Source organism: Allobosea sp. TAB14 (assembly GCF_052113865.1).
GTDB lineage: Bacteria > Pseudomonadota > Alphaproteobacteria > Rhizobiales > Beijerinckiaceae > Allobosea > Allobosea spartocytisi.
The window spans coordinates 1-56,020 of record NZ_JBFRDQ010000001.1 but is presented as its reverse complement, the minus strand read 5'-3'; the positions used below and the strand labels follow the sequence as shown (position 1 = coordinate 56,020).

53 protein-coding genes, 2 pseudogenes and 1 riboswitch (1 of these 56 cut by a window edge) are annotated in these 56,020 nt (G+C 67.9%); of the genes and pseudogenes, 36 read left to right on the top strand and 19 right to left on the bottom strand.

Features of this window, described 5'->3' with window-relative positions:
* The 6 genes from AB4Y99_RS00275 to AB4Y99_RS00250 all read left to right on the top strand — a co-directional run.
* Positions 1-884, top strand: partial view of a ceramide glucosyltransferase gene (locus tag AB4Y99_RS00275; RefSeq protein ID WP_142020174.1) — the 3' portion only. Its footprint begins 298 nt before the window's first position; 884 of the gene's 1,182 nt are visible here — the last part of the coding sequence; its start codon lies beyond the left edge, outside the window; the stop codon is at positions 882-884.
* Positions 885-910: 26 nt separating this feature from the next.
* Entirely contained in the window at positions 911-3,334 is a 2,424-nt protein-coding gene (gene pheT / locus AB4Y99_RS00270; RefSeq protein ID WP_441521964.1) for a phenylalanine--tRNA ligase subunit beta, read from the top strand.
* A gap of 230 nt (positions 3,335-3,564) precedes the next feature.
* The gene (locus tag AB4Y99_RS00265; RefSeq protein ID WP_441521963.1) at positions 3,565-4,476 is read left to right on the top strand and encodes an alpha/beta fold hydrolase; all 912 of its coding nucleotides are present in this window, start codon (positions 3,565-3,567) and stop codon (positions 4,474-4,476) included.
* Positions 4,473-5,552, top strand: coding sequence for a tartrate dehydrogenase (locus AB4Y99_RS00260; RefSeq protein WP_441521962.1), 1,080 nt, complete (start codon positions 4,473-4,475; stop codon positions 5,550-5,552). Before AB4Y99_RS00265 ends, AB4Y99_RS00260 begins: the two co-directional genes overlap by 4 nt.
* Before the next feature lie 90 nt (positions 5,553-5,642).
* Positions 5,643-6,347 (top strand): TerC family protein, encoded by a 705-nt coding sequence (locus AB4Y99_RS00255; protein ID WP_441521961.1) that lies wholly within the window; start codon positions 5,643-5,645, stop codon positions 6,345-6,347.
* A 77-nt stretch (positions 6,348-6,424) separates the two neighbouring features.
* Positions 6,425-7,168, top strand: coding sequence for a TerC family protein (locus AB4Y99_RS00250; protein WP_038361080.1), 744 nt, complete (start codon positions 6,425-6,427; stop codon positions 7,166-7,168).
* A 3-nt stretch (positions 7,169-7,171) separates the two neighbouring features.
* On the opposite strand, the gene AB4Y99_RS00245 is transcribed toward AB4Y99_RS00250, so the two are convergent.
* A complete protein-coding gene (locus tag AB4Y99_RS00245) occupies positions 7,172-7,783 on the bottom strand; it encodes a 4'-phosphopantetheinyl transferase family protein (RefSeq protein WP_441521960.1) in 612 nt (203 codons plus the stop codon).
* A gap of 157 nt (positions 7,784-7,940) precedes the next feature.
* On the opposite strand from AB4Y99_RS00245, the gene AB4Y99_RS00240 reads away from it, so the two are divergent.
* From AB4Y99_RS00240 to AB4Y99_RS00225, 4 genes are all read left to right on the top strand, one after another.
* Positions 7,941-8,675, top strand: a complete 735-nt coding sequence (locus AB4Y99_RS00240; protein WP_441521959.1) for an AzlC family ABC transporter permease — start codon at positions 7,941-7,943, stop codon at positions 8,673-8,675.
* Positions 8,662-8,979, top strand: coding sequence for an AzlD family protein (locus AB4Y99_RS00235; protein WP_038361083.1), 318 nt, complete (start codon positions 8,662-8,664; stop codon positions 8,977-8,979). The genes AB4Y99_RS00240 and AB4Y99_RS00235 overlap by 14 nt, the downstream gene beginning before the upstream one ends.
* Before the next feature lie 188 nt (positions 8,980-9,167).
* Complete coding sequence (locus AB4Y99_RS00230) at positions 9,168-10,040, top strand: branched-chain amino acid aminotransferase (RefSeq protein ID WP_038361085.1); 873 nt, start codon at positions 9,168-9,170, stop codon at positions 10,038-10,040.
* A gap of 7 nt (positions 10,041-10,047) precedes the next feature.
* Entirely contained in the window at positions 10,048-11,025 is a 978-nt protein-coding gene (locus tag AB4Y99_RS00225) for an NAD(P)H-dependent flavin oxidoreductase (protein WP_441521958.1), read from the top strand.
* Positions 11,026-11,029: 4 nt separating this feature from the next.
* Here the strand turns inward: AB4Y99_RS00225 and murJ are convergent, their stop codons facing one another.
* Positions 11,030-12,553, bottom strand: coding sequence for a murein biosynthesis integral membrane protein MurJ (gene murJ / locus AB4Y99_RS00220; protein WP_441521957.1), 1,524 nt, complete (start codon positions 12,551-12,553; stop codon positions 11,030-11,032).
* A gap of 7 nt (positions 12,554-12,560) precedes the next feature.
* The gene (locus AB4Y99_RS00215) at positions 12,561-13,592 is read right to left on the bottom strand and encodes a glycosyltransferase family 2 protein (RefSeq protein ID WP_441521956.1); all 1,032 of its coding nucleotides are present in this window, start codon (positions 13,590-13,592) and stop codon (positions 12,561-12,563) included.
* A gap of 123 nt (positions 13,593-13,715) precedes the next feature.
* On the opposite strand from AB4Y99_RS00215, the gene AB4Y99_RS00210 reads away from it, so the two are divergent.
* Both AB4Y99_RS00210 and AB4Y99_RS00205 read left to right on the top strand, forming a co-directional pair.
* Positions 13,716-14,549 (top strand): ChbG/HpnK family deacetylase, encoded by an 834-nt coding sequence (locus AB4Y99_RS00210; protein WP_441521955.1) that lies wholly within the window; start codon positions 13,716-13,718, stop codon positions 14,547-14,549.
* 171 nt (positions 14,550-14,720) lie between these two features.
* On the top strand, positions 14,721-16,406 hold the full coding sequence (locus AB4Y99_RS00205) for a methyl-accepting chemotaxis protein (protein WP_441521954.1): 1,686 nt from the start codon (positions 14,721-14,723) through the stop codon (positions 16,404-16,406).
* Positions 16,407-16,479: 73 nt separating this feature from the next.
* On the opposite strand, the gene AB4Y99_RS00200 is transcribed toward AB4Y99_RS00205, so the two are convergent.
* Complete coding sequence (locus AB4Y99_RS00200) at positions 16,480-17,082, bottom strand: superoxide dismutase (RefSeq protein WP_441521953.1); 603 nt, start codon at positions 17,080-17,082, stop codon at positions 16,480-16,482.
* Positions 17,083-17,318: 236 nt separating this feature from the next.
* Between AB4Y99_RS00200 and AB4Y99_RS00195 the strand changes: the two genes are divergently transcribed.
* Complete coding sequence (locus tag AB4Y99_RS00195) at positions 17,319-18,749, top strand: hypothetical protein (protein ID WP_441521952.1); 1,431 nt, start codon at positions 17,319-17,321, stop codon at positions 18,747-18,749.
* Positions 18,750-18,841: 92 nt separating this feature from the next.
* On the opposite strand, the gene AB4Y99_RS00190 is transcribed toward AB4Y99_RS00195, so the two are convergent.
* Entirely contained in the window at positions 18,842-21,040 is a 2,199-nt protein-coding gene (locus AB4Y99_RS00190) for a S9 family peptidase (protein WP_441521951.1), read from the bottom strand.
* A 329-nt stretch (positions 21,041-21,369) separates the two neighbouring features.
* On the opposite strand from AB4Y99_RS00190, the gene AB4Y99_RS00185 reads away from it, so the two are divergent.
* The 3 genes from AB4Y99_RS00185 to AB4Y99_RS00175 all read left to right on the top strand — a co-directional run bounded on the left by AB4Y99_RS00185 (position 21,370) and on the right by AB4Y99_RS00175 (position 23,197).
* Positions 21,370-21,786: a Ros/MucR family transcriptional regulator gene (locus tag AB4Y99_RS00185; RefSeq protein WP_038361095.1), complete on the top strand. Its 417-nt coding sequence runs from the start codon at positions 21,370-21,372 to the stop codon at positions 21,784-21,786.
* A gap of 248 nt (positions 21,787-22,034) precedes the next feature.
* Positions 22,035-22,400: a helix-turn-helix domain-containing protein gene (locus tag AB4Y99_RS00180; protein WP_081925283.1), complete on the top strand. Its 366-nt coding sequence runs from the start codon at positions 22,035-22,037 to the stop codon at positions 22,398-22,400.
* Positions 22,400-23,197 (top strand): DUF6456 domain-containing protein, encoded by a 798-nt coding sequence (locus tag AB4Y99_RS00175; protein WP_441521950.1) that lies wholly within the window; start codon positions 22,400-22,402, stop codon positions 23,195-23,197. Before AB4Y99_RS00180 ends, AB4Y99_RS00175 begins: the two co-directional genes overlap by 1 nt.
* A 6-nt stretch (positions 23,198-23,203) precedes the next feature.
* On the opposite strand, the gene AB4Y99_RS00170 is transcribed toward AB4Y99_RS00175, so the two are convergent.
* Positions 23,204-23,629, bottom strand: coding sequence for a SufE family protein (locus AB4Y99_RS00170; RefSeq protein WP_441521949.1), 426 nt, complete (start codon positions 23,627-23,629; stop codon positions 23,204-23,206).
* A gap of 77 nt (positions 23,630-23,706) precedes the next feature.
* Positions 23,707-23,973, bottom strand: coding sequence for a hypothetical protein (locus AB4Y99_RS00165; protein ID WP_038361101.1), 267 nt, complete (start codon positions 23,971-23,973; stop codon positions 23,707-23,709).
* Positions 23,974-24,300: 327 nt separating this feature from the next.
* On the opposite strand from AB4Y99_RS00165, the gene AB4Y99_RS00160 reads away from it, so the two are divergent.
* Genes AB4Y99_RS00160 through AB4Y99_RS00150 form a run of 3 tightly spaced genes read left to right on the top strand, consistent with a single transcriptional unit; the run spans position 24,301 to position 27,088 of the window.
* The gene (locus AB4Y99_RS00160) at positions 24,301-26,103 is read left to right on the top strand and encodes a sensor histidine kinase (RefSeq protein WP_441521948.1); all 1,803 of its coding nucleotides are present in this window, start codon (positions 24,301-24,303) and stop codon (positions 26,101-26,103) included.
* A 15-nt stretch (positions 26,104-26,118) separates the two neighbouring features.
* Positions 26,119-26,733: a hypothetical protein gene (locus AB4Y99_RS00155; RefSeq protein WP_038361103.1), complete on the top strand. Its 615-nt coding sequence runs from the start codon at positions 26,119-26,121 to the stop codon at positions 26,731-26,733.
* Positions 26,734-26,752: 19 nt separating this feature from the next.
* Positions 26,753-27,088, top strand: a complete 336-nt coding sequence (locus tag AB4Y99_RS00150) for a DUF1491 family protein (protein WP_038361105.1) — start codon at positions 26,753-26,755, stop codon at positions 27,086-27,088.
* 98 nt (positions 27,089-27,186) lie between these two features.
* On the opposite strand, the gene AB4Y99_RS00145 is transcribed toward AB4Y99_RS00150, so the two are convergent.
* Positions 27,187-28,326, bottom strand: a complete 1,140-nt coding sequence (locus AB4Y99_RS00145; protein ID WP_441521947.1) for a DUF2336 domain-containing protein — start codon at positions 28,324-28,326, stop codon at positions 27,187-27,189.
* Positions 28,327-28,488: 162 nt separating this feature from the next.
* Here AB4Y99_RS00145 and AB4Y99_RS00140 point away from each other — a divergent pair, with 162 nt between their 5' ends.
* Together AB4Y99_RS00140 and AB4Y99_RS00135 are read left to right on the top strand one after the other, a co-directional pair.
* Positions 28,489-28,695 (top strand): hypothetical protein, encoded by a 207-nt coding sequence (locus AB4Y99_RS00140; protein WP_038361109.1) that lies wholly within the window; start codon positions 28,489-28,491, stop codon positions 28,693-28,695.
* 228 nt (positions 28,696-28,923) lie between these two features.
* A complete protein-coding gene (locus AB4Y99_RS00135) occupies positions 28,924-29,217 on the top strand; it encodes a hypothetical protein (protein ID WP_441521946.1) in 294 nt (97 codons plus the stop codon).
* Positions 29,218-29,235: 18 nt separating this feature from the next.
* Here AB4Y99_RS00135 and AB4Y99_RS00130 read toward each other — a convergent pair whose 3' ends face one another.
* From AB4Y99_RS00130 to argC, 3 genes are all read right to left on the bottom strand, one after another.
* Positions 29,236-29,787, bottom strand: coding sequence for a DUF1254 domain-containing protein (locus tag AB4Y99_RS00130; protein ID WP_441521945.1), 552 nt, complete (start codon positions 29,785-29,787; stop codon positions 29,236-29,238).
* 110 nt (positions 29,788-29,897) lie between these two features.
* Complete coding sequence (locus AB4Y99_RS00125; RefSeq protein WP_441521944.1) at positions 29,898-30,473, bottom strand: DUF1214 domain-containing protein; 576 nt, start codon at positions 30,471-30,473, stop codon at positions 29,898-29,900.
* A 159-nt stretch (positions 30,474-30,632) separates the two neighbouring features.
* Positions 30,633-31,610: an N-acetyl-gamma-glutamyl-phosphate reductase gene (argC, locus tag AB4Y99_RS00120; protein ID WP_441521943.1), complete on the bottom strand. Its 978-nt coding sequence runs from the start codon at positions 31,608-31,610 to the stop codon at positions 30,633-30,635.
* Between the two features lie 333 nt (positions 31,611-31,943).
* On the opposite strand from argC, the gene arr reads away from it, so the two are divergent.
* Entirely contained in the window at positions 31,944-32,372 is a 429-nt protein-coding gene (gene arr / locus AB4Y99_RS00115) for an NAD(+)--rifampin ADP-ribosyltransferase (protein WP_441521942.1), read from the top strand.
* A gap of 42 nt (positions 32,373-32,414) precedes the next feature.
* On the opposite strand, the gene AB4Y99_RS00110 is transcribed toward arr, so the two are convergent.
* Positions 32,415-34,418, bottom strand: coding sequence for a transglycosylase domain-containing protein (locus AB4Y99_RS00110; protein WP_441521941.1), 2,004 nt, complete (start codon positions 34,416-34,418; stop codon positions 32,415-32,417).
* Between the two features lie 242 nt (positions 34,419-34,660).
* Here AB4Y99_RS00110 and AB4Y99_RS00105 point away from each other — a divergent pair, with 242 nt between their 5' ends.
* The 4 genes from AB4Y99_RS00105 (at position 34,661) to AB4Y99_RS00090 (ending at position 40,097) form a co-directional block, all read left to right on the top strand.
* Positions 34,661-35,158, top strand: a complete 498-nt coding sequence (locus tag AB4Y99_RS00105) for a YcgN family cysteine cluster protein (RefSeq protein ID WP_441521940.1) — start codon at positions 34,661-34,663, stop codon at positions 35,156-35,158.
* Between the two features lie 182 nt (positions 35,159-35,340).
* Positions 35,341-38,025 carry a pyruvate, phosphate dikinase gene (gene ppdK, locus AB4Y99_RS00100; RefSeq protein WP_441521939.1) on the top strand — a complete coding sequence of 895 codons (2,685 nt, stop codon included), beginning with the start codon at positions 35,341-35,343 and terminating at the stop codon, positions 38,023-38,025.
* 129 nt (positions 38,026-38,154) lie between these two features.
* Complete coding sequence (locus tag AB4Y99_RS00095; RefSeq protein ID WP_441521938.1) at positions 38,155-39,351, top strand: MFS transporter; 1,197 nt, start codon at positions 38,155-38,157, stop codon at positions 39,349-39,351.
* A 44-nt stretch (positions 39,352-39,395) separates the two neighbouring features.
* Positions 39,396-40,097 (top strand): HAD family hydrolase, encoded by a 702-nt coding sequence (locus AB4Y99_RS00090; RefSeq protein WP_441521937.1) that lies wholly within the window; start codon positions 39,396-39,398, stop codon positions 40,095-40,097.
* 17 nt (positions 40,098-40,114) lie between these two features.
* Here AB4Y99_RS00090 and AB4Y99_RS00085 read toward each other — a convergent pair whose 3' ends face one another.
* Entirely contained in the window at positions 40,115-40,609 is a 495-nt protein-coding gene (locus AB4Y99_RS00085) for a GFA family protein (RefSeq protein WP_038361125.1), read from the bottom strand.
* 273 nt (positions 40,610-40,882) lie between these two features.
* Here AB4Y99_RS00085 and AB4Y99_RS00080 point away from each other — a divergent pair, with 273 nt between their 5' ends.
* The 4 genes from AB4Y99_RS00080 (at position 40,883) to AB4Y99_RS00065 (ending at position 43,151) form a co-directional block, all read left to right on the top strand.
* Positions 40,883-41,092, top strand: a complete 210-nt coding sequence (locus AB4Y99_RS00080; protein ID WP_038361128.1) for a cold-shock protein — start codon at positions 40,883-40,885, stop codon at positions 41,090-41,092.
* A 175-nt stretch (positions 41,093-41,267) separates the two neighbouring features.
* Positions 41,268-42,515: a DEAD/DEAH box helicase gene (locus AB4Y99_RS00075; RefSeq protein WP_441521936.1), complete on the top strand. Its 1,248-nt coding sequence runs from the start codon at positions 41,268-41,270 to the stop codon at positions 42,513-42,515.
* A 91-nt stretch (positions 42,516-42,606) separates the two neighbouring features.
* Entirely contained in the window at positions 42,607-42,876 is a 270-nt protein-coding gene (gene infA, locus AB4Y99_RS00070; RefSeq protein ID WP_038361133.1) for a translation initiation factor IF-1, read from the top strand.
* Positions 42,877-42,884: 8 nt separating this feature from the next.
* Positions 42,885-43,151 carry a hypothetical protein gene (locus AB4Y99_RS00065; protein WP_113253370.1) on the top strand — a complete coding sequence of 89 codons (267 nt, stop codon included), beginning with the start codon at positions 42,885-42,887 and terminating at the stop codon, positions 43,149-43,151.
* A gap of 293 nt (positions 43,152-43,444) precedes the next feature.
* Here AB4Y99_RS00065 and AB4Y99_RS00060 read toward each other — a convergent pair whose 3' ends face one another.
* Positions 43,445-44,038 carry a hypothetical protein gene (locus AB4Y99_RS00060; RefSeq protein ID WP_051987715.1) on the bottom strand — a complete coding sequence of 198 codons (594 nt, stop codon included), beginning with the start codon at positions 44,036-44,038 and terminating at the stop codon, positions 43,445-43,447.
* Between the two features lie 177 nt (positions 44,039-44,215).
* Entirely contained in the window at positions 44,216-45,451 is a 1,236-nt protein-coding gene (locus AB4Y99_RS00055) for a cell wall hydrolase (protein ID WP_038361135.1), read from the bottom strand.
* Between the two features lie 391 nt (positions 45,452-45,842).
* Here AB4Y99_RS00055 and AB4Y99_RS00050 point away from each other — a divergent pair, with 391 nt between their 5' ends.
* Positions 45,843-47,087, top strand: a complete 1,245-nt coding sequence (locus AB4Y99_RS00050) for an MFS transporter (protein WP_441521935.1) — start codon at positions 45,843-45,845, stop codon at positions 47,085-47,087.
* A 97-nt stretch (positions 47,088-47,184) separates the two neighbouring features.
* Positions 47,185-48,171 (top strand): acrylyl-CoA reductase (NADPH), encoded by a 987-nt coding sequence (acuI, locus tag AB4Y99_RS00045; protein ID WP_038361137.1) that lies wholly within the window; start codon positions 47,185-47,187, stop codon positions 48,169-48,171.
* Positions 48,172-48,174: 3 nt separating this feature from the next.
* Here the strand turns inward: acuI and AB4Y99_RS00040 are convergent, their stop codons facing one another.
* From AB4Y99_RS00040 to AB4Y99_RS00030, 3 genes are all read right to left on the bottom strand, one after another.
* On the bottom strand, positions 48,175-48,849 hold the full coding sequence (locus AB4Y99_RS00040; RefSeq protein WP_112763321.1) for a DJ-1/PfpI family protein: 675 nt from the start codon (positions 48,847-48,849) through the stop codon (positions 48,175-48,177).
* A 19-nt stretch (positions 48,850-48,868) separates the two neighbouring features.
* A riboswitch (ZMP/ZTP riboswitch) is annotated at positions 48,869-48,949 on the bottom strand.
* 39 nt (positions 48,950-48,988) lie between these two features.
* On the bottom strand, positions 48,989-49,894 hold the full coding sequence (locus AB4Y99_RS00035) for a LysR family transcriptional regulator (protein ID WP_038361141.1): 906 nt from the start codon (positions 49,892-49,894) through the stop codon (positions 48,989-48,991).
* 239 nt (positions 49,895-50,133) lie between these two features.
* On the bottom strand, positions 50,134-51,114 hold the full coding sequence (locus AB4Y99_RS00030) for an L-threonylcarbamoyladenylate synthase (protein ID WP_441521934.1): 981 nt from the start codon (positions 51,112-51,114) through the stop codon (positions 50,134-50,136).
* Between the two features lie 175 nt (positions 51,115-51,289).
* On the opposite strand from AB4Y99_RS00030, the gene AB4Y99_RS00025 reads away from it, so the two are divergent.
* Complete coding sequence (locus AB4Y99_RS00025; RefSeq protein ID WP_441521933.1) at positions 51,290-53,065, top strand: acyl-CoA dehydrogenase; 1,776 nt, start codon at positions 51,290-51,292, stop codon at positions 53,063-53,065.
* 17 nt (positions 53,066-53,082) lie between these two features.
* Here the strand turns inward: AB4Y99_RS00025 and AB4Y99_RS00020 are convergent.
* A pseudogene (locus AB4Y99_RS00020) lies at positions 53,083-53,734 on the bottom strand (class I SAM-dependent methyltransferase).
* A 50-nt stretch (positions 53,735-53,784) separates the two neighbouring features.
* Between AB4Y99_RS00020 and AB4Y99_RS00015 the strand changes: the two are divergent.
* From AB4Y99_RS00015 to AB4Y99_RS00005, 3 genes and pseudogenes are all read left to right on the top strand, one after another.
* A complete protein-coding gene (locus AB4Y99_RS00015; protein WP_441521932.1) occupies positions 53,785-54,696 on the top strand; it encodes an SDR family NAD(P)-dependent oxidoreductase in 912 nt (303 codons plus the stop codon).
* Positions 54,680-55,540, top strand: a complete 861-nt coding sequence (locus AB4Y99_RS00010; RefSeq protein WP_441521931.1) for an SDR family oxidoreductase — start codon at positions 54,680-54,682, stop codon at positions 55,538-55,540. Before AB4Y99_RS00015 ends, AB4Y99_RS00010 begins: the two co-directional genes overlap by 17 nt.
* A 244-nt stretch (positions 55,541-55,784) precedes the next feature.
* Positions 55,785-56,020, top strand: a pseudogene (locus AB4Y99_RS00005) (magnesium transporter); the annotation flags it as partial.

Sequence of the window (56,020 nt, the reverse complement as noted above, 5' to 3'; positions counted from 1 at the left end):
ACAAGGTCAGGCTGATCGTCGGCGACGTCGTCGTCAGCGCCAATCCCAAGCTCAACAACTGCGTGCGCGGCTGGGAGGCGGCGATGACCGAATGGGTCATCCTCGCCGATTCCAACGTGCTGATGCCGAAGGACTACATCCAGCGCATGCTGGCCGCCTGGCGCCCCGAAACCGGCCTCGTCTGCTCGACGCCGGCGGGTTCACGGCCGCAGAGCTTCGGGGCCGAGGTCGAATGCGCCTTCCTCAACGCCTTCCAGGCGCGCTGGCAATATGTCGGCGAGGCGCTGGGGCTGGGCTTCGCGCAGGGCAAGTCGATGCTCTGGAACAAGCCCTTCCTCGACGCGCGCGGCGGCATCGCCGCGCTGGGCGCCGAGATCGCGGAGGATGCCGCCGCCACCAAGCTCGTGCGCAGCGCCGGCAAGCATGTTCATCTCGTCGGCCAGCCCTTCGAGCAGCCGCTGGGCCCGCGCCGCATCGCCGATGCGGTGCAGCGCCAGTTCCGCTGGGCCCGCCTGCGACGCGTCACTTTCCTGCCCTTCTTCGCGATCGAGATTCTCTCGGCTCCGCTGCTGCCGGTCCTGCTGGCTGCCTTCGCCTGCCTCGGCTACGGTCTGCCGGTCTGGCTCGGGCCGCTCGCCGTGCTGGTACTCTGGTATCTCGGCGATATCGTTCTGTCGGCCGGTGTCGGCTGGTTCCTGAACTGGCGCTCGCCCTTCGCCATGCTGGTGCGCGACATCGCCTTTCCCGGCATCTGGGCCTATGCCTTCGTCGGCGGCGAGGTGAGCTGGCGTGGCAACGCCATGAAGATCCGCACCGACGGCACCAACGAGCTCAACGACACCGCGCCGGCGCTCTCGGCGGCGCGCGCGAAGATTTCCGACTGATCCGGCAAAGCTGATCCGATAAGACGATGAAGTTCACGATCTCCTGGCTCAAAGAGCATCTCGACACCGACGCCTCCGTTGCGGAGATCACCGATGCCCTGACCCGCATCGGCCTGGAGGTCGAGGCGATCGAGGATCGCGCCGCCGCGCTCTCGGCCTTCACCATCGCCTATGTCATCGAGGCGAAGCAGCACCCGAATGCCGACCGCYTGCGCGTCTGCMTGGTCGACACCGGCACSGGCGAGCCCGTGCAGGTCGTCTGCGGAGCGCCGAACGCCCGCACCGGCATGAAGGGCGTGTTCTCGCCGCCGGGCAGCTACATTCCGGGCAAGAAGATCACGCTCGGCAAGGGCGTCATCCGCGGCGTCGAGTCGAACGGCATGCTGGTTTCGGAAGCCGAGCTGGAACTCTCCGAGGACCATGACGGCATCATCGAACTACCGGCCGATGCGCCGGTCGGCCAGCCCTATGCCGTCTATGCCGGGCTCGACGACGCCGTCATCGAGATCGCGGTGACGCCGAACCGGGCGGATGCGCTGGGTGTCGCCGGCATCGCCCGCGACCTCGCCGCCGCCGGCCTCGGCAAGCTGAAGACGCAAGCCATCCCGCCGGTGCGCGGCTCCTTCCCGTGCCCGGTCAAGGTCACGCTCGATTTCGCCGAGGAAGACAAAAAGCTCTGCCCGGCCTTCGCGCTACGCCTCGTGCGGGGGGTGAAGAACGGCCCCTCGCCGGACTGGCTGCAGGCGCGTCTGCGCGCCGTGGGCCTCAGGCCCATCAACGCGCTGGTCGACATCACCAATTTCATGACGCTCGACCGCAACCGGCCGCTGCATGTCTTCGACGCGGCCAAGGTCAGGGGCAACCTCACCGTCCGCCGCGCCAAGGCAGGCGAGACCATCCTCGCTCTCGACGGCAAGACCTATACGCTCACCGAAGAGCAGGTCGTCATCGCCGATGAGCACGGCGTCGAATCGCTCGCCGGCATCATGGGCGGCGAGGCCTCGGGCAGCAGCGAGGCGACCACCGACGTGCTGATCGAAAGCGCGCTCTGGGATCCGCTCAACATCGCCCGCTCCGGTCGCGCGCTCGGCATCAATTCGGATGCGCGCTATCGCTTCGAGCGCGGCGTCGATCCCGACTTCACCCGGCCCGGCCTCGACCTCGCGACGGCGCTGGTGATCGAGCTCTGCGGTGGCGCGGCCTCCGAGATGGAATTCGTCGGCGAACTGCCGGAAAGCCCGGCCGCGATCGATTTCCCCTGGTCGGAGGTGAAGCGCCTGACCGGGCTCGAATTGCCGCAGGTCGAGATGAAGCTGGCGCTCACCTCGCTCGGCTTCCACGTCTCGGGCGCGGGCGAGCGGGTCAAGGTCGCAGCCCCCTCCTGGCGCGCCGATGTCGGCGGCAAGGCCGATCTCGTCGAGGAGATCGTGCGCATCGCCGGGCTCGACCGCGTCATCTCGACGCCGCTGCCGCGCATCAAGGGCGAGGTCGTCAAGCCCGTCCTGACCGTGCTGCAGAAGCGCACCCGCACCGCCAAGCGCACGCTGGCCGCGCGCGGCCTCGTCGAGGCCGTGACCTGGTCCTTCATCTCGCATGATCAGGCGAAGCTCTTCGGCGGCGGCTCGCGCAAGCTCGCGCTCGCCAACCCGATCGCGGCCGATCTCTCCGACATGCGCCCCTCGCTGCTGCCGGGTCTGATCCGCGCCGCGCAGAACAATGCCGATCGCGGCTTCCCGGATGTCGCTCTGTTCGAGGTCGGCCAGATCTTCCTCAGCGACGAACCGGAAGGCCAGCTCATCGCCGCCGCCGGCCTGCGCCGCGGGACGGCCAAGCTTGACGGTGTCGGCCGCCACTGGGACGGCGGCGCCAAGGCCGTCGACGCTTTCGACGCCAAGGCCGATGCGCTCGGCCTGCTCTCCGCTCTCGGCGTGCCGACCGGCGGCTTGCAGATCGTCGCGGGCGGTCCCGCCTGGGCCCATCCCGGCCGTTCGGCGACCCTCCAGTTTGGCCCGAAGGGCGTCATCGGCGCCTTCGGCGAGGTGCATCCGAAGATACTCAAGGCGCTCGACGCCAAGGGACCGCTCGTCGCCTTCGAGATCCATCTCGATGCGCTGCCGCTGCCGAAATACAAGCCGACCAAGGTCAAGCCGAAGCTCGCGCTCTCGGACTTCCAGCCGGTGACGCGCGATTTCGCCTTCATCGTCGACAAGGCGGTGGCGGCCGGCGACATGATGAAGACGGCGCAGGGCGCCGACCGCGCGCTGATCGCCAATGTCGGCGTCTTCGATCTCTATGAGGGGCAGGGCGTCGAGGCCGGCAAGAAGTCGGTCGCGCTGGCGGTGACGCTCCAGCCGCTCGAGAAGACTCTGACCGAGGCGGAAATCGAGGCCGTCGGCAGCAAGATCGTCGCCGAGATGGCCAAGCGCTACGGGGCGACGCTCAGGGGCTGATGCCCGCCATCCAACGCACGTCATGCTCGGGCTTGACCCGAGCATCTCGCGCAGGATGAGGCCACCTGCTCTCTTCGGCAGGAGATTCTCGGGTCCCCGCTCCGCGGCGCCCGAGAATGACGTCGGGGCCAACAGTCTCTGACCATTGACCATGATTATGTAATAATCAGCGGCAGAAAACCCAGCGCATTCGGAGTATCGGCACCGGATTGTTGCAATTTCGCTGACTGATGACTCTGACCGAACGCCCCGTCACGGACAATCTGTTCCCCGGCTTCCGCCTGCTCGACGTCGCGACATCGGGCGCGCGCATCCGTGTGCGCACCGGCGGCGAGGGGCCGCCACTCCTGCTGCTGCATGGCTACCCGCAGACCCATGCGCTCTGGCACAAGGTGGTCGAACGGTTGAGGGGCAACTTCACCCTCGTCTGCGCCGACCTGCGTGGCTATGGCGACAGCGAGAAGCCGCCGACCGACGCCGGGCACGCGCCCTATTCCAAGCGCGCCATGGCGCAGGATATGGCCGAGGTGATGACGGCGCTGGGTCACGAGCGCTTCTTCGTCGGCGCGCATGATCGCGGCGCCCGCGTCACCCATCGCCTGGCGCTCGACCATGCCGAGCGCGTCATCCGCCTCGCCACGCTCGACATCGCSCCSACGCGSGAGATGTATGCCAATACCACCGACGCCTTCGCCCGTGCCTATTGGCACTGGTTCTTCCTGATCCAGCCCGCACCCTTCCCGGAACGGATGATCGGCGCGGATCCGGAAGCCTATTGGCGCAAGAAATGCGGTTCCGGCTCGGCCGGGATGACGCCATTCGCGCCGGAGGCGCTCGCCCATTACCTGCGTTGCTTCGCCGATCCCGCGACGATCCATGGCTCCTGCGAGGATTATCGCGCCGCCGCGACCATCGACATCCGCCATGACGACGAGGATGGGGACCGCAAGCTGACCCAGCCGCTGCTCGCGCTCTGGGGCGCCAACGGCATCATCGGCAAATGCTTCGACCCTCTCGCCTTGTGGCGCGAGCGTGCGCAGGATGTGCGCGGCCATGCCCTGCCGGGCGGCCACTATCTCGCGGAGGAGGTCCCCGATCTCGTCGCCGCGGAGTTCAGCGCTTTCTTCGGAGCAGCATCATGACTGGGACCAATCGCGTCTACCGTATCGCCGTCATCCCCGGCGACGGCATCGGCAAGGAGGTCATGCCCGAAGGGCTGCGCGTGCTGGAAGCCGCATCGAAGAAGTTTGGCTTCGAGCTGCGCCTCGACGAGTTCGATTTCTCCTCCTGCGACTACTACGCCAAGCACGGCAAGATGCTGCCGGACGACTGGAAGGACAGGATCGGCGGCCACGACGCGATCTATTTCGGCGCCGTCGGCATGCCCCAACAGGTGCCGGATCATGTCTCGCTCTGGGGCTCGCTGCTGCTGTTCCGGCGCGAGTTCGACCAGTATGTCAATCTACGCCCCGTGCGGCTAATGCCGGGCGTTCCGGGCCCGCTCGTGGGCCGCAAGCCCGGCGACATCGACTTCTTCGTCGTGCGCGAGAACACTGAGGGCGAGTATTCCTCGGTCGGCGGGCGCATGTATGCCGGCACCGAGCGCGAGATCGTCATCCAGGAGACGGTGATGAGCCGTGTCGGCGTCGACCGCGTGCTGAAATACGCTTTCGAGCTCGCCCAGCGCCGCCCGCGCAAGAAGCTGACCTCGGCCACCAAGTCCAACGGCATCTCGATCACCATGCCCTACTGGGACGAGCGGGTGAAGGAGATGGCCAAGAACTATCCGGGCGTCGCCGTCGACCAGTACCATATCGACATCCTGACCGCGCATTTCGTGCTGAACCCGGACCGCTTCGACGTGGTCGTCGCCTCCAACCTCTTCGGCGACATCCTTTCCGATCTCGGCCCGGCCTGCACCGGCACCATCGGCATCGCGCCGTCGGGCAACATCAACCCGACCGGCGATCACCCTTCGCTGTTCGAGCCGGTCCACGGCTCGGCGCCGGACATTGCGGGGCAAGGCATCGCCAACCCGGTCGGGATGATCTGGTCAGGTGCGATGATGCTCGATCATCTCGGCGAGCATGAGGCGGCCAAGGGTATCGAGGCGGCGATCGAGCGGGCGCTCGGCGACGCGCGGACGCGGACACGTGATCTCGGCGGCTCGCTCGGTACCGAAGCTGCCGGCAAGGCGGTCGAGCWGGCGCTCGGCTGAGCGAGGAAAAGGTCGGCGCGGCCCTGGCCGCGCCGATTGGGGCAAACGAAGCCGGAAGCGGCCGGGGCAGACGAAGAAAGTCGCGCGACCATGGATCTGACGTCGTTTTCGCTGGGCGATCCCCTGCTCTGGGGCAAGCTCTTCGAGATCATCCTGCTCAATGTCATCCTCTCGGGTGACAATGCCGTCGTGATCGCGCTGGCCTGCCGGGCGCTCGCGCAGGAGCAGCGCACCAAGGGCATCGCGCTCGGCGCGGCGGTGGCCGTGGTGCTGCGGATCGCCTTCACGGTGGTCATCGCGTCCCTGCTGAGCATGCCCTTCCTGCGCATCGTCGGCGCCGGTTTGCTGATCTGGATCGCGGTGAAGCTTCTCGTCGAGGATGAGGGGCAGGACGAGGATTCCATCGCCGCCAGCAGCAAGCTCTGGAAAGCCGTGCAGACGGTCGCGATCGCCGACATCGTCATGAGCCTCGACAATGTCCTCGCTATTGCCGGCGTGGCGCGCGATTCCATGCCGCTGCTGATCGTCGGCCTCGTCATCTCGATCCCGCTGATCGTGGTCGGCGCCTCGCTGATCACCAATCTCTTGACCCGTTTCCCGATCCTGGTCTGGGCCGGCGCGGGCCTGCTCGGCTGGGTGGCGGGCGAGATGCTCGACAGCGACCCCTGGCTGGTGACCCGCTTCGGCGCGGAACTGCTGCACCAGCTTGAATACCCCGTCGCCATCCTCGGCGCGCTGCTCGTGCTCGGACTGGGCTATCTCATCAAATCGCGCCGGCCGGACCCGGCCCACTAACCCTTTGTTTTGATGCAATTCCGGCTGCTGTGCCGCTGCGCGCTTCTGCTGGAACGGCTTGAAGGACTGACCGACACATGGATTTCTCATCTTCGACCTTCTGGGTGTCGCTGCTCCAGATCATCTGGATCGACCTCCTGCTCTCCGGCGACAACGCCATCGTCATTGCGATGGCGGTGCGCTCGCTGCCGGAGAAGCAGCGCAAGCTGGGCATCCTGCTCGGCGCCGGTGCCGCCGTGGGCCTGCGCATCCTCTTCGCGGTGGTGGTGTCCTATCTGCTCAACATCCCCTTCCTGAAGGTCGTCGGCGGGTTGCTGCTGTTCTGGATCGCGATCAAGCTCGCCAAGGGCGAGGAAGAGGCGCACAGCGACATCGCGGCCAGCGACAATCTCTGGAAGGCGGTGCGCACCATCGCCATCGCCGATGCGGTGATGAGCCTCGACAACGTGCTCGCCATCGCGGCGGCGGCGCGCGGCCACTTCGAGCTCTTCATCTTCGGCCTGCTGCTGACCATTCCGCTGATCATCTTCGGCGCGAACGTCCTGTCGAAGGTCCTCGAACGCTTCCCGATCCTGGTCTGGTTCGGCGCCGGCCTGCTCGGCTGGATCGCCGGCGAGATGCTGGTCAGCGACATCGCCGTGCTGCAATGGCTCCAGACCGCCATTCCGAGCTGGGTCCAGACCGTTCCGGTGTCCGACACACATCCGGTCGGGTTGGCGACGAACAAGACGGTCTTCTACGGAGCGGCGGTCGTCGGCGCAGCCTTCGTCTGCGCCGTCGGCTACCTTCTCAAGCGCAAGCCTGCCGACCAGCCGGGCTGAGCTTCAGGCGCCATCCAGAACGATCGCCGCGGCGGCCAGGATCTCCTGGCCGCCGTTTTCGATGGTGACGAGCGCGCCGTCCGCCATGCCCCGCAACGGATCGTGGACACGGAATCGTTCGGGCGAGATGAGTAAGATCGCGAAGCTTTCGGGCGGTCGGACGAATCCGGTTCCGAGCGCCTTCACATAGGCCTCTTTCGCCGCCCAGAGCCGGGCGAAGGCGAGGGCGCGCAGCGAAGGTTCGCTCTCCTCCAGCATCCGCCATTCATCGCGGTGCAGGGCTTCGCGCGGAATGACGCCGGCCGGATCGACCCGTTCCACATCAACCCCGACGGGTGCCTGCGCGAGCGCGATGGCGATGACGCCCGCCCGTGTCGCAAGCGAGATCTGCAGCTCCGTCTCCAGCGCCGTCGGCAGCAGCGGCCGGCCGGCGGAATCATGAGCGATGGCGATTTCGGCCGCCGGGCGGCCGAGCTGCCGCGCCAGGATGGCCCGTGCCGTCTCGCGTCGCAGTACCGAGCGCTCCGTCAGGTTGCGCGGCCGCTGCGGCGTCGCCACCAGCCAGACGGCCGGGTAGGTGGGCGCGGTTGCCTCGATCGAACGGAGCCAGTGCATGGGCCGGACTATGGCATGCGGCTTATCCCGTCACCACGCGCGCGGGCCGATATCTGGACCGCGTCCTGCCCCATCGGCCTCCGCCTTGCATGGGGCACATGCGCAGGTGCAGCCGGCATGCGTTGACCCGACGGCGCCTTCGGCCTTTGGAAAGACCATGCAGTCACACGATACCGAACCGCCATTGGCGAGCAATGTTGCTCCCTTCACGGCACAGGGCATGCTGCTCGGCCTGCGCAAGGTTTCCGTGCTGCTGCCGGGCATCGTCGTCTTCGCCGTGGCCTTCGGCGCCGCCGCCTCGGCCAAGGGCATGAGCCTCGTCGAGACGCTGCTGATGAGCGCCCTGGTCTATGGCGGCGTCTCGCAGCTCGTGGCGATGGAGCTGTGGCGGCCGGAATGGAGCTGGGGCGCCATTGTCGGGCTGGCCGTGGTCACCGCCACGGTCAATGCCCGCTCGATCCTGCAGGGGGCCTCGCTGCAGCCCTGGTTCGCGCGCTATCCCAAGGGGCTGAACGCCTTCCACCTGTTCTTCTTCACCGATGCGAACTGGCTGATCGGCACGCGCTACCAGGCCGAGGGCGGGCGTGATCTCGGCGTCGTGGTCGGGGCGGGCCTCGGGCTCTGGGTCGTCTGGGTTCTCGCCACGGTTCCCGGCCACATGCTGGGCGCCCTGGTCTCCGATCCGCGCCGTTACGGCATCGACCTCGTCATGCCGATCTTCTTCGCGGCGATGATCGTGCCGCTCTGGCGCGGCCGGCGCGGGGCCGTTCCCTGGGTCGTTGCCGGTATCGTCGCCTTGCTGACGGCGAAGCTCGTCGACGGCTACGCCTTCATCATCGCCGGCTCGCTCGCCGGCGCGGTCACGGGGGCGTTCCGCGATGACGCTGTCTGATCCCGGCCCCTGGGGCGCCTTCATCGCCATCGGCGCCATGGCGGTGGCGACCTATCTCTGCCGGCTGGCAGGGGTGGTGCTGATGAGCTTCGTGCCGCTGACGCCGCATGTCCGGCGCGGCCTTGCCGCGCTGCCCGGCTCGATCGTGGTCGCGACCGTGCTGCCTTTGATCGAGCGGCTCGGCCTCGCCGCGGCCGTGGCGCTGCTCGCCGCCATCGGCGCGATGTTCGTGACCCGCAGCGAACTCGTCGCGCTGCTCACCGGCATGGCGATGATCTCGGCGGCGCGGTTCTTCGGCTTCTAGAGCATTTTCGAGCGAAGTGGACACCGGTTCGCGTGAAGACAATGCGGCAAACCAAGACCTGACCCATCACCCCGCCCGATGGCTTCCATCACATCCCGTCATCGCGCCATGTCCGGCTGGCTGTTGACGGCGCGTGGCGGCGGGAGGACGGTGCGGCTTAGCAAAAACGACTGAAACGGAGCGCCGTCATGGCATGGTATTCTCAGACCTGGACCTGGTTCGACGGAGCCTGGCATGAGGGCAACCCCGGCCTCGTCGGCCCGCGCAGCCATGCTCTCTGGCAGTCCTCCTCCGTCTTTGACGGCGGCCGCTATTTCGACGGCGTCGCCCCCGACATCGACCTGCACGCCGCGCGCGTGAACCGCTCCGCCGTGGCGCTCGGCCTCGAGCCCACCGTGACCCCGGATTTCATCGTCGAGAAGATGTATGAGGGCGCGAAGAAATTCGCTCCCGGCACGGCGCTCTACGTCAAGCCGATGTACTGGGCCGAGGCCGATGGCCCCTCGACCATCATGCCCGATCCGGATTCGACCCAGTTCGCGCTCTGCCTGTTCGAGGCGGCGATGCCGCAGCCGACGAATGGCTTCTCCGTCACCAAGGGCATCTATCGCCGTCCGACCTTCGAGACTGCCCCGACCGATTCCAAGGCCGGCTGCCTCTACCCGAACAATGCCCGCATCCTGAAGGCGGCCAAGGCCGCCGGCTTCGACAACGCGCTGGTGCTCGACATGCTCGGCCATGTCGCGGAGACGGCGACCTCCAACATCTTCCTCGCCAAGGACGGCGTGGTGAAGACGCCGGTCCCGAACGGCACCTTCCTGAACGGCATCACCCGCCAGCGCGTCATCAGGCTGCTGCGCGAGAACGGCGTGCCGGTCGAGGAGTGCAGCCTGCGCTACGAGGATTTCGAGACGGCCGACGAGATCTTCATCTCCGGCAATTACTCGAAATGCATGCCGGTGATCCGCATCGACGACCGCGTGCTCCAGCCCGGCCCGCTCTTCCGCAAGGCGCGCGAGCTCTACATGGACTTCGCGCACAGCAAGGCGAAGGCCGCCTGAGGCAATAATGGCGCGCCTTGCCACGCGGCTGACCGAGCGGCTCGGCATCGCCCACCCGATCCTGTCGGCGCCGATGGCGCTGGCGGGCGGCGGGGCGCTTGCCGCCGCCGTGACGCGGGCGGGCGGCCTCGGCCTGATCGGCGGCGGCTACGGCGATGCTACGTGGCTCGATCAGCAATTCGCCGCCGCCGGCAACACCCAGACCGGCTGCGGCTTCATCACCTGGTCAATGGCGAAGCGGCCGGAGCTGTTGACGCAGGCGCTGGCGCATGAGCCTGCCGTCCTGATGCTGTCCTTCGGCGATCCGCGCCCCTTCGCCGCCGAGATCGCGGCGGCGGGCGTGCCGCTGATCTGCCAGTGCCAGTCATTGGAGCATGTCCGGCAGGGTCTGGAGGCCGGTGCCGCGATCATCGTCGCCCAAGGCGCCGAGGCTGGCGGCCATGGCGCACGCCGCGCAACCTTGCCCTTCGTGCCCGAAGCGGCCGATCTCATTGCCCGCGAGAGCCCGCAGACGCTGCTTCTCGCCGCGGGCGGCATCGCCGATGGSCGYGGRCTCGCSGCKGCSCTGATGCTGGGKGCRGACGGCGTKCTSGTCGGYACSCGYTTCTGGGCGAGTCGCGAGGCGCTGGTGCATGAGCGCCACCATGCCGCCGCCGTCGCGGCCACCGGCGATGGGACGGTGCGCTCCTCATTGCCCGACATCGCCCGCCAGCTCGACTGGCCGAAGCCCTTCGACATCCGCGTCGCGGACAATGCCTTCATCGCGCAATGGGCCGGGCGCGATCACGAGCTGAAGGCCGCGATCGCGACAGAGGCTACGGCCTATCGCGAGGCCTTCATGGCCGGCGACCCCGACAAGGCCGCCGTGATCTTCGGCGAGGCGGCGGGGCTGATCGCCGATGTGCCGTCAGCCGGCGAGATCGTCGAGCGGATGGTCGAGGAGGCCGCTGCACTGCTCGGCGGGGCAGGGCGCTTCCTCGGCTGAGAATTCAGCGYAGCAGCCTGAGCAGCCCCGTCATCTTCAGCCCGATGCCGGCGATGGCGACATAGAGCAGGCCCGCGGCTGTGGACAGCAGCAGCACCGCCATCAGCAGCGGCTGTGGCAGGGACGCTGTCCATGCCTGGGCCGGAGAGGCGAACCACCAGGCCAGAAGGCCGGCGGCGACGGTGGCCATGCCGACGATCGCGACAAAGCCCGGCAAGCGCCGGTCCGGCTCAGTCCAGCCGCGCCGCCGCGCCAGCACGAACAGCGTCAGCAGATTGACCCAAGCGCCGRCGGCGGTGGCGAGGGCGAGGCCCGGAGCGCCCCAGTCGCGCCACAGGAACAGCTTGAGCGTGAGATTGCAGGCGATGGCCGCGAGCGCGACCAGCATCGGCGTCCTGGTGTCGCCGCGCGCCTGGAAGGCCGAGACCTGCGTGCGGATCATCACGATCGCCGGCAGGCCGAGGGAATAGGCGAAGAGCACGGTTCCGGCCGCCCGGCTCGCTTCGGCATCGAAGGCGCCGCGCTGGAACAGCCCCGCCACGATCAGGTCCGGAATCGCGATGAAGGCGGCGACGAAAGGAGCGCTGGCGAGGAGCGAGATCGCGACGGCGCGGTTCTGCGAGCGGTTGGCGCCGGCCTCGTCCCCGCGCGCGACCTGTCGGCTCATCGCCGACAATGCGACCGTGCCGACCGCGATGGCGATCAGCCCGAGCGGGAGCTGGTAGAGCCGCTCGGCATAGTAAAGGGCCGAATAGGCGCCGCGCGGCAGCAAGGAGGCGATGATCGTGTCGGCGAAGATCGCGATCTGCACGCCGGCCGAGCCGATCACCGCCGGCCCGAAGGCCTTCAGAAAGCGCCGGACGCCGAGATCCATATGCGGCCTGACCAGCTTGCTGGAGACGCCCGCGCGCTTGGCCGCCACATAGAGCAGCACCCATTGCGCCAGCCCGGAGATAGCGACGCCCCAGGCGGCGGCATAGGCCGCGCCCGGAAACAGGAAGGGCACGGCGAGCGCCGCCATCACGCCGATATTGAGCAGGATCGGCGCAGCGGCGAAGGCCGAGAAACGGTCGACCGCGTTCAGCGTCGCGCCGAGGAAGGTGACCATGGTCACGAAGAGCAGATAAGGGAAGGTGATCCGCGTCAGCGCGACGGCGAGCGCGAAGGTGGCCGGGTCTTCCTTGAAGCCGGGCGCCAGCAGCGTCACCAGCCAGGGCATCAATGGCAGGGCCAGCGCCAGCAGCACGACCTGGATCAGGAACAGCACGGTGAAGAGCCGGTCGGCGAAGAGATTCGCAGCCTGCTGCCCCTGCTTCTCCGCGACATGGGCATAGGCCGGCACATAGGCCTGGTTGAAGGCGCCCTCGCCGAAGATGGCGCGGAAATGATTCGGCAGGCGCAGCGCCACCGAGAAGGCGTCCATGGTGGCGCCGGCACCGAGCACGGCCGCGAGCATGATGTCGCGCGCGAAGCCGGTCAGGCGCGAGATCAGCGTATAGCCGCCGACCGACAGGATGTTCCGGAGCATGAAAATCCTAGCGGATCAGCGGCGGCAGGGCGTCGCCGCGCGGGTGGTCGACGGTGCGCGCCTCGAAGCCGACACGCTCGCCGATGAGGTAGAGCGGCCGGCGCTTCACCTCGGCGAAGATGCGGCCGACATATTCGCCGATCATGCCGAGCGAGACGAGCTGGATGCCCGAGAAGAACATGATCGAGACGATCAGCGACGGGAAGCCGGGCAGGTCCGTGCCGTAGATCAGCGTGCGCAGCATGAAATAGAGCGCCGACAGCGTCGCGATGCAGGCGATGATGGCGCCCGACCAGGTCGCGATCTTGAGCGGCACGGTCGAGAAGGAGGAGAGCCCGTCGAAGGCGAAGGAGAACAGCTTGCGATAGCGGAACTTCGACTGCCCATGCTCGCGCTCGGCGACCTGGAAAGGCACGCCGACGGAACGGAAGCCGACCCAGGCATAGAGCCCCTTGGAGAAGCGCGCCCGTTCCGGCAGAGCTCGCAGCGCATCGACCGCCTTGCGGTCGAGCAGGCGGAAATCGCCGGCGCCTTCCGGCAGGTCGGTTTCGCCGAACTGCGAGAAGATGCGGTAGAAGGCCTTGGCGAAATTGCGCTTCAGCCGGGTCTCGCTCTCGCGGTCGACGCGCTGGCCGTAGACGTTGAGATAGCCCTCGCGCCACTTCTCCAGAAAGGCGGGAATGACCTCGGGCGGGTGCTGCAGATCGGCATCCATGATGACGACCGCATCGCCATAGGCATGGTCGAGCCCGGCGGCGATGGCGATCTCCTTGCCGAAATTGCGGCTGAAGGAGACGGCGTTGATCMGCGGATCGGTGGCGTAGAGCTCGCGGATGGTCGCCAATGTCGCGTCCTGGCTGCCGTCGTCGACGAAGACGATCTCCCAGGAGGCGACCGCCTCCGTCAGCACGGCCCGCAGCCGCTCGACGAGCGGGCGCAGATTGTCGGCCTCGTTGTGGACGGGCACGACGATGGAAAGCTCCGGCCAGCGGGAGACCCGGGGCGTGCGCTGAAGCGGCGGGGACGCGATGTCCGACACGAACGACCTTTCATGACGCGTCTGTCGACGGGGTGACGCGCGACGCACAGAACCGTAAAGCTTGCCGGCCRACAAGCCCGCATCCGACGGCGCCTTGTGGCCGAAGGAGGAACACCAGGAGCGATGGCGAACGGCTTTGTTCTTTGCGCCGATGATTTCGCCATGACCGAAGGCGTCAGCCGTTCGATCCTGGAGCTCCTCGGCCGTGGCAGGCTCTCCGCCACCGGAGCGATGACCAACCGGCCACACTGGCGCAGATTGGCGCCGGAACTCGGCGCTTTTGCGGAAGCCGCCGATCTCGGCCTGCATGTCAACCTGACCTGCGCCGCCCCGCTCGGCACGATGCCGCGGCTGGCGCCGGGTGGAGAATTCCAGGCGCTGGGCGTCGTGGCGCGGGCCGCGGCGATCTCGCCGGCCGTCCGGCGCGAGATCGCGGCCGAGTTCGGGCGCCAGCTCGATGCCTTCGAGGATGCGATGGGGCGCCCGCCCGATTTCGTCGACGGGCATCAGCATGTCCATGTCCTGCCCGGCGTGCGGCGCGCGGTGCTCGATGCGCTGGCGCGGCGCTATCCGGCCGGGTCGGTCTATGTGCGCGATCCGGCCGACACGATATCGGCGATTCGCGAGCGTGGCGTCGCGGTGGGCAAGGCGCTGGTGATCGCCGGGCTCGCGAGTGGCTTCCGCGCGGCCGCGCTGCGCAGGGAGCTACGCGTCAATCGCGGCTTCTCGGGCGTCGCGCCTTTCGATCCGGCGCGCGATTTCGCGGCCGATCTGCGCCGCTTCCTGATCGCGCCGGGCCCTGCGCATCTGGTGATGTGCCATCCCGGCTTCGTCGATGACGAGTTGGCGCGGCTCGACCCCGTCGTGGCGCCGCGGCCGGTCGAGCATGCGGCGCTCGCCGCCTTCCGGCCGCCGGCGGACATGCCCATGCGGCGTTTCCGGGAGCTTGCGGCTTAGAGCATCGGCCCGAAAACTGGACCGCGGTTTTCGGGAAAAGTCGATGCTCTAGGGCCGGCTTCCGGCCGCCGCCGCAAGCGATTTGTTTACCGGCTTAGGTCAGTGTCCTCGCGGTGGATGGGGGCGCCGTCCGTCGATGGATCGCGCCGGGTTTTAAAGGGCAGTCGCTCGATGACGGGGTTGACGCGGGCGGCCGAGGCGGCTGAGGAAACGCAGGCGCAGGGTGGGATGAAGGGCTTCGGCTCGCTGAGCCGGCAGATCGCGCTCGCGGCCGTGGTCATCGTGGCCGTGGCGATCATCTTCGTGGTCATGGCTGTGGCGCGCTACAATGACAGCCGCACCCGCTCCGATCTCGACCAGAAGGCGACCGCGCTGACGCTGATGGTCGCCAATGCGGCGCCGTCGCTGATCCTGTCGCGCGACAACCTCACCCTGGGCTACATCCTCGAATCGCTGCGGCGCGACCCTGATTTCGATGCCGCCATCGTCGCCGACGATCTGGTCTCGCTCGCTTCCGCCGGACGGACCGAGGAGGCGCGCCTGTCCCTGACGCCCCGCTGGCTGACGAGCGCGGTCGGAGAGGAGCCCTGGCGCAAGCTTCTGTCGGTTCCTTCGGTCGAGATCGAGGACGATGTCAGCGTCACCAAGATCCAGCCCGTGCGCGTGGTCGACAGGCAGATCGGCTATGTCGCGGTGCGCTTCGACAAGACCAGGCTGGTTGCACGCGCGACCTGGGAGCAGTTTGTCATCATCGGCCTGGGGCTCGCCGTCCTGRTCGTGCTCGGGCCGCTGCTCTGGTTCTCGCTGTCGCGCACGATGCGCCCGCTGCGTGGCATGACCAATGCCATCGTCAGCATCTCGGACGGCGATCTCGACACGCCGATCGACGCTCAGGATCGTGGCGACGAGATCGGCGCGATCGCGCGCGCCCTCGGCGTGCTGAAGATCAGGCTGGCTGAGCGCGCGGCGCTGGAAGAGAAGCAGACTCTCTCCGAGACCGAGCGCAGGGCCCGGCAGCAGAACGTCGACGGTGCGATCGCGATGTTCCGCAGCGAGGTCGGCCTCGCGCTCGAAGCCTTCAAGAGCAACGCCGATCGCATGCAGGAGGCCTCCGACGGGCTGGCGCGCGTTGCCGCCGAATCCTCAGAGCGCGCCGCGCGCGCTGCCGACAACGCGCATGGTGCCTCCGGAAACGTCGAGAGCGCGGCGCAGGCGGCCGAGGAAATGGGCGCCGCGATCCGCGAGGTCGAGTTCCAGGTCCGGCGCGTCCGCACCGAGATCGTCGAGGCGGCCTCGGCCTCGCGCAACACCGCCGGCTCGGTCGAGGCGCTGGACGAGACGGCGCGCGCCATTGGCGAAGTGGTCAATCTCATTCGCGACATCGCCGCGCAGACCAACCTGCTCGCGCTCAATGCGACCATCGAGGCGGCGCGGGCCGGCGAGGCCGGGCGCGGCTTCGCGGTGGTGGCCTCCGAGGTCAAGTCGCTCGCGGCCCAGACCGCCGATGCAACCGACCGCATCGTCTCCCAGGTCGCCGCGATTCAGGGAGCGACAGGGCAGGTCGTCGGCGCGATCCAGAACATCGCCGAGCGGATGAACGCCATCGAAACCTTCGCCAACTCGGTCGCGGCCTCGATCGAGCAGCAGGCGCTCGCGACCGGCGAGATCGCCAGCGGCGTCGCCATGGCGAGCTCCTCGGCCCTGTCCGTATCGAGCGACCTGAGTGTGCTTGCCGACAGCGTCGAGGAGACCGGCCGTTCGGCCGAGCAGGTCCGCGGCGCGGCCGGCGAGGTGGCGACGCAGGCCCAGAGGCTCGATTCGACCGTGGACCAGTTCCTGCGCAACGTCGCCGCCTGAAGCGGTCGCGGAGCGGCAAACAAAAACGGGGCCGCGAGGCCCCGTTTGCTTTTCCGGTTCCTGATCGCCGGGATCAGCCCTTGGCGGCTGCGCCATGGAGCTCGGCGACGTATTCCCAGTTCACCAGGCTTTCGAGGAAGGCCTTGAGATAGTCGGGACGCCGGTTGCGGTAATCGATGTAGTAGGAGTGCTCCCACACGTCGACGCCGAGGATCGGCGTGCCGCCATGGACCAGCGGGTTCTCGCCGTTCGGGGTCTTGCTGATGGCGAGCTTGCCGCCCTTGACCTCGAGCCAGGCCCAGCCCGAGCCGAACTGGCCGACGCCGGCGGCGATGAAGTCTTCCTTGAACTTGTCGACCGAGCCGAAGGAGTCGACGATCGCCTTCTCCAGCGCGCCCGGGATCTTGCCGCCGCCATTCGGCTTCATCCACTTCCAGAAATGGAGGTGGTTGTAGTGCTGGCCGGCATTGTTGAAGACCGCGGCATTCTTGCCGTAGGAGCCCTTGACGATCTCCTCGAGCGACTTGCCCTCGAATTCCGTACCCTTGATCGCGTTGTTGCCGTTGTTGACATAGGCGAGGTGGTGCTTGTCGTGGTGGTACTCCAGCGTCTCCTTCGACATGAAGGGCTGAAGTGCGTCATGAGCATAGGGGAGATCGGGAAGGGTAAAGGTCATTGGGCCTCTCCTTGGGCTGTGAAATCGCTTGAATCAGAATGGCTTGCCATTCGGAGGCCGGGCCATGACAACCCTGCCGCTCCACGCGTTAGTTAAGCCGCCGCGCGCGGCTCGACAACCGCCAAACCTGCGAAAAACCCATGTCCTCTCGACAGGCGGCCACAATGGGGCCAGATTCCTCTCCTTAAGCCAGGTCGATTGGAAACTCTCTCTTATTCAATACGTTAGATATTGGCATGTTCCCGCCCGTCCACGAGCCGGGCAGGCCCAGCGTCAAGGAAGCCGAATTGATCGCGATTTTTACTCTCCTCGGCCTCGGGCTCTTCGGCGGCGGTGCCTATGCCGTCTATGATGGCTGGCCCTATCTGGTGCTGGAGCGGGGCTTCACCCAGGTCATCATCGGCTCGATCGCCATGACGGCAGGCCTCATCCTGCTGGCGCTGGCCTGGGTCCTGAAACAGCTCAAGGCGATCAGGACGGAGCTGGCGGAAGCCGCCGAGGCCCGCGTCTCCGTTGCGGCTCCTGCGGAAGCCGCTTTTCCGGTCGTCTTGCCCATGGCGCCGGCGAATGCGCCGCCCGCCTCGTCTCCGATCGTGCCCGCCGTGCTGGGTGCGGGTGCTGCGGCCGCCGCGGCCGCCGTCGTCGCGGAGACGTCGGAGGCCAGCCCATCGACCACCGGAGCGGTGGAGCGGGACCTGTTCGGCACGCTGGTCGCCGACCATCTTGCTGCCGCGCCGAAAGAGGAAGAGGAAGAGCAGGATGAGGTGCCGGCGCCGGAGCGCGATGATTCCGTGCCGGACATGTTCGCGAAGGTTGCGGCGGACATCGAGCCGACCGAGGCGGAGCATCCGATCGCCGTCGAGGATGAGAGCCACGAGCCGGCTGAGATCGTTGCGGCCCATATCCAGCCGCTGAGCGAGGACGAGGCCCTGGCGCACAGCGACGAGCAGGCCGAGGCGGCGGTCGAGAAGGCGGAGATCGACGAGCTTCCGCCCGAACATCCCGTCGCCGCCGTCACGGATCAGACTCCCGCCGATGAGGAAGACACCGCGCGTGACGAGTTCGCGATGCTGCGGGAAAGCCTGACCACCGAACTCGGCGACCTGCGCCGGCCGGCCGGGTGTGTCGAGCCGTCCTTCGCGCTGGACGATCACTTCGCGGAAGCCGAAACCTGGATGAAGCCCGGCGCCAAGCGCCAGGAGCCCCGTTTCGACACTGAGCAGCCTTCGGCCGAGGTTGAAGAGACTCAAAAGCCCATGCCGGTCGCACCGGTCTGGCCGCCGCGTACCGGGCCCCATGGTTTCGGTGTGTCGCCTGCGAATGAAGCCGAGCAGCCGGCGAAGCTTTCTCCCGAGCCCGTCGGGATGGATGCGGCTCCGGAAGCGCCTATGCCCTCCGAAGAGGTCGCGGAAGCGCTATCGAAGCCGGCCGATGAAGAGGTGCCTGCGGGCGAAAGCTCTCCCGCTGTCCCGTCCGAGCCGGCAGCGCCCGAACCTGCCGCCTCCGAAGAGGGGGTCGTCGGCGCCTATCAGGTCGGCGAAGCCCACTTCACCATCTATGCCGACGGTTCGATCCGCGCGCGCACGCCCGACGGTGAATACAGCTTCGCCTCGATGGACGAACTCAAGGTCTACCTCGCCAGCGAGAAGAGCCGGCTCGGCGTTTGAGCATCGCCGAGCGCCGCCGTCATTCTCGGGCTTGACCCGAGAATCTCATGACATGGCGGCTCTTTCGCCTCATCGAGCGCGAGATGCCCGGGTCAAGCCCGAGCATGACGCGGGAGGTTCTCGGGCCAGCCTTCGCCGACGGCCTTGATGGCGAAGGCATAGGCCAGCGCCGTTTCCTTCAGCGAATCGAAGCGCCCGGCCGCGCCGCCATGCCCCGCCTCCATATTGGTGTGGAGCAGGATCGGCCCGCCGCCGGTCATGGTCGCGCGCAGCCGCGCCACCCATTTCGCCGGCTCCCAATAGGTCACGCGCGGATCGGTGAGGCCGCCCATCGCCAGGATCGGCGGATAGTCCTGCGCGCTGACGTTGTCATAGGGCGAGTAGCTGCGGATCGTCTCGAAGGCTTTGACGTCCCGGATCGGATCGCCCCATTCCGGCCATTCCGGCGGCGTCAGCGGCAGGCTGTCGTCGAGGATGGTGTTGAGCACGTCGACGAAGGGCACTTCCGCGACGATGCCGGCGAAAAGCGCCGGCGCCATGTTGGCGACTGCGCCCATCAGCATGCCGCCGGCGCTGCCGCCCTCGGCGACGATGCGTCCGCGACGGGTGAAGCCGGCCTCCGCCAGCGCTTCCCCGGCGGCGATGAAGTCGGTGAAGGTATTGCGCTTCTTCTCGCGCTTGCCGTCGAGATACCAGCGCCAGCCCTTGTCCGTGCCGCCGCGGACATGGGCGATGGCATAGACGAAGCCGCGATCGACCAGGCTGAGCGGCCGCGTCCGGAACGAGGCGGACATCGCCGAGCCGTAGGAGCCGTAGCCGTAGAGTAGGCAGGGCGCATTGCCGTCGAGCTTCAGATCGGCACGGTGCAGGATCGAGATCGGCACCCGCTCGCCATCCTCTGCCGTCGCGAAGATGCGCCGCACCTTGTAGTCGGCCGGGTTGTGGCCCGACGGCACCTCCTGCCGCTTCAGCAGGGTCCGCTCGCCGGTTGCGAGATCGTAGTCATAGGTTTCGGCAGGCCGCGCCATCGAGGCATAGATGAAACGCAGCGTATTCGTGTCGAACTCGTAGCCGGCATCCATGCCGAGCCCATAGGCCTCCTCGTCGAAGGCGATGCTGCTCTCGGCACCATCTGCGAAGTCGCGGATCACGATGCGCGGCAGCCCTTCCTCGCGCTCCAGCCGGATCAGCCTGCCCTTGAGGCAGACATGGTCGAGGATGAGCCGGCCCTGCCGATGGGGAACGAGATCGCGCCACCCTGCCGGATCGGGGTTGGCGAGCGGGGCCGTCACGATCTTGAAGTCTTCCGCCCCCTCGGCATTGGTCAGGATCACGAAGTCGTCGCCATGGTGCTCGACGCTGTATTGCCGGCCGGGCAGGCGCGCGGCGACGAGGTTGAGCTTCGCTTCGGGTGAAGCGAGATCGAGCAAACGGATCTCCGAGGTTTCGTGATCGCTGATCGAGATCAGCAGGAAGCGGCCGGACTGGGTCTTGTCGATGTCGACGAACATGCCGGCATCGCTCTCGTCATGCAGCAGCTCATCCGTCTCGGCCGCCGTGCCCAGACGATGGCGCAGCACCCGCGACGGGCGGTGATCGGCATCAACGGCGACGTAGAAGAACGAACGGGAGTCGCTCGCCCAGACGATGTCGCCCGTGGCGTCGTTGACCTGGTCGGGCAGGTCCTCGCCCGTTTCGAGATCGCGGACGCGGATTCCATGCAGTTCCGAGCCGGCCTCGTCCGCGCTCCAGGCAAGCAGCCGATGGTCGGGACTGTGGACGGCGTCGCCGAGGTCGAAGAAGTCCTTSCCTTCGGMCARKGCRTCGGCGTCGAGCATGATCTGCTCGCGGCTCTTGCCTTTGTCTTTGCCCTTGTCCTTGCCGTGACCTTCCCGCGGGCGGCGGCAGATCAATGGATGCTCGGCTCCCTTGCGATAGCGTGAATAGTAGAGCCAGGCGCCGTCCGGCTGCGGAACGCTGGAATCGTCTTCCTTGATCCGGCCGCGCATTTCCTTGACGAGTTCGCGCTGCAGGTCGCGGGTCGAGGCCATCAACGCCTTGCAATAGACATTCTCTGCTTCGAGATAGTCGCGGATATCGGCGGGCAGCACTTCGGGGTTGCGGAGCACATCCTTCCAGTTCGGGGCTCGCAGCCAGTCGTAATCATCGCGTAACAGCACGCCGTGGACGGTGCTTTCCTTCGTCCTGATCTCTGCTTTGGGCGGCGCCGGCAGGCGGCGGGATCGGCGCGATACGCCGCTCTGATCTCGAAGGCCGGGGGCAGGACGCATGAGCGGTTCTCCATGACGGGCGCCCGAGAGGTAGAGCCCCGCTGCTACGGTGACAAGACGCACTTCTTGTCGGTAGGTATACCTTTGCGTGCATTGGAAATCGCAGTCATTTGCGCTGCCGAATATTGGATCAAGATATTCCTGTTCGATTGAATTGTTCTCTTGCGTGAATAGCCAGTATCCATTACAGGCTGATCTCGATCGATCGGGTCGATGATTCTGTTTCCGGTAGTGCCCGCCACTATTGGCAAGGATGGCCACCAGGTGGGGCTTTCAAAGACGGGCGATCGCCAAAGTCCACGTTAAGAACGATAAGGAGCGACATAGCTATGGCCGATCACGAGGGAGCGGACTTCATCGAACTGACGGCAGACATCGTTTCTGCCTATGTCTCCAACAATTCAGTTCCTGCGTCCGACTTGCCGGCGCTGATCAGCGAAGTCCATTCGGCGCTCAGCCGCGTCATCGGCGGTGTGGCTCCGGTGCTTCCGGTCGAGGCGCCGAAGCCGGCGATCCCGGTCAAGAAGTCGATTACTGCCGATTTCCTGGTCTGCCTCGAGGACGGCAAGAAATTCAAGTCGCTGAAGCGCCATCTGCGCACGCAGTACAACATGTCGCCGGAGCAGTATCGGGAGAAGTGGGGCCTGCCGCCCGACTACCCGATGGTCGCTCCGAACTACGCCGAGGCTCGCTCGCAGCTCGCGAAGAAGATGGGCCTGGGCCAGCAGCGTCGCAAGCGTCGCTGAGACGCGGGACGAAGCAGAATTTCATCGACAGAAGCCGCCGGATTTCCGGCGGCTTTTTTCATGCCGATCGTTTCGTGCCGGTCGTTTCTTGCTGGTCGTTTCTTGCTGGTCGCTTCGTGCCGGTCGCTTCTTGCCGCCGTTCGCGGGGATAACCGAGCGCGCAGGCTTGCCAAAGCGAATATAAGAATATAATCCTATTGCCCGGATCTCGCGCCGCCGTTCGCGCAATCGGAGAATGGGAACGTAACATGAACAATATCAAGGCCGGCCCTGACATGATCTTGCAGGAGGCTGCCGGTGCCAGACTGGCCGAGGCCACCGTCGCGGCTGCGGCGAAGATCGCTCCCGGGAAGCTCAGGGCCTTCAATCGCGGCCGGCGCCCGGTTGCCCGGGCGCGCCAGCGAGCGATGTATCTGGCCCATGTCGCCTTCGGGCTGAGCCTCACCCGCGTCGGCGCCTGTTTCGGGCGGGACCGCACCACCGTGCGCCATGCCTGCGCCTTGGTGGAGGACAGCCGCGACGATCCGGGGACGGAATTCGGCCTGAACGCACTCGAAGCGGCCCTCCTTGCCGCCAGTGCCAGCCTGTCGGCCCATCCGAGGGAGATTCTGTGATGACGAACGAGATCGACCGGCGTGATCGCGAGCGGCTCCTGCGCCATCTGCGCGAGCCGAATGCCTATGGCATCGTCTCCCCGCTCGGCTGCGGCCGGATCGCGCTCTATCGCGAGCGGAACGGCGCGAGCCTTGGCGCAGGCTATGTCGCGGCGGAAGCGGCGGCGGCGCTCATGGCCGAGGGGCTGATCGCCTGGGCGGGCGAGGGCAGGGGCGCCCGCCTTACGCTGAAGGAGGCGTCTTCCGGGCAAGGCGTTCCGGTCGCCCCGCCATTCGATGCGCCGCAGGCGCCGGCGGTCCGGATCGACGAGTGCGAAAGCCCCTTGCTCTGGCTGAGGCGGCGGCTCGGCAAGGACGGCAAGCCGCAGATCAGCGACGAGGAATTCGCCGCCGGCGAGCGCTTCCGGTCCGACTTCACGCGCGCGCAGATGCTGCCGCGCACGACCATGAACTGGGATGCGGCGCTGACCCCGGATGAACGTAGCCCCGGCCCGCGCGATCCCGCCGGCGCGTCCGATGTGGCCATCGCGGCCCGCCAGCGCGTCCGGCATGCCTGCGAGCGGCTGGGGCCGGCGCTGTCCGGCCTCGCCATCGACGTCTGCGGCTTCCTGAAGGGGCTCGATCTGGTCGAGCGCGAACGGCACTGGCCGGCACGCTCGGCCAAGGTCGTGCTGCGCGTCGCGCTTGCGACGCTGGCCTCGCATTACGGCATGGATCGCGGCGGCAAGCCGTCCGGTCTTACCGCCTGGCAGGCGCCGGATGCCCGGCCGGGCATCCCGCCCGCGGCCGGGCGCTGAGGCGTTTCACATTGCCGTGGTGCGGGCGTCGCTCTTGATGCGCTCGATCATGGCGCGCACGCCGTTTGAGCGCTGCGGCGTGAGATGCGCGGCGAGGCCAAGCTTCTCGTAGATCGCGAAGGCGTCGGTCGCGAGGATCTCCTCCGCCTTCCGGCCCGAGAAGATGGCGAGCGCCAGCGCGACGAGACCGCGCACGATATGGGCGTCGCTGTCGCCGCGGAAGAACAGGCGCGTCTGCGGGCCGGGCCCGCCTTCGCGACGCAGGTCGAGCCAGACCTGGCTGGCGCAGCCGCGCACCTTGTTGGCGTCGTTATGCGCGTCCTCGGGCAGCGGCTCGAGGCTCTTGCCGAGCTCGATCAGGTAGCGGTAGCGGTCGTCCCATTCGTCGAGCAGCTCGAAATTGGCGACGATCTCGTCGAGAGTGGTGGTCATGTCCTGCCTTGCCGACCTCCGATCCATCCGGAGCCGGCGCGCTCTCTTCCCGCGCCTTGCGGGCTTTCGTCAAGCATTCAACGCGGGGCGGAGCGACCGGTTGCAGCCGATGCGGCGGCGTTGATGATACGCCCACGCGTCTCCGGATCGAGTCCCGCCAGGATCTGGGCCGCCTCGCGGGCCGCGGTGAGGCTGCCGGCCGCCACGCGCGGCTCGGCCTGGACCGCGCTCACGACCTGCCGCACGGCCTGGGGCAGCTCCACCTCGGCCGGCTTGCCGCCATGGACCGGGGAGTTGATCGCGATCAGGCCGATGATCGCGACCTTGCGCAGGAAGTAAGCCATCTCGATCTCCGTTGCGGTTCTTGCGACCGCGACGCTGACCCTAGCCGGGGATCCGGAAAAATCGCGTCATTCCAAACGCTCAAATGCGAGTCGAATGCGGATGGTGATCTTCAGGTTCCGTTCACCCTGCTTTGAACCTTCATGCCACATGAGAAAGCCGCCGAAACAAGCGTAACTATCTGCCGAATTTATATAAACTTGAAATTGGCCGCCTGTGGGGCGTCTTGTCGGGCGATCGCCTTAAGCCCCGCTTAAACCCGCCATGGCGAGATAGCGGCAAGCGGGCATGTCGGTCCGCACGAGTTAGGCGTTGCGTTTCGGATGGTGATGGCAGCACTCAGGACACAGGCGGCGGCACTGGTGCATGCATCGGCGCGGTCGGACACCTGCGAGAGGGGGCGCCACGAGCGCTTCATCCTGTCGCGGCTGCTCGTCGGCGCCGGTGCCCTTGGTCTTGCGCCTGCCTATCTCGCCTGGCGCGGAACGCTTGGCACCTTCGAGGCCGCGATCGTCGTGGCGGCGGCGCTGCCGCTCCTGGCCGTCTTCATCCTCTCCCGCAGCGGGCGGCTCGACATCGCCCATGCCGTCTCGGCGGCTGCGCTGTCCCTGTTCATCGTGACGCTCGCGGCCGCGACCGGCGGCGCGCGCTCGCCGCTCCTCGCCGGGCTCGCCATCTTGCCAGTGGAGGCCGCCAGCCTCGGCGGCCGGAAATACGTGTTTCGCGCCGGGATGGTGGCGGTGACCGCGCTGCTGGCCATGGTCGTCGCCGACCAGCTCGGCGCCTTCGCCGCTCCTGCGGCCTGGACGCAGCAGGCGATGCCGCTTCTCGTCATCGGGGTACTGGTGCAGGCGCTCGTCGTCACCGCGATCATGCTGCGCCGGCGCGATACGGAATTGCGCGAATACAAGGCCTCCGACGAGCGCGCCCGGGCGCTGCTCGACCATGTCGGCGATCTCGTGACCTGGCATGACGTGGACGGTGCCGTCGTCTTCGCCAATGCCGCGGCGCGCCAGCTCGCCGGAGCCGAGCCGCGCGAACTGACGGGCCGTGGCCTGTTCGAGCGTGTCCACATCGCCGACCGTCCGCTGTTCCTCAAGGCGCTGAGCGATGCCGCCCATGGCGATGCCGGCGTCAGCGCCTGCTTCCGCACCCTGTTCGTGCCGCGGGAGGATGGCGGGGCGGGGCGGGTGCCGGTCTCGCGCTGGCTCGAAATGCAGGCTTATCGGGTCGCGGGGTCCCAAGGCGGCAAGGGCGCGACCGTCGTCTGCGTSATGCGCGACGTCACCGCGCGCCGGGTGCTGGACGAGGAGCGCGAGCGCGGCCATGCCGAGGCCCTCAAGGCCAACGACATCAAGGGCCGCTTCCTGGCGACGGTCAGCCATGAATTGCGCACGCCGCTCAACGCCATCATCGGTTTCTCCGAGATGCTCAGCATGGACGAGACGGGGCGCCTCGATGCCGGCAAGCGCGCCGAATATGCGCGGATCGTCCATGCCTCGGGCAACCATCTGCTCGATGTCGTCAACACATTGCTCGACATCTCGAAGATCGAGAGCGGCGCCATGTCGATCGAGCGTGAGCCGCTCGACCTCGGGGTGCTGGCGCAGGATTGCTGTGCGCTGATGGCGCTGCGCGCCGAAACCGGTGGCATCGCGCTCGAGCATGTTCTGGGCCCGGCGCTGCCGCAGGTCGAGGGCGACAGGCGCGCGCTCAAGCAGGTCGTCCTCAACCTCCTGTCCAACGCGGTCAAGTTCACCCCTGCGGGCGGCCGCGTCACCCTGGCCGTTATTCGCGACGGGGATGTGATCGACCTCTCCGTCTCCGACACGGGCATCGGCATCTGTGCCGCCGATCTGCCGCGATTGGGTGATCCCTTCTTCCAGGCCAAGGGCTCCTATGACCGCTCGCATGAAGGCACCGGCCTCGGGCTTTCCGTGGTGCGCGGGCTCGTCGGCCTGCATGGCGGGCGGCTGAGCATCGAGAGCGCTCCCGGCGTGGGCACGCGCGTTTCGGTGCGCCTGCCGGTCGGCGGCGCCGAGACGGTCGAGCCGCCGGCCAAGATCGTGACCTTCGCCAGGGCGCCGCGCCGTGGCATCGACACCAAAGAACCGCTTCGCCTGACTGCCTGAGAACGAGCCGAACAGATGTCCGCAACCATGGCCGCCCGCGCCCGCCCCGGCGCCTCCTTGTCCGCTCCGGTCCGGCGCGCGCAGCCGGCGCGCCGGAAATCGTCCCCATGGTTCGCCCGCCTCATCCGGACGGCGAGCCGGCGGCCGGGCCGCGCCCTGATCCTGCTCGTCTTCGGCATCGTCTCGCTCGCCATCGTCGCCAATGCGCTGATGTTCCAGACGGCGCGCCATCCCCATCCGATCCTGTCGGCGCCGCGCCCGGTCGAGGAGGCGCGTCCCGCAGCCCGGCGTGCCGAACCTGCGCCCGCTCCCGCTGCGGCGCCTCCGACCGACATTCCTTCGCTGCTGGGCCCGGCCCTGCCGCCGTCGCGCCCCAGCGACCTGTCCCAGGCCCAGCCGGCCGTGCGTGAGGCCGCGCCCCGGCCGCCTGCGGCCGTCACCAATGTCGCGCGCACGCCGGCCCCGGCTCCCGCCCCGGCGGCAGCCCCCGCGCCGCGCGCTGCTGCGGCTCCCGCTCCGCGCGATCCCATCGCCGATCTGATCAACGGCGCGGATATGCGCCCGCCGGCGGAGATCCGCGGCGCCGCCACGCGTTCGGCGGCAGCGCCGCGCCGCACGGCCTCCAATTGACGCCCGGCTTCGCCAGCCCATGGCGCGCCTGACCAGCGAGTTCTGGGTTTCGGCCTGGCTGCGGCAGGCGGCGCATGACGGGCTCATCGCCGTGCTGCGGCGTCGCGGCGCGGCCGAGGCCGGCGCGATCTTCGTCAAGCTCGACCGCCTCGACGGCACCGCCGTGCTCTATGGCCCGGCGCCGCAGACGCTCGCCAGCGACGACGGTGTCCGTCGCTTCCAGCTCCTGCTCGATGCCGATCCGCTGACGGTCGAGGATCGTGTCACGCGCGAATTGCGTTTCGACGGTGACCTCTGGCTCGTCGAGATCGAGAACCGGGCGGGCGATCCGCGCCTGGAGCTGGTGAGCGACTAGCGCATTTTCGAGCGAAGCGGACACCGGTTCGCGTGAAGAACATACGATAAAACAAAGAGATGGAGCATTTCCGCGATTCGGAGAGACGCGGAAATGCTCTAGCCGCGCTCCCGCTGCGGGCCGATCCGCCCCAGCACCTCGGACATGGCGGGCTGGCCTTCCGGCCGGGCGGTGCCTGCTCCGGCGCGAGAGGGCGTGCCGCTCGGGTCCATCGCCGGCTGATGCTGGCCCCGGCGCTGCGGAGCCGGTGGCGCGAGCCCGGCGATCTGCTGGACGAGGCGCCTGGCGATGACCGGCCTGATCGAACGCATCAGGGCGACGAGCGCGAAGATGCGCTCGACCGAATGCGCGGCCTCGTCGCCGAGCCGGATCAGGAAACGCGTCGCCTCCTCGACGGTGGTGCCGCTGGCGATCAGGGCAAGCGCCGCGAGTTCGCGCGCCGCGTCGCGATCCATGGCCTCGGCGAGCGCCGGGCCGCCGCCGAAATGCCGGGCGATGGCGCTGAAGGCTCGCTTCCGGTCCTCGCTGGCAAGCGCGAGCCAGTCGGCGAGGACCGCGGCCGGAAGCGGCGGGAGCCGCTCGCCGGGATGCAGCGCCTCATGCGCGGCGAGCGAATCGAGGATGCTGAGCCGCCGCTCCGCGCCAGCGCGCAKGAAGAGCGGGGCGAGCTCGATATTCGAGAGGTCCGGCCGGCCGAGCAATCCGGATCGATAGGCCGGGCGGCTGCGGGCACGCGCGATCAGGATGTCGGCGGCGGCGCGGGGCAGGGGGGCTTCGGTATTGGCGATCAGAGCGAGGTCGAGCGCGTCGGAATCCCGCTCGACCAGCATCAGCGTCGCGGCGGCGGTGAGGTCGCGGCGCGCGCTCAGGGCCGACAGCATCTCGTCATCGCCCGTCTCCGCCAGCTCTTCGATCTCGGCGGGAGCGAGCGGCAGGCCGTGCCGCAGCATCTCGGCGAGGATCGTGCCGCCGCGCTCGCGCAAGGCCAGCAGGACCGGCGCGGGGGTGTGCCGCCAGCCGGAGAGCTTGCGTGCGAGGATGAGCGCGGTCGCCTCGTCGATGCTGGGAATCAGGGCCGTCGCCATCTCGGAAAAGGCCGCGAGGTCGTCCTGCGGAGGGCGCGGCGCCGAGAGCAGCAGGTCGGCTCTGACACGCAGCGAGACCTGGCTGAGATCGAGCCCGCCTTCGCGCGCGAGGCGAGCGAGATCGGCGAGTTCCTTGGCGGGGGACGTGGTCATGAGGCAGCAAATCCGATGTCGGATCGCAGATTATCCCCGATGGCTTAAGGCCACGTTAACCATGTCTGGGCCTGATGGTCTTGAGAGCTGTGACACGGGAGCGGCCTCTGCGTCGTCCGTGGCTTTCGCGATCGTAAGCAGGCGCTGGACAAGGAGGCGCACATGGCCGACGTCATCCCCTTCGCGCTCTGGCGGCGCTGGCAGGCGCGGAGCTGCGCCTTCCCGCAGACGAGCGCCGAAATCCTGTTCTTCACCGGCGTGCGCTTCGAGCGCCCTGCCGAGCCCGGCCCACGCAACGCCTTGCCGCGCGGCAGCCGCCCGGCGACGGGCAAGGCCGTCGGCCGCAGGAAGGCCAGGCAGCCGGCGTGACGGATTCAGCAGACGCGACGACACGCCGCTGGCCGTGCGGCGGCAAGACGGCTTTCGCCGCGCTGTTCGCGGTGCTGGCCTCGGCCTGCACCGCGACGACCGGCGATCTCGGCCGGCCGCGCCCGACCGTCTGGTCGCAGCTCCTGGCGCCCGAGGCGGGTTTCCTTGCGGCGGCGGTCCGGGGCGAGGCGGCCTCGCCTTTCCGCCTTGAGCATGGACCGGGTGCGGATGCGCACGGTCGAATCCTCCCCCGATGTCGCACCCGAGAAGCAGGACCCGGCCCTGGCGCGCGTCGTCGAGAAYGAGGGGCTGGTCTTCTGGGTCTGCGAGCGCCTCGATTTCCGCCTGAGGAGCTATCGTTACGCGCTGGCCAATCTCGTGGTCGAGATGCCCTCCCGCGAGGCCATCCGTGCCGAACGCGCCATCATGGCGCTGGAGGCCGAGGCCGGCCCGCTCTGCAGGATGCCGCTCAACGACGCCTTCGGCGAAGGCACGAAACGCCCCGTGGTCTACAAGGGCTGAGTGGCGGGCGGCGCACCGTCAGTTCGCCATGCCGCACTGGATGCCGGTGGCGAGCGCTTCGGCATCCGCCCGGTCGGAGGGGCGCTTGGCGAGCACGCGCGCGACGATGAGCCCCTGTGCGGTGTCGGAGACCACGCGCAGTTCGCGGCTCGTCTCGCCCTCCTCGTCATTGGCGACGCGCTCGTCATATTGCGCCTCCGTCATCACCAGGAATTCCAGCACGCCTCGGATCGCGGCCCGGTCGGTGATGGCGTAGATCACGCCGCCGCCCTGGCGGTGCAGGGTGAGCCCGAGCGGCAGCGTCCCGATATGGGCGACGACCCGCATCGGCCCGGCCGAGAGATCGTAGCCGCAGATGGCGGTCACCGCATTCGGGTCGGCCTCCTGCAAGGGCGGCAGTCCCGCGGCATTGCCGGCCGGCGGGATGATCTCGGCATGGCCCTCGCTGCCGAGATTGCGATAGGCATGCGCCGCATCGCGCTGCGACAGGACCGGGATCAGGAGAATCGTGACGATGTGCACGATGGCTGCGAGCATGAGCCCCGCGAGCGTCGTCAGGGCCAGGCGCATGGCTGCGGAGCGCAGCCGATCGGGCCAGCTCCGGGGCGCCGGTGCGGGCCGGGGAGCCTTCCCGGGCCGGGCCTCGTCCGGAAGCGGCGCGGCTGTGGGGTCGAGCGCGCTCATCGGCAGTCGATGCGCGTGATCCGGGGCAGGTTCGCCGCCCGCGTCTCCCCGGTCTGGCTCGACACCGGCGTATCGTAGAGCCGCAATCGGAGCTGGAAGCGTCCGCCCGCCGGCAGCGGCAGCCAGTTGCCGGCCTGGGCCGCCGCCGCGGCCGTGATCGACAGCCCGCCATCCTCTCCGCGCACGATTTCCGAATCGGTGAAGCTCACCCGTTCGAGCGGCAGGTGGAAGGGGCGGCCGGCACCATCCGTGACGCCCAGCGTCCAGCCCCGCGATGTCGGGATGGTGCCGCTGACGCGATAGCGGCAGCGCCCTTCGAGCGGCGCGCCGTCGTCGCTGCGCTCGGCGATCAGCTCGAGCCCCTCGCCGGCGCCGATGGGCAGATGGACGCCGCGCGCCAGATAGGCCCGCATATAGGGATCGACGTCGCGGCTGCCGCTGCCGGGCCAGGCCATCCAGGAGCCGACCTCGACCTTGCCCACCACCGGCCGGCCGGCGACCGCCCAATGGGCCGAGACCAGCCCGAGACCGGCGCCCAGCCCGAGAACAGTGGCGAGATCGAGGATTCGCACGCTTGCCTTCCGCGCCTGTGCCGCATCGCAGCCCGCCGGAGTTGAACCCCGACGCTCCGGGCCGTCAACCGCCGGCGCTGTCTCGGTTTGAATTTCGGGTTGCGCGCCCCTGGCGAACCCACAAAGCGGATTGAAACGCTGCGTGGAGACCCGCGCTCATCATGGCCAAACGGGTCCGCCGTCCAGCCCCGCGGTTTCCGGCAGGCCGCAGATCAGGTTCGCATTCTGCACCGCCTGCCCGGCCGCACCCTTGCCGAGATTGTCGACCGCGCCCATCGCGATCACCAGGTTGCGCTCTGGATCGGCCGCATAGCTGACGAATGCGAGGTTCGAGCCCGTAGCCCATTTGGTCTGCGGCGGCTTGTCGGTCACACACACGAACGCTCGCCCGGCGTAGAAGCGCCGGGCCGCGTCCAGGCACTGCTCCGTGGTGGCGCGGCCGCGGCAGTAGATGGTGGCGAGGAGGCCGCGGGTCATCGGCACCAGATGCGGCGTGAACACCAGCCCGGCCGCGCTGCCGCCGCTCAGCCGCTCGATCGTCCTGGCCATCTCGGGCATGTGGACGTGCTTGAGCAGCCCATAGGGCACCAGGTTCTCGTTGCTCTCGGCGTAACCGAACTTGCTGTCGGCACCGCCCCGGCCGGCCCCGGAGACGCCGGTCTTGGCGTCGATCATGATGTTGCCCGGCTCGATCAGCTTGTTGGCGAGCAGCGGCGCCAATGCGGTCAGCGTCGCGGCAGGGAAGCAGCCGGGGTTGGCAATGCGGGTCTGACTCTTGATCTCAGCCGGCCAGACATCTGCCAGGCCATACGCCCAACCCTCGACATAGCGGTGGTCGCCGCCGATATCGACGATCTTCACGCTCCCGGGGACGCGCGCCAGCGCCTCGGCCGAGGTGCCCGTGGGCAATGACGCGAACAGCAGATCGAGCTTCGGCAGCGTCGCCGGGTCCCACTTCTCGATCACCAGCTCGGCCAGCCTGGCCGGCACACCGGGGAAGCGGTCCACCAAACGGCTGCCCGCGCTGCTCTCGCCCGCGGCGTAGACCAGCTCGAAAGACGGGTGGCTCGCGATCAGGCGCAGCGCTTCGCCGCCACCGAAACCGCTGATCCCGACAATGCCGACGCGAATGCTCATGATGGTGTCCTTCTGGAGTTCGGGCAAAAGAAAACCCCCGGAGCCGAGGGCTGCGGGGGTTCAGGAAGGCGGGCCGAGGCCGCTTCGGCGGGTGCGACCTACGATGAGGCCGTCACCATGCGGAAGAACGCTGATCGACGCGCAGCCCGAAGAGCCGCCGCTTGGGGAAAGCGGCGTCGGCGTCGATCACAAAGGTTCTGGTGCCTGAACATGCCTTAGGACACTGTCGCGAGCCCTATTCATCGTCAAGCGGAATATCCGCTTTCGGCGGTGGGTTCGCGGAGGTTGGCACCCTCGGCTCACGGACCAAAACAGGCTCGCAGGATAAGGACGATGACGATGACCGAGGTGCTGGACGAGGGGCCGTTTTTTCACGGCACGATCGCGGATTTGCGCGTGGGTGATTTCCTTACCGCAGGATACCGGTCGAACTATCGTCCTGAGGTGGTGATGAACCACGTCTACTTCACGGCCCTTGTGGACGGCGCCGGGCTTGCCGCCGAAATCGCGGCGGAACTTGCCGGAGGCGGGGCAGTCCCGCGTGTTTATGTCGTAGAGCCGACCGGGACATTCGAGAACGACCCGAATGTGACCGACAAGAAATTCCCCGGCAACCCCACTCGGTCGTATCGCAGCAGCGCACCGCTCAAGGTCACCGGCGAAATCACGCATTGGACCAGATTGACGCCCGAAGCGCTCCAGATGTGGAGGGAACGACTGACGGCACTGCGCTCGAACGAACGAGGCGAAATCATCAACTGATGCGTGGCGACACGCATCTCGTGCCGAGGCAGCGCCCAACTGTCAGCGCAGCCGCGTCTCCAGCCCCGAGACCTCGCGGATGCCGACCTGGACCGGGCGGCCCTTGAAGGTCATGGCCGGCAGCGCGCCGCCGGTCAGGTTCGCGGTCTCGGAGGAATCGTCGTTGCCGAACCAGACGGCTTCGACGAGGTTGCCGGAATAGCCGACATACCAGGCGTCCTTGTAGCCGTTGGTCGTGCCGCTCTTGCCGGCCGTCACCACGCCGTCGAGCGCGGCGCGACGGCCGGTGCCCTCGGTCGGCACCTTGGAGAGCATGAAGTTCATGTCCTGCATGACCTGGGTCGTCAGGACCTGCTGCGGCTCGGGCTCGTCGCGGCCGTGATTGTAGATCAGCTCGCCCTGCGAGTTATGGATGTCGAGCGCCGCATAGGGCTTGGCCCGCTTGCCGCCATTGGCGAAGACGGCGTAGCCGGCGGCCTGGTCGATCACCGTCACCTCCGCCGCGCCGATCGGCAGCGAGACCGTGTCGGTGAGCGGCGTCGTCAGCCCCATCGCATGGCCCATCGCCACGATCTTCTTGCGGCCGATGGCGGCGGCGCGCGCCTCATGCGTCTCGCCGGTGGCGCGGCCGATCGCGATCGACATCTGCACCGGGATCGAGTTGATCGACTTCGCCAGCGCCACATAGAGCGGCATCGACCCCGAGAACGAGCCGCCGTAATTCTTCGGGCACCAGTTGCCGATGCAGACAGGACGGTCGGTGACGATGGTGTTCGGCCGATAGAGCCCGGCCGAGAGCGCCGTCGCATAGACATAGGGCTTGAAGGAGGAGCCGGGCTGGCGCTGGCTCGCCGTGGCGCGGTTGAACTGGCTGGCGCCGTAGTCGCGCCCGCCGACGATGGCGCGCACCGCCCCGTCCGGGTCCATCACGACGGTCGCCGCCTGCTTCACGCGATAGGTCGGGCCGTGCTGGCGCAGGATCGCCTCGACCGCCTCGTCGGCCCGTTGCTGGATCGCGGAATCATGCGGCGTCTTGACGGTGAGCACCCGGTCGGAGCCGAGCTTGCCCTCCTCGGCCAACTCCTTCACCTGGTCGAAGGCCCAGTCGAGATAGTAGTCGGGGCTGGATTCGCGCTTGCGGTCGACCGGCGTCGCCGGATTGCGCTTGGCGCTGTCAACCTGGCCGGCGGTCATGAAGCCGGCATCGACCATGGCGTTGAGCACGTCATTGGCCCGTGCGCGGGCGGCGGGCAGGTTGACATGCGGCGCGTATTTCGTCGGCGCCTTGAACAGGCCGGCCAGCATGGCGGCTTCCGCCAGCGAGACGTCCTTCACCGACTTGCCGAAATAGTATTCCGCCGCCGCCGCTACGCCAAAGGTGCCGCCGCCCATATAGGCGCGGTCGAGATAGAGCTTGAGGATCTCGCTCTTGCTCAGCCGGGCCTCGAGCCAGAGCGCCAGGAAGGCTTCCTTGATCTTGCGGTCGAGCGAGCGCTCGTTGGAGAGGAACAGGTTCTTGGCGAGCTGCTGCGTCAGCGACGAGCCGCCCTGCACCACGCCGGAGGCGCGCGCATTCACGGTCAGCGCCCGGAAGGTGCCGATGATGTCGATGCCGAAATGGTCGTAGAAGCGCCGGTCCTCGGTCGCGATCACGGCCTTCAGCAGATGGTCCGGCATCTCCTCCAGCTTGAGCGAGTCGTCGTGCCGGGCGCCGCGATGGCCGATCGCATTGCCGTAGCGGTCGAGGAAGGTGACGGCGAGCACCTGGCTCTTCAAAGCCTCCTCATTGCCGATGCGGAAGGCGGGCAAAGCCAATATCAGGACGAAGAGCGCGCCGACGATGCCGATGTTCAGCCCCTCGCTGGCGAATTCGGCCGCAAGGCGCCTGGGGCCGGTCACGGTCAGGCGGTCGGCCTGGCTGCGGATGCGCTCGTAGATCTCGCCGACGCGGCGGCCCGCGCCCCACAGGCCGGCATCGAGCCATGAATCGACGGCGAGCGCATAGCGCTTCAGCCGCGTCCTCCAGCCTGCCTTCCTGAACTCCATGGCCGTTCCAGGCTTCCCGAATGGCCCCCGACACAGTCCTGCCCCGCGGTCGCCGCCTTGGCAACAGGAGGGTGCCCGGTCATAGACACATAATCACGCCCCGCGCGGCGGTAAGGGCAGCATGCGCGGAATTCTTTTTTAACAGCAGGAAGCAGGCCAGCCGGCCTGTCCCGGATTGGGACATGGACGCGCGCCGATGCGCCGCCCTTCCATCTTCCGGCGCATCGGCGCATAAGCCTGCCATGGAGCCGAAGCCCGCGACAAACGAGCCGTTCTGGCTGACCACGCCGCTCGAGGAGATGAACCGCGAGCAGTGGGAGTCGCTCTGCGACGGCTGTGGGCGCTGCTGTCTCGTCAAGCTCGAGGACGAGGATAGCGGCCGCCTCTTCGCCACCGATATCGGCTGTCGCCTGTTCGATGCGGGCACCTGCCGTTGCCGCGACTATCCGAACCGCTCCCGCGAAGTCCCCGATTGTGTCACCCTGACGCCGGAGGATGTGCGCACGCTGCCCTGGCTGCCGCCGACCTGCGCCTACCGCCTCGTCGCGGAGGGAAGGAATCTGCCCTGGTGGCATCCGCTCGTCTCGGGCGACCCCGAGACGGTCGTGGCGGCCGGGATCTCGGTGCGTGGCCGGGTCTTCGCCAATGAGGACGAGGTGACGGAGGACGAGGTGACCGAGCGCATCGTCGCCTGGCCGCTGCGCTGGCCCCGGGCCGCCCGCGGCGGACGCGCGAAATGAAGCGTCGGTGCTTCCGCGCCTGCGGGCGTTTTGTTGCACCTGCTCATTGATTGTTCAGCCGCTTTTGGGCATGACCGCCCCATCCCGCCGTCCCTGCCTATGGGGCATCGATGGCACGCGCACGAAACTTTCGCATCGCCGTGGCGTTGCTGCGTCCGGCTGCAAACGAAGAGGTTGAAGTGATGGCAGGTGGGAAGTGGGTCTATACCTTCGGCGACGGCAAGGCCGAGGGTGAGGCGGGAATGAAGAACCTGCTCGGCGGCAAGGGCGCGAACCTCGCCGAGATGAGCAATCTGGGTCTGCCCGTTCCGCCCGGCTTCACCATCACCACCGAGGTCTGCACGGCCTATTACGACAACGGCAAGAGCTTCCCGGCCGAGCTCGACGGGCAGGTCAAGGCCGCGCTGGCCGGCATGGCCAAGCTCACCGGAAAGACCTTCGGCGACCCCGCCAACCCGCTCCTCGTCTCCGTCCGCTCCGGCGCGCGGGCCTCGATGCCGGGCATGATGGACACCGTCCTCAATCTCGGCCTCAACGACGAGACGGTCGAGGCCGTCGCCAAGGCCTCGGGCGACGAGCGCTTCGCCTGGGACAGCTATCGCCGCTTCATCACCATGTATTCCAACGTCGTGCTCGATATCGACCACGGCCTCTTCGAGGAGGCGCTGGAGGACTACAAGGAGCRCAAGGGCCTCCATCTCGACACCGACCTCAAGGCCGCCGACTGGAAGGTGCTGGTCGGCAAATACAAGGAGATCGTGAAGAAGGCGCTCGGCTCCGACTTTCCGCAGGAGCCGGAGAAGCAGCTCTGGGGCGCGGTCGGCGCCGTCTTCTCCTCCTGGATGAATGCGCGTGCCATCAAGTACCGCGAGCTCAACGGCATCCCGGCGAGCTGGGGAACGGCGGTCAACRTCCAGTCGATGGTGTTCGGCAATATGGGCGACACCTCCGCGACCGGCGTCGCCTTCACCCGCAATCCCTCGACCGGCGAGAACGCGCTCTATGGCGAGTTCCTGATCAACGCCCAGGGCGAGGACGTCGTCGCCGGCATCCGCACGCCGCAGGACATCACCGAGAAGGCGCGCATCGAGGCGGGTTCCGACAAGCCTTCGATGGAGAAGGAGATGCCGGAGGCCTATGCGGAGCTCGTCCGCATCTACGGCATCCTCGAAAAGCACTACCGCGACATGCAGGACATGGAGTTCACCATCCAGGAGGGTAAGCTCTGGATGCTGCAGACCCGTTCCGGCAAGCGCACCGCCAAGGCTGCGCTCAGGATAGCGGTCGACCTCGCCAGCGAGGGGCTGATCACGCAGGCGGAGGCGGTCGGCCGCGTCGAGCCCGGCGCGCTCGACCAGCTCCTGCACCCGACCATCGACCCCAAGGCCGAGCGCCGCGTGCTGACCACCGGCCTGCCGGCCTCGCCCGGCGCCGCCGCCGGCGAGATCGTCTTCAATTCCGACGATGCCGAAGCCGCCAAGAAGGCCGGCAGAAAGGTCATCCTCGTGCGCGTCGAGACGTCGCCGGAGGATATCCACGGCATGCACGCCGCCGAGGGCATCCTCACCACGCGCGGCGGCATGACCTCGCATGCGGCGGTCGTGGCGCGCGGCATGGGCAAGCCCTGCGTCTCCGGCGCCGGCCAGATCCGCGTCGACTACGCCAAGGGCACGCTCGCGGTCGGCAACACCACGCTGAAGGCCGGCGACTTCATCACCATCGACGGCGGCAACGGCCAGGTGCTGCTCGGCGAGATCAAGATGCAGAAGCCCGAGCTTTCCGGCGAGTTCTCGACGCTGATGGGCTGGGCCGACAAGGTCCGCCGCCTCAAGGTCCGCGCCAATGCCGAGACGCCCGATGACGCGAAGACCGCGCGCGAGTTCGGCGCCGAAGGCATCGGGCTCTGCCGCACCGAGCACATGTTCTTCGACGAGAGCCGCATCCAGTCGGTGCGCGAGATGATCCTCGCCCAGGACGACAAGGGGCGCCGGGCGGCGCTCGCCAAGCTCCTGCCGATGCAGCGCCAGGACTTCGTCCAGCTCTTTACCATCATGAGCGGGCTGCCGGTGACGATCCGCCTGCTCGATCCGCCGCTGCACGAATTCCTGCCGCATGGCGAGAAGGAGATCGCCGAGGTCGCCGCGGCGCTCGGCGTCTCGTCCGATGCGCTGCGCCAGCGTGCCGCCGAACTGCATGAATTCAACCCGATGCTCGGCTTCCGCGGCTGCCGCCTGGCCGTCGCCTTCCCCGAGATCGCCGAGATGCAGGCCCGCGCCATCTTCGAGGCGGCCGTGATCGCCGCCAGGGAGACCGGCAAGCCGGTGATCCCGGAGGTGATGGTGCCGCTCGTCATGGGCAAGCCCGAGCTCGACCTCGTCAAGGCCCGCATCGACGCCATGGCCAAGGCCGTTATGGAGGAGAGCGGCACGACCATCGACTATCAGGTCGGCACCATGATCGAACTGCCGCGCGCCGCCCTGCGCGCCGCCGAGATCGCCGAGAGCGCCGAGTTCTTCTCCTTCGGCACCAACGACCTGACGCAGACGACGCTCGGCATCAGCCGCGACGACGCCTCCTCCTTCCTCGGCTCCTACACCGCCAAGGGCCTGCTCGAGGCCGATCCCTTCGTCACCATCGACCAGGATGGCGTCGGCGAACTGGTCAAGCTCGCCGCCGAGCGCGGCCGCAAGACCCGCAGCGACATCAAGCTCGGCATCTGCGGCGAGCATGGCGGCGACCCGGCCTCGATCGGCTTCTGCGAGAGCGTCGGCCTCGACTACGTCTCTTGCTCGCCCTTCCGCGTGCCGATCGCGCGGCTTGCGGCGGCGCAGGCGGCGCTGGGCGCGATCAAGCCGAAAGACGGCTGAGCCGGATCGCAACTGCCGGGCATGGCGCCCCTGCACGGGCGCCATGCAATTTGCTGCGTCGCAGCATGATGGGCGGAGTGCCATAGTACGGTCCTCCGCCCGGTTGTCCGGGCCTGTCGGTCCATCACCATGAACGAGACGACTTCCGACGCTCCGACCATCGGGGCGGGGCTGACCATTGTCCTGGCCGCGGCCTGCGGCCTGATCGTCGCCAATCTCTATTATGCGCAGCCCCTGGCTGGACCCATCGGCGCAACGCTCGGCATGTCGGCGGAGCTGACTGGCCTGATCGTCACCCTGACGCAGATCGGGTATGGGTTGGGGCTGGTCTTCCTGGTCCCGCTCGGGGACCTCGTCGAGAACCGGTTGCTGATCGTCACCCTCGTCGTCCTGGCGGCCGTTTCGCTCGGCATGGCCGCCCTGGCCGCCAGCGCGGCCGTCTTCCTCGCCGCTTCGCTCTTGATCGGCATGACCTGCGTCGCCGCGCAGGTCCTCGTACCGCTTGCGGCCCATATGGCGCCCGAGCAGATTCGCGGCCGGGTCGTCGGCAATGTCGTGAGCGGCCTGCTGTTCGGCATCATGCTGGCGCGGCCGGTTGCGAGCCTCGTCGCGGACGCCGCTTCCTGGCATGCCGTCTTCGTCCTCTCGGCCGTGGCGATGTTGGCTCTGGCGGCCTTCCTGTGGTTTCGCCTGCCGCAGCGCCGACCCCATACCCGGCTGGGCTATGGCGAGCTGATCGCGTCCATGGGCGCGCTGGTGATGAGCACGCCGGTGCTGCGCCGCCGCGCCGGCTATCAGGCCTGCCTGTTTGCCGCCTTCAGCCTGTTCTGGACGGTGACGCCGCTTTATCTCACCGGTCCGCAATTCGGCCTGACCCAGCGCGGCGTCGCGCTGTTCGCATTGGCGGGGGKCGCGGGCACGATCGCCTCGCCGATCGCCGGGCGCCTCGCCGATGCGGGTTGGACGCGCCCGGCGACGGCCTTCGCCCTGATCCTCGCGGCAGGGTCCTTCGCCTTGACCTTCCTCGCCGAGCCGGGCTCGACGGCGGCCCTGGCCTTGCTGACCATCGCCGCGATCCTTCTCGATTATGGCGTGACGACGGGCCTGGTGCTCGGGCAGCGCGCCATCTTCGCGCTCGGGCAGGAACAGCGCAGYCGCCTGAACGGTCTTTTCATCGCGAGCTTCTTCATGGGCGGTGCGCTTGGCTCGGCGCTCGGGGGCTGGGCCTTCGCGCATGGCGGCTGGCCGCTCGCGGGCGCGCTCGGCGCGGCGATGCCGCTGCTGGCGCTGGCCTATTTCGCGACGGAGTTCCGGGCGCGGGATTGATGCGCCCCGCATGTGGGGCATGATGCCTCGCGAAGGAGCATCGCATGGGCGATCTGACCACCATCGGCTTCGATGCCGACGACACGCTCTGGCAGAACGAGCAGTTCTTCCGCATGACGGAGGAGCGCTTCGTCGCTTTGCTCGGCGAGCATGGCGAGGCGGCCGAGATTTCCGGCCGCCTGCTCGAGGCGGAGAAGCGCAACCTTGGCTTCTACGGCTTCGGCATCAAGGGCTTCGTGCTCTCGATGGTCGAGACGGCGATCGAGATCACCAGGGGGCAGGTCTCGGCCGCCGTGATCGGTGAGATCCTCGCAGCCGGGCGCGAGATGGCGGCGCATCCGGTCGAGACGCTGCCGCATGTCCGGGAAACGCTCGAAGCGCTGTCGGGCGACTACCGGCTGGTGCTGATCACCAAGGGCGATCTCTTCGACCAGGAGCGCAAGCTTGCCCAGTCCGGCCTCGGCGATTTCTTCCACGCGGTCGAGATCGTCAGCGACAAGAAAGCCGCCACCTATGAACGCATCTTCGCTCGCCATGGCGACGGGGCAGGACGGGCGATGATGGTCGGCAACTCGCTGAAGTCGGACATCCTGCCGGCGCTGGAGGCCGGCTCATGGGCGGTGCATGTTCCGCATGAGCTGACCTGGGTGCTGGAGCATGCCGAGGAGCCCGTCGGGCACGGGCGTTATCGCGCGATACCGCATCTCGGCCCTTTGCGGGGCCTCGTCACGCAGCTCGCGCGGTAGCCGTTCGCCATCGGCCTTCACTCGACCCAAAGGCCATGCCTGCGGTGCCACTCCTCGATCGATTCCTCCGGATAGCCTTCGAAGCTCAGGTCGTTCTCCGCGATATCCGGGTCGATCCAGCCGGCCTTGAAGCGCAGCATGATATGGGTCTTCTCGGGAGCGCGTGGCAGATGGCTGTCGATCGCCGAGGCGAAGGGATGCAGCAGATCCGGCCAGCGCGGATCGAACAGCCACAGCGCCGTCCCGCAGGACTTGCAGAAGTGGCGCCGCGCTTGCGATCGTTCGCAGGTGCCGTCGTCGTCGCGAATCTCGGCGCTGAAGCTGCCGACGCTGTCTTGGCCCTCGACCTTCAGCGTCGCGGCCTCGGCCGACAGGTTGATCGCGAAGCCGCCTCCGCCTGCCGTCTTGCGGCAAATCGAGCAGTAGCAGAGTTGATACGGGACGGGCGCATGGCTCTCGACCGAGAAGTGAACCGCCCCGCAGCGGCATGAGCCCTTCAGCGTGATCGGCATGACGTAGCCTCCCTTTGCCTGTCCAACACCGGCTTTCGCCGCGTGTTCCGCGATGCCCACGGGCGCCTTGCTGGACCTGGCTTGCATTTCGTGCTATCGCCACCGATGTAAGACGAGATGCGGCCGGGTTCTGGCCACTCCTCCGCTTGGCGGCTTGTCCGGTGGCGGTTACGAATCAGATCCACCACACATCGCTACAAGGCCATGGCGAGGCGTCCGCGCGTCCGTCGTGTCATACCGATAGACGCGGATCTGAACGTAAGGACTAACACTATGAACAAGGGCACCGTGAAGTGGTTCAACGCCACCAAGGGCTACGGCTTCATCACCCCTGAGAACGGCGGCCAGGACGTTTTCGTCCACATCTCCGCCGTCGAGCGTGCCGGCCTGCGCGAGCTGCGCGAAGGCCAGGTCGTCTCCTTCGAGATGGTCGCCGATCGCAAGACGGGCAAGACCTCGGCCGGCAACCTCGTCGCCGAGTAATAACCGAATCGACCGGGTGGGCGTTCGCCCGCCCGGTCCACAATAAACCTGCCGGCGCTGTGGCTAGCGGTTCGCCGGTGGGACCGATTCTCTGATATCCAGGCCGGATACGGGCCGACGGCGCAGCCGAAACCACATGCGCCCCCCGTCATCACGGCGTCCAGAAAGCTTTTTCTTGACTAAATTCGCTGATCTCGGCCTCGCCGAGCCGCTTCTCAAGGCGCTCGCGGCCGAGAGCTATGAAACGCCCACGCCGATCCAGGCGCAGGCGATCCCCCACATTCTGAAGGGCCGCGACCTGCTCGGCGCCGCCCAGACCGGCACCGGAAAGACCCCCGGCCGTCTGCTCGACCTCGTCGACCAGCGCGCCGTCTCGCTGCGCGAGATCGAGTTCCTCGTCCTCGACGAGGCCGACCAGATGCTCGACCTCGGCTTCATCCATGCGCTGCGCCGCATCGCGACGCTGATCCCGAAGGAGCGCCAGACGCTGCTCTTCTCGGCGACCATGCCGAAGCCGATCCGCGACATCGCCTCCGCCTACCTCACCGACCCGGTCGAGGTCGCGGTGACGCCGGTCGCGACGACCGCCGAGAAGATCGACCAGCGCGTCATCTTCACCGAGCCCGGCGACAAGCCTGCGCTGCTGGCGAAGACGCTGTCCGTGCCGGAGATGGAGCGCGCCATCGTCTTCACCCGCACCAAGCATGGCGCCGACAAGGTCGTGCGCCAGCTCGAGCAGTCGGGTATCGAGGCGGCGGCGATCCACGGCAACAAGAGCCAGGGCCAGCGCGAGCGCGCCCTCGGCGCCTTCCGCAACGGTAGCTTGCGCATCCTCGTCGCCACCGACATCGCCGCACGCGGTATCGATGTCGACGGCGTCAGCCACGTCGTGAACTACGACCTGCCGAACGTGCCTGAGAGCTATGTCCACCGCATCGGCCGCACGGCACGCGCTGGCGCTTCCGGCGTCGCCATCGCCTTCTGCACGCCGGAAGAGCGCGGCGATTTCGCGGCCATCGAGAAGCTGACCGGCGTCAAGCCGACGCCGATCGGCGAGGTGCCGTATTGGGATGGTCGCACGCCCAAGAAGCCGGCGCAGAATCGCGGCGGCCGCAGCCAGCAGCAGGCCCGCCCGCAAGGACAGGGCAGGCCGCAGGGACAGGCCAAGCGGGCGGACGGCAAGCGCTCCGACCAGGGCGGCCACCGCAACCATGCCGGCGGCGCGCCGCGGCAGGAGCGCCAGGATCGTCCGGAGCAGCGGCAGGAGCATCGCCCCCGCGCGGGCGAGCGGCAGCAGCGTCCTGAGCAGATGCAGCAACGAAAAGAAGCGACTTCCGCGAAAGAAGGGCTTGGCGGCGTCGCGTTCTTGCAGCAAAGAACACAGCAACCACGCACCGACGGCGCCCGGCGGCGCGCGCGCTGACGCGCGATCGGCCAGAACAGGGCGGGCTCATTCGTTATCCTAACGGGACGATGGCCCGCCTTTGCGCCACAGGGCTCACGAAGGACGACAGATGGCGAAAGAAGAACTGCTTGAATTCGATGGCACCGTGGTCGAGGTGCTTCCCGACGGCAACTACCGGGTCAAGCTCGACAACGACCATGTGATCCTGGCCTATGCGGCCGGCAAGATGAAGAAGAACCGCATCCGCACCATCGCGGGCGACCGCGTCATCGTCGAGATGTCGCCCTACGATCTCGATCGTGGCCGCATCAACTTCCGCCAGAAGACGGCTGGTCCCGGGCCGGGCGGCCCGCCGCGCCAGAATTTCCGCCGCCGCTGAGCGAAGCGATGCGCCTTTCGCGAAACGAGCTTCTCTTCGTCGCGCTGGGCGCCCTTCTCGGCGCCATTGTCGCCTATGCCGTCAAGGCCGGCCTCGTCGCGCGGGACGGGGCCCTGCCGCCCTTCGCCATCGTGCTGCTCGGCCTCGGCTTCGTCGAACTGGTGTTCGGCTATGCCGCGGGCCGCTCGCCTGGCACGCTGGTCGGCATGCCCGCCCGCTTCCTCGCCTTCGTCGTCGGCGTCTGCGTCTTCCTGCTCGGCGACCGCTACGTCTGAGCGGCTGCGGCTCCGCACCATCCCATCATCGTCATTCCGGGCAAGCGAAGCGCAGACCCGGAATCCATCATCGGGCATTGTGCTTTGTGATGGATTCCGGATCGGCGCCGCTGGCGCGGCTTGTCCGGAATGACGTTGGATCGGGGGCGTAATCCACCCAAGAAAAAACCCCGGCCGAGGCCGGGGTTGAAGTGGTCGTTTCCGTGGATAAAGGGTCTGCGTGAAACTCTCTGATGCATCGGCCCGAAAACTGGAATCCGGTTTTCGGACAAGCAGATGCTGCGATACCGCGCTCAGTAACGGGCGCGGGACCAGTACTGCGAGCCGGGGCTGACCAGGACCTGGCGCTGCCGCGTCTCGTAGACGGCGGGGATCTCCTCCCGCACGACCTGAGTGGGACGCACCATCACCCTGCGCTGACGCTGCGTGTAGACGGCGGGAACCGTCTCGTATTCGACGGTCGCCGGAGAAACCTCGACGCGGCGGCTCTGGTAGCCGTATTGCGCGGGCACGTCGACCCAGCAGCCGACGGTCCTGCCCCAGGCATCGCGGGTCACTTCCCAGCGGCGCGTGGCGGGCGAGATCAGCACCTTCTCGGTGACGGTGTCGTAGACCGCGGCGCGGTGACGCGGAATCTGGCGGGCCGGCGCGATCATCACCGTGTCGGTGACGGTCTCGTATTCGGCCGGGACGACGTGGCGCTGCACCTGCGGCGGCTGGACCTGATAGGTTTCGTCGACGGTGCCGTAGACCGGCGGCGTGCTGACGAGGTTGTAGCAGGCGGAGCCGTGGCAACCGCCGGCCTGCGCCGCGCCTGCACCGAGGAGAAGAACGGTCGTGAGCGCCGAGGTGGCGAGGAGCAACCGGGATGAGAGCGAGCGCGCCATGATGGACCTGACCTGTCGGTTCCGGCGTCTGAGCGCCGTTCGTTGGGATCAGGAAGCCAATTTGGCGTGATGAACGCAAGGTAAACGCTAAAACAAGGTAAAATTAACCACGTCGCGCACGCTGGCGACCTTCCTCCGCTGCTGTTCAGGTCGATGGAATCGCTTGCTTTCCAGCGCTCAGGTCTGGCCGGGCCGGAGCTGGTAGAAGACGTGCTGGCCGATGGTGTCCATCTTCTTCAGCCGCTTCGCCCAGTAGGGGCTGACATAGCGCGCATGGTAATGCGTCGAGGCGCCGACCTCGGCGAGATAGGTCGTGCCCTCATAGACCTCGCGTGCGATCCGCACCGCATCGCGCCACGGCCCCGGCTCGGTGATGCGCAGCGACTTGCCTTCGCAGGTGAAGGTGAACTGGCAGGAGAGGTAGCGGTTGCTGTTCTGGTAGACGGTGCCGCAGACGCTGTTCGGATAGAGCCCGCTCTTCACCCGGTTGAGCACGACCTGCGCGACGGCGGCCTGACCCTCCGGCGATTCCGAACGGGCCTCGAAATAGACCGCCTCGGCCAGGCAGCGCTGCTCGCGCGCCATGTTCTCCGGCACGATCAGCCCGGCATAGCTCTGCCGCTCGCCCGGCGTCGCGAGGCGCAGGTCTCGGGTCGCCGGCGCGGAGGCGAGCGCGATCCGCGCCTCCGGCTGCTGCGCGCCATGCGCGGGCAGGGCGGGGGGCGTCAGCTCCGCCATGGCGATCGCCGAGCGGGGCGTCGACGAGCTGCGCTGGCTGGGCGAGGGCACCGCAGGCGACGAGCCGTCGATGCTTTCGAGATAGAGCTCGGCCTGGCGCGCTGAAGTGATCTTGGGCTTCAGCGAGACCGGCGAAGAATCGGACAGGGCCGGGTCGGTCAGGCCTTCGTCGATCGCGTAGGGCTCGAAACCGCTCGGTGGACCCTCGACCTCTCCCGCTGCGCGCATYGCATCGAGCGAGAAGCCGCCCGAGATCAGCCTGGGCTGGGTGTCGCCGAAGACGACGCGCTCGAGCTCGACGGAGGGGTGCTGGGACAGGCCGGGCCGCAGGCTCGGCAGCATGTCGCCCTTGGCGGTGCGGTCGACTTCCGGGAAGCTCGCTGCCGTGCGCTTCATGTCCTCGCGCGGCTGGCGCGGATCGACGACGATGCGCCGCTCCGGATCCTCGAAGGAGAGGCTGGCCTGCACGATGGCCGAGGACAGGGCAAGTCCCGGCAGCCGGAAGGCGCTCTCCGCCACCAGCATCGAGGGGCCTTCCGCCAATGCGGAGGCGGGGCCGGGATCGATGCGTGGGATCGCGCTGGAAGGCAGGCCGGTCGGCCCGAAATTCTGTCCGGCCGAGGCGGTGAAGGAGACCAGCAATCCGACCGACAGGGCCCAGGGCGCAGCCGTCACCGCGGCCCATCTGAGCCCCGGCGCCCGCCCGCCTCGCTTCCGCCTGTGAAGACGCAAATGACTCAAAACGACGCACCCGTCCCGACGATACGGAACGAAAGACCGCCGGCCGGAGCCGCGTCTTCGTTGGAATCCGTTATCGCCTCGGTAAGGTTGAGCCTCGGTTAACGGCGGATGTCCCATCGACGGAGATCGATCGTCATTGGGAGCGGAGCTTCGTCGCTGACGCTTTGCGCAGTGACGGCTCCGGCAGGCTGTCTCGGTCGAGAACGATCTCGGCGCGGCCGCCGGCCATATCGGTCCGTGATGCCTCGTTTCACGAAAACGCGCTGGTTGCCCCCGGGGCGAGCCGCTATCGTGTAGTCACACATTCGAGGCTTCGGGGACATTCATGAGCTCCACTCCGGCAAGCTCCAAACCGGCACGCAGCTACGCTCCGGAGGTCATCGTCGCGGCCGGCTGCCTGATCGCGCTGATCACCTTCGGGCCGCGCGCCAGCGCCGGCCTGTTCCAGATCCCGATGACGCTGCAGTTCCATTGGGGCCGCGACATCTTCGGCCTGGCCCTGGCAATCCAGAACCTGCTCTGGGGTCTCGGCGCTCCCTTCGCGGGCGCCATCGCCGACCGCTACGGCACGGTGCGCGTGCTCTGCGTCGGCGCGGTGCTCTATGCCGCCGGCCTCGTCGTCATGGCCCATGCGACGACGCCGCTGCAGCTCCATCTCGGCGCGGGCGTGCTGATCGGCTTCGGCCTGTCGGCCTGCTCCTTCAACCTTGTCCTCGCCGCCTTCGGCAAGCTCCTGCCGGAGCAGTGGCGGCCGATGGCCTTCGGCGCCGGCACGGCCGCCGGCTCCTTCGGCCAGTTCCTGTTCCCGCCGATCGGCAACATCCTCATCGACACGCTGGGCTGGCAGCAGGCGCTGATGGTCTTCGCCGTGACCCTGCTGCCGGTGCTGCCGATCTCGATCATCCTGGCGACGCGCAAGCTCGGCGGCTCCGGCAGCACCACCGCCAACCTGCCGAATCAGACGGTGGTCCAGGCGCTGACCGAGGCGTTCAGGCACCGCAGCTATGTGCTGCTTGTGCTCGGCTTCTTCACCTGCGGCTTCCAGCTCGCCTTCATCACCGTCCACATGCCCGCCTATCTCCGGGATACCGGCCTGCCGGCCTGGGTCGGCGGCTGGACGCTCGCCGTCATCGGCCTCGCCAATGCCGTTGGCTCGCTCTCCTCCGGCTGGCTCTCGACACGGATGCCGAAGCGCCATCTCCTCGCCTGGATCTATCTGGGCCGGGCGGTGGCGATCGCCGCCTTCATCCTGATCCCGCCAAGCCCGCTGACGGCGCTGACCTTCGGCGTCGTCATCGGGCTGTTCTGGCTCTCGACCGTGCCGCCGACCTCCTCGCTGGTCATGCTGATGTTCGGCACGAAATACATGGCGATGCTCTACGGCTTCGCCTTCTTCTCGCATCAGGTCGGCGGGTTTCTCGGGGTCTGGCTCGGCGGCGTGCTTTATGAATCGATGGGCAACTACCAGTTCGTCTGGTGGCTCTCGGTCGCGCTCGGCGTCGCCTCGGCGCTGATCAACCTGCCGATCGTCGAACGGCCGGTCGAGCGACCGCAGGCGCAGCCCGCCTGATCCGGAAGACGATCCCGCGCACGGCCGACGGGGTTGCGATGGCGGACCGCCGCTGCAACCTTGTCGGCTTTCGCATGTCAGTGTTCGGGAGATGGGGATGACGACGTTCAAGGCCCTGGTGGCGACCAAGGGGGAAACCGCGCCCAATCTCGCCTTCACGGATTTCGCCGAAAGCGATCTGATGGAGGGCGACGTCACCGTCCGCGTCACGCATTCGACCGTGAACTACAAGGATGGCCTCGCCATCACCGGCAAGGCGCCGGTGGTGCGCCGCTGGCCGATGATCCCGGGGATCGATTTCGCGGGCCGCGTCGAGGCCTCCGATCATCCCGGCTTCAAGCCCGGTGATCTCGTCGTCCTGAACGGCTGGGGCACCGGCGAGACGCATCTTGGCGCCTACGCACAGAAGAGCCGTGTGAAGGGCGACTGGCTGGTGCCGCTGCCGGCGGGGCTGACCCCGGCCGAGGCCATGGCCATCGGCACCGCCGGCTACACCGCGATGCTTTGCGTGCTGGCGCTGGAGAAGCATGGGCTCAAACCCGCGGACGGTCCCGTCGTCGTCACCGGCGCCGCGGGCGGCGTCGGTTCGGTCGCGATCGCGCTGCTCGCCAAGGCCGGCTGGCACGTCATCGCCTCGACCGGCCGCGCCGAGGAGGCCGATTATCTCAAGGGCCTCGGTGCCGCCGAGATCATCGACCGCAACGAGCTCTCCCAGCCCGGTCGCCCGCTCGGCAAGGAGCGTTGGGTGGCGGGCGTCGATGCGGTTGGCTCGCATACGCTGGCGAACCTGCTCGCCATGACGAAATATGGCGGCGCGGTTGCCGCCTGCGGCCTTGCGCAGGGCATGGATCTGCCGATGACGGTCGCGCCTTTCATCCTGCGCGGCGTCGCGCTGTTGGGCGTCGATTCGGTGATGTGCCCGAAGCCTCGTCGCCTCGAGGCCTGGCAGCGCCTCGCGACCGATCTCGACCGCGAAAAACTCGCCGTCATGACGACGACGATCCCGCTCGACGCCGTCATCGAGACCGGCAAGGCGATCGTCGAGGGCAAGGTCAAGGGGCGCGTCGTCGTGGAGATCGGCTGAGGTTCAGCCGAGCTTCGCTCCGGCGCGGCGCGCCAGGGCTTCGCGCGCTTCCTGGAACGCGGCCGTGTCGGCACGGACGGCCGCGATCAGATCGGCTGGCGCTGAGGCGGGCGAGCCGCCGCTGAACGGAGGCTGCGGGTCGTATTCCATCTGCAGCTGCACTTTCCGCGCCCGCTCCTCGCCGAAGAGGTGAGCGGCGAGGGACAATGCGAAGTCGATTCCCGAGGTGACGCCCGCGCCGGTGATGCGGTTGCGGTCATGGACGACCCGTTCGGCGACGGGCTCGGCTCCGAGCAGGCTCAACTGCGACAGGGAGAGCCAGTGGCAGGTGGCGCGATACCCCTTGAGAAGCCCCGCCGCGCCGAGCACCAGCGAGCCGGTACAGACGGAGGTGATGTAGCGCGCGCTGCCGGCCTGCTCCTGCAGGAAGGAGAGCACGTCCTCGTCCTCCATCAGCGCGCTTTGGCCTGGCCCTCCGGGGACGAAGAGGATATCGGCCTGCGGACAGTTCCGGAAATCGCAGCTTGGCAGGATCGTCAGCCCGCTGGCGTCCCGGACCGGCTCCGTCGTCTTCCAGACCAGGTCGATCTTGCACTCGCGGAAGCGGGACAGGACTTCGAAAGGCCCGGTCAGGTCGAGCTGCGTCAGGCGCGGGTAGAGAAGCATCACAATCTGCATGGGCTCGGCTCCGTCGGGAAGGTGAGGCCCAGGCGCGCGGCTCATGCGTTCGCGTTTCCCGATGGTGATCCATCTCGTAGCGCCAGTCGCGCGAACGCTGCGAATGTAGAGCGCACCAGCCGAACGGGCAACGCAGTCTTTACTCCGCCCCCTCGATCAGCATCCGATGCCGCATGAGCTCATTGCTGCAGTAATCCATGAAGGCGCGCACGCGCGGGACGTGGCGGATGTCCGGATGGGTCAGCACCCACAGGCCCGTCGCGAAATCGGGATTGGGCGGCAGCAGGCGCGTGAGCCCCGGCCGCCGGTCCGCGATGAAGCAGGGCAGGGGGCCGATGCCGAGCCCCTGCTCGACGGCCTCGGTGATGCCGAGCACGGCCGAGCTCTTCAGCGCGATCCGCTCCGGCGCGACATGCTCGCGCACGAAGCGCGCCGCCTTCACATGCGAAAGCTGGTCCCCGAGAGCGACCCAGTCGCGCAGGTAGAGCCGGGCCGGGTCGGCCTTCTCCTGCGCCGTGATGCCGTCCTCGCTGCGGCCATAGATCGCCCAGGCGAGGGTGGCGATGCGCCGGCCGACCAGCGTCTCGCCCGGCGTGTCGCTGGCGCGGATAGCGACATCGGCGTCGCGCTTGGACAGGTTGAGAGCCTGGTTGCCGATGACGACATCGAGCCGGATCGCCGGATGCGCCCGCCGGAAACCGGCGAAGATCGGCAGCAGCAGGTTGAGATGCAGCGTATCGGTGGTGGTGATCCTGATCTCGCCGGAGGGCGCGACGTCGCGGCCGGCGAGTCGCCGGGAAAAGGCCGTCACGTCCTCTTCCATCCGCCCGGCCAGCGCCGCCATCTCCGCGCCGGCGACGGTGGCGACATAGCCGGTCTTGCGCCGCTCGAAGAGCGGCATGCCGACCATCTCCTCGATTTGCCCGAGGCGGCGGAACACGGTGGAATGGTTGACCGCGAGCGCTCCCGCCGCACCCGTCAGCCCGCCATGGTCGGTGATGGCCTTGACCAGGCGGAAATCGTCCCAGGCGAGCTTGGAAGACATCGGCGATCTTTTCCTCCCCGCCGGCACGCAAGCCGAAATCTTGCATGGATGCAAGGTGATGCCGTCCAAATCCGAACGAATGGCGACGTGCGAAACGGTCGAGCCCTCATCCTGAGGAGCCGTTCCGTAGGAGCGGCGTCTCGAAGGATGCTTCACGGGCGCAGAAACCACTGGAACATCCTTCGAGATGCCGCTGACGCGGCTCCTCGGGATGAGGGCTGTGAATTGCAGATGCGTTCTCAGCGCGGCGCGGCCGCTCGCCGCAGCCTGTCGTTGATCGCCTCGCCCAGGCCTTGCTCGGGGATGCGGGCGACGGCGATCGTCTTCCGGCCGGTCTCGTCGAGCCGGCGCAGATAACCGAACAGGTGGCTCGCCGCCTCGCGCAGATCGCCGGTCGGGCTCAGATTGACCGCATGCGGATGGCTGTGCGTCTCCGGGCCGAAGCCGAGCCAGGCCTCGCCCTCTCGCGGCGCATCGGCATCGAGCCGGACCCGTGCGGCCGGCGCGTAATGTGAGGTGAGCATGCCCGGCGCGATCGGCGCCTGCCCGGCCTCGCCCGCCTGGACCAGCGGGCGGCCGATCACGCCTTCAAGCGCGGCGCGGGGAATTCCACCAGGCCTGAGCAGGCGCGGCGCCCCGTCAAGGCAGGCGACGATGGTCGATTCGACTCCGACCTCGGTCGGGCCGGCATCGAGCACGGCGTCGATCCGCCCGTCGAGATCGGCCAGTACATGGGCGGCGCTGGTCGCGCTGATCCGGCCGGAACGGTTGGCCGAAGGCGCCGCGATCGGCCGCCCTGCGGCTTCGAGCACGGCATGTGCGACGGGGTGGGCCGGCACGCGCAGCGCCACGGTGGCAAGCCCGGCCCGCGCCAGATCGCTGACCGTGCAGCCCGGCGACGCCGGCACCACCAGCGTCAGCGGCCCCGGCCAGAAGGCTTGCGCCAGCGCCAGCGCATTCGCGTCGAACAGGCCCTGCCGCCGCGCGCCGGCGAGATCGGGCAGATGCGAGATCAGCGGGTTGAAGCTCGGCCGCTCCTTGGCCGCATAGATGCCGGCGACGGCCGTGCCCGCGGTCGCGTCGGCCGCCAGCCCGTAGACCGTCTCCGTCGGCAACGCGACGAGGCCGCCCGCGCGCAGGATCGCAGCCGCCTCGGCGATGCCGGCGGCATCGGCCGCAAGACGCTTCGTCGTACGGGAGAGGGAACGAGATTGATCCACGAGGCGATTGACCGAAGATGGTTTATATATAAACTAATTACCGGGCGTGGCACAGAACGAAGGTCGCGCTCGTCTGCGCGTGGCATAGGCGATAGTTCCTCGCTACCATCGCGGCAACGGCAAATTCAGGCCCGGCTGCCCCAGCGGGCGGAAACGCGGCCGAAGGGAGACGATCATGACTTATCGCGCCCCGGTTTCGGACATGCTGGCGACCATGCGCCATGTCGCCGGCCTCGACCGGCTGATTGCGGACGGGCTGGCGCCGGAGCTCGAAGGCGGCGTCGCGGAAGCCGTGCTCGACGAGGCCGCCAAATTCGCCGCCGACGTGATCGCGCCGCTGAATCGTGTCGGCGATCTCACCGGCTCGAAGCTGAAGGACGGAGCCGTCACCACGCCGCCGGGCTGGAAGGAGGCCTACAAGGCCTGGGCCGAAGCCGGCTGGAATTCGCTGCCGGCGCCGGAAGCCTATGGCGGGCAGGGCCTGCCGACGCTGCTGCAATCGGCCTGCATCGAGATGTGGAACTCGGCCGCCTTCGCCTTCGCGCTCGGCCCGCTGCTGACCGTCGGCGCGATCGAGGCGCTCTACGCCCATGGCTCCGACCATCTCAAGGAGACCTATCTCGCCAAGCTCGTCTCGGGCGAGTGGATGGGCACGATGAACCTGACCGAGCCGCAGGCGGGCTCCGATCTCAACGCGCTGCGCAGCAAGGCCGAGCGCCAGTCCGACGGCACCTATCGCATCACCGGCCAGAAGATTTTCATCACCTATGGCGAGCACGACCTGACCGAGAACATCGTCCATCTCGTGCTGGCGCGCCTGCCCGATGCCCCTCCCGGCACGCGTGGAATATCGCTCTTCCTCGTGCCGAAATATCTCGTCAATGCCGATGGCTCTCTCGGCGCGCATAACGACCTGCGCTGCTCCGGCATCGAGCACAAGCTCGGCATCCATGCCTCGCCGACCTGCTCCATGGCCTTCGGCGACAACGGCGGGGCGATAGGCTGGCTGATCGGCGAGGAAAACCGCGGTCTCGCCTGCATGTTCACGATGATGAACAACGCCCGCCTCAACGTCGCCCTGCAGGGCGTCGCCATTGCCGAGCGCGCCTATCAGCAGGCGCTYGCCTTCGCCCATGAGCGCAAGCAGGGCACGGCGCTCGATGCGCCGAAGGGCGCCCCGATGAGCCCGATCATCGTCCACCCGGACGTCCGGCGCATGCTGATGGACATGCGCGCCAAGACGCAAGGCGCGCGCGCCATCTCCTATCAGGTTGCGGAAGCGCTCGACCGTTCGCATCGCGAGACCGACGAGGGCAAGCGCAAGGCCGCGGCCGAGCGCGCCGCCATCCTCACCCCCATCGCCAAGGCCTACGCCACCGATATCGGCATCGATGTCGCCTCGACCGGCGTGCAGGTCCATGGCGGCATGGGCTTCGTCGAGGAGACCGGCGCCGCCCAGCATCTGCGCGATGCCCGCATTGCCGCGATCTATGAGGGSACCAACGGCATCCAGGCCATCGACCTTGTGACCCGTAAATTGCCGCTGTCCGGCGGCGAGGCGGTCAAGGCGCTGATCGCCGAGATGCGCGGCATCGTCGGAGAGGTCGAGCGCGCCAACAATCCGGGCTTCGGCCACGCCGCTGCCCGCCTCGGCGCCGCCGTCGATGCGCTGGAGCGCGCGACGGAATGGATGCTGGCGACGCTCGGCACGAGCCAGGCCGATGCGCTGGCCGGCGCCACGCCTTATCTCAAGCTCTTCGCGCTAGCGCAGGGCGGGACGGGGCTGGCCAAGAAGGCACTCGCCACCCGCTCGGAAGCCGAAGGCACCGGCGACCTCGCCACCGCCCGGTTCTATGCCGAATACATCGCGACGGAGGCCCCGGCGCTGGAACTTACCGTGACGGAGGGCGCCGGCGCCATCGCCGACGCGGCCGCGGTCTTCGCGGCGTGACGGCGGCCGCGCCCTGCTCAGGCAACCGCGCTCTTGCGGACGCGGATATGCAGGAACAGCGGTGCGATATGCGTATCGGCGAGGTAGGGCTGGGCCTGCGCCGTCTCGGCATCGACGCGCGGCTCGGCCATATGCTCGATCGTCAGCCCGGCCGAGACGATCATCGCGACCCATTCGCTCAGCGTGYGGTGGAAGCGCGGTACGCGGAACGGTTCGACGCTGGCCTTGACCTCGGCCGGCGCGGCGCCGAAGCGCCAGGTTTCGATCTCGCCGTCGACGCCGTCGAAATAACGACCGACCTCGATTCCGCGGATGGTCCCGGCCTCGTCCCGCAGCACCTTGCGATAGGGCGGGGCAAAGCACGGATGCAGGATCGAGAACTGCAGGAACCCTCCGGGTCTCAGCACGCGCGCGGCCTCCGCCAGCGCCTTGTCCTGCCGGGGCATGTCCATCATCGACATRAACGCCGTGGCGAAGTCGAAGCTCGCATCGGCGAAGGGCAGGGCGGTGCCGTCGCTCTCGGCCGTCCAAGCCGGCAATATCGGGCAGGTTCGCCAGGAAGGCCGGCGTGTTCAATGCGTCGCGATAGAGGTCGTAGCCGGCGCGCGCGTGCCGGGTCCAGGTTTCGGCATTGGCCTCCCAGCAGGCSGCGACRTCCGCGCTGTCCATGGTTCTGCTCCGTTGCGAGGGGAGCGGGGCTATAGAGCGACGAACCCGCTATGGCCAGCGCCGATTCGGCCGGGGCAGCCATGAGCGTCACGCAGTCATTCCTGTCCGRCCGCATCTGCCTCGTCGCCGGTGCCTCACGCGGGCTCGGGCGTGGCGTCGCCAGGGCGCTCGGCGAGGCCGGGGCCACTGTCATCGTCACGGGCCGCTCCAGCGAGGCCGGGCCGCATACCGACCAGCGCCCCGAGACTTTCGAGGACGCGGCCCGCGAGGTCGAGGCCGCTGGCGGCAAGGGCCATCCCTATCGCTGCGACCACACCAATGAGCGCGAGGTCGACGGCCTCGTGTCCTGGGCCCTGCGCCGCTTCGGCCGGCTCGACTGCGTCGTCGATGCGGTCTGGGGCGGGAACGAGGGCTATGACGGCGAGCGCTATCCCGATGGCTCCGGCTACGGCACGCCGTTCTGGCGCCGGCCGGTCGCGAGGCTTGGCGAGAGCTTCGAGAGCGGCGTCTATGCCCAGCTCCTGCTGGCGCGGGCGGTCGCTCCGGCGATGGTGCAGATGCGCTCGGGCCTCATCGTCACGGTGAGCTTCGACACGGGCGCCGGCTATCTCGGCGATGTCTTCTACGATCTCGCCAAGGCCGCGATGAATCGCCTGACCTTCGCGATGGCGCAGGAACTGAAGCCCTTCGGCGTCACCGCGCTCGGCCTCTCGCCCGGCCATGTCCTGACCGAGCGCGTTCGCGATGCGGGGCTGGCGGCGCAAACCACCGAGACGCCGCTCTATGCCGGCCGCGCCGTCGCGGCGCTGGCCGCCGACCCCGATGCCGCGCTTCATGCCGGGCAGGTGCTGCACGTTGCCGATCTGGCGCGCGCCTATGGCTTTACGGACCGGGACGGCTCGCAGCCCGGCCGCTTCATCATCACGAACCAGGAGGGAGGCGGCGATGTCGCTCAAGGGTAAGACGCTCTTCATCACCGGCGGCTCGCGCGGCATCGGGCTCGCCATCGCGCTCAGGGCAGCGCGGGACGGCGCCAATGTCACCATTGCCGCCAAGACGGCCGAGCCGCATCCCAAGCTGCCGGGCACGATCTACACCTCGGCCGCCGAGATCGAAGCGGCTGGCGRCAAATGCCTGCCGCTGACGGTCGATGTCCGCGACGAGCAAAGCGTCGCCGAGGCGATCGCCAAGACGGCCGAGACCTTCGGCGGCATCGACATCGTCGTGAACAATGCCAGCGCGATCCAGCTCACCAACACGCAGATGACCGACATGAAGCGCTTCGATCTGATGCATCAGATCAACACGCGCGGCACCTTCATGGTCTCGAAATACGCCATTCCCCATCTGGAGAAGGCGGAGAACCCGCATATCCTGATGCTCTCGCCGCCGCTCGACATGAAGACGCASTGGTTYGCGCCGCATCTSGCCTATTCCATYGCGAAATACGGCATGAGCCTGTGYGTGCTGGGYCTGGCCGGCGAGCTGGCCCGCCAGGGCATCGCCGTCAACGCGCTCTGGCCGCGCACGACGATCGCCACCGCCGCAGTCCAAAACCTGCTCGGCGGCGACAAGATGGTGCAGGCCAGCCGCACGCCGGAGATCCTGGCCGACGCCGCGCATATGATCTTCTCGAAACCCTCGCGCGAGTTTTCCGGCAACTTCCTGATCGACGACAGCTTCATGGCCGGCGAGGGGGTGACCGACTTCACGCCCTACCGCGTCGACCCGTCAGTGCCGCTGATGCCGGACTTCTTCGTCCCGGCCGATAGCAAGCCACCGCAGGGCGTGAAGGGCGGCGTCTGAGGAAGGTCACACGCCGTCCTGCTCGGACTTGACCCGAGCATCTCATGACAAGGAGGCTCCTGAGCCTTTCCTGAAAAGAGATTCTCGGGTCTGCGCTTCGCTTCGCCCGAGAATGACACTCTTTTAAGTTTCCGGTTTTCGGGCGCGGGCCCGAAGGCTCCGCCGACCGTCATCGGTTTGACATCCGCCTCGGATCGGAGTTCCTGCCGGTTTCCCCTCTGACCGTGCATCGAGATTCGCGCCCATGCTGATGATCCACGGCATCTGCCCCGACTCGCGCGACAAGCTGCGCTCGGCGACGCTCGGGCCGGCCGAAATCTTTTCAGCCGATACGGTCTGGATCGACCTGCTCAACCCGACGCCCGAGGAGGACAAGCGCGTCGAGGAGCATCTCGGCATCTCGATCCCGACACGGGAGGAGATGCACGATCTCGAGCCCTCCGAGATCATCTATACCGAGAACGGCGCGCATTACATGAC

Excerpts from the sequence above, each read along its gene's own strand:
- AB4Y99_RS00255 (WP_441521961.1), top strand. The coding sequence starts at position 5,643 with ATGGATCTGACGTCGTTTTCGCTGGGCGATCCCCTGCTCTGGGGCAAG.
- AB4Y99_RS00250 (WP_038361080.1), top strand. The coding sequence starts at position 6,425 with ATGGATTTCTCATCTTCGACCTTCTGGGTGTCGCTGCTCCAGATCATC.
- AB4Y99_RS00245 (WP_441521960.1), bottom strand. The coding sequence starts at position 7,783 with ATGCACTGGCTCCGTTCGATCGAGGCAACCGCGCCCACCTACCCGGCC.
- AB4Y99_RS00240 (WP_441521959.1), top strand. The coding sequence starts at position 7,941 with ATGCAGTCACACGATACCGAACCGCCATTGGCGAGCAATGTTGCTCCC.
- AB4Y99_RS00235 (WP_038361083.1), top strand. The coding sequence starts at position 8,662 with ATGACGCTGTCTGATCCCGGCCCCTGGGGCGCCTTCATCGCCATCGGC.
- AB4Y99_RS00230 (WP_038361085.1), top strand. The coding sequence starts at position 9,168 with ATGGCATGGTATTCTCAGACCTGGACCTGGTTCGACGGAGCCTGGCAT.
- AB4Y99_RS00210 (WP_441521955.1), top strand. The coding sequence starts at position 13,716 with ATGGCGAACGGCTTTGTTCTTTGCGCCGATGATTTCGCCATGACCGAA.
- AB4Y99_RS00200 (WP_441521953.1), bottom strand. The coding sequence starts at position 17,082 with ATGACCTTTACCCTTCCCGATCTCCCCTATGCTCATGACGCACTTCAG.
- AB4Y99_RS00195 (WP_441521952.1), top strand. The coding sequence starts at position 17,319 with ATGTTCCCGCCCGTCCACGAGCCGGGCAGGCCCAGCGTCAAGGAAGCC.
- AB4Y99_RS00185 (WP_038361095.1), top strand. The coding sequence starts at position 21,370 with ATGGCCGATCACGAGGGAGCGGACTTCATCGAACTGACGGCAGACATC.
- AB4Y99_RS00180 (WP_081925283.1), top strand. The coding sequence starts at position 22,035 with ATGAACAATATCAAGGCCGGCCCTGACATGATCTTGCAGGAGGCTGCC.
- AB4Y99_RS00175 (WP_441521950.1), top strand. The coding sequence starts at position 22,400 with ATGACGAACGAGATCGACCGGCGTGATCGCGAGCGGCTCCTGCGCCAT.
- AB4Y99_RS00170 (WP_441521949.1), bottom strand. The coding sequence starts at position 23,629 with ATGACCACCACTCTCGACGAGATCGTCGCCAATTTCGAGCTGCTCGAC.
- AB4Y99_RS00165 (WP_038361101.1), bottom strand. The coding sequence starts at position 23,973 with ATGGCTTACTTCCTGCGCAAGGTCGCGATCATCGGCCTGATCGCGATC.
- AB4Y99_RS00155 (WP_038361103.1), top strand. The coding sequence starts at position 26,119 with ATGTCCGCAACCATGGCCGCCCGCGCCCGCCCCGGCGCCTCCTTGTCC.
- AB4Y99_RS00150 (WP_038361105.1), top strand. The coding sequence starts at position 26,753 with ATGGCGCGCCTGACCAGCGAGTTCTGGGTTTCGGCCTGGCTGCGGCAG.
- AB4Y99_RS00140 (WP_038361109.1), top strand. The coding sequence starts at position 28,489 with ATGGCCGACGTCATCCCCTTCGCGCTCTGGCGGCGCTGGCAGGCGCGG.
- AB4Y99_RS00130 (WP_441521945.1), bottom strand. The coding sequence starts at position 29,787 with ATGCGCCTGGCCCTGACGACGCTCGCGGGGCTCATGCTCGCAGCCATC.
- argC (WP_441521943.1), bottom strand. The coding sequence starts at position 31,610 with ATGAGCATTCGCGTCGGCATTGTCGGGATCAGCGGTTTCGGTGGCGGC.
- arr (WP_441521942.1), top strand. The coding sequence starts at position 31,944 with ATGACGATGACCGAGGTGCTGGACGAGGGGCCGTTTTTTCACGGCACG.
- AB4Y99_RS00110 (WP_441521941.1), bottom strand. The coding sequence starts at position 34,418 with ATGGAGTTCAGGAAGGCAGGCTGGAGGACGCGGCTGAAGCGCTATGCG.
- AB4Y99_RS00105 (WP_441521940.1), top strand. The coding sequence starts at position 34,661 with ATGGAGCCGAAGCCCGCGACAAACGAGCCGTTCTGGCTGACCACGCCG.
- AB4Y99_RS00090 (WP_441521937.1), top strand. The coding sequence starts at position 39,396 with ATGGGCGATCTGACCACCATCGGCTTCGATGCCGACGACACGCTCTGG.
- AB4Y99_RS00085 (WP_038361125.1), bottom strand. The coding sequence starts at position 40,609 with ATGCCGATCACGCTGAAGGGCTCATGCCGCTGCGGGGCGGTTCACTTC.
- AB4Y99_RS00080 (WP_038361128.1), top strand. The coding sequence starts at position 40,883 with ATGAACAAGGGCACCGTGAAGTGGTTCAACGCCACCAAGGGCTACGGC.
- infA (WP_038361133.1), top strand. The coding sequence starts at position 42,607 with ATGGCGAAAGAAGAACTGCTTGAATTCGATGGCACCGTGGTCGAGGTG.
- AB4Y99_RS00065 (WP_113253370.1), top strand. The coding sequence starts at position 42,885 with ATGCGCCTTTCGCGAAACGAGCTTCTCTTCGTCGCGCTGGGCGCCCTT.
- AB4Y99_RS00060 (WP_051987715.1), bottom strand. The coding sequence starts at position 44,038 with ATGGCGCGCTCGCTCTCATCCCGGTTGCTCCTCGCCACCTCGGCGCTC.
- AB4Y99_RS00050 (WP_441521935.1), top strand. The coding sequence starts at position 45,843 with ATGAGCTCCACTCCGGCAAGCTCCAAACCGGCACGCAGCTACGCTCCG.
- acuI (WP_038361137.1), top strand. The coding sequence starts at position 47,185 with ATGACGACGTTCAAGGCCCTGGTGGCGACCAAGGGGGAAACCGCGCCC.
- AB4Y99_RS00040 (WP_112763321.1), bottom strand. The coding sequence starts at position 48,849 with ATGCAGATTGTGATGCTTCTCTACCCGCGCCTGACGCAGCTCGACCTG.
- AB4Y99_RS00035 (WP_038361141.1), bottom strand. The coding sequence starts at position 49,894 with ATGTCTTCCAAGCTCGCCTGGGACGATTTCCGCCTGGTCAAGGCCATC.